Annotated in this window: 54 protein-coding genes and 4 pseudogenes (1 of these 58 cut by a window edge); 25 read left to right on the top strand and 33 right to left on the bottom strand. The window is 67.8% G+C overall.

The window, feature by feature from the left end; all coding sequences use genetic code 11:
• The 6 genes from E1286_RS13535 to E1286_RS13510 form a co-directional block, all read right to left on the bottom strand.
• Positions 1-1,247, bottom strand: the 5' portion of a protein-coding gene (locus tag E1286_RS13535; protein ID WP_132612271.1) for a replication initiator. The gene continues 373 nt to the left of window position 1, outside the view; the window shows 1,247 of its 1,620 coding nt (coding positions 1-1,247); the start codon lies at positions 1,245-1,247; its stop codon lies off the left edge, out of view.
• The gene (locus tag E1286_RS13530) at positions 1,244-1,447 is read right to left on the bottom strand and encodes a hypothetical protein (RefSeq protein WP_132612269.1); all 204 of its coding nucleotides are present in this window, start codon (positions 1,445-1,447) and stop codon (positions 1,244-1,246) included. Before E1286_RS13530 ends, E1286_RS13535 begins: the two co-directional genes overlap by 4 nt.
• Positions 1,444-2,871, bottom strand: a complete 1,428-nt coding sequence (locus tag E1286_RS13525; RefSeq protein WP_132612267.1) for an FtsK/SpoIIIE domain-containing protein — start codon at positions 2,869-2,871, stop codon at positions 1,444-1,446. The genes E1286_RS13530 and E1286_RS13525 overlap by 4 nt, the downstream gene beginning before the upstream one ends.
• A gap of 84 nt (positions 2,872-2,955) precedes the next feature.
• Complete coding sequence (locus E1286_RS13520; protein ID WP_132612265.1) at positions 2,956-3,270, bottom strand: hypothetical protein; 315 nt, start codon at positions 3,268-3,270, stop codon at positions 2,956-2,958.
• Positions 3,267-3,533 carry a hypothetical protein gene (locus E1286_RS13515; protein WP_132612263.1) on the bottom strand — a complete coding sequence of 89 codons (267 nt, stop codon included), beginning with the start codon at positions 3,531-3,533 and terminating at the stop codon, positions 3,267-3,269. Before E1286_RS13515 ends, E1286_RS13520 begins: the two co-directional genes overlap by 4 nt.
• A complete protein-coding gene (locus E1286_RS13510; protein WP_132612261.1) occupies positions 3,534-3,959 on the bottom strand; it encodes a plasmid replication, integration and excision activator in 426 nt (141 codons plus the stop codon).
• A 168-nt stretch (positions 3,960-4,127) separates the two neighbouring features.
• Between E1286_RS13510 and E1286_RS13505 the strand changes: the two genes are divergently transcribed.
• A complete protein-coding gene (locus E1286_RS13505; RefSeq protein ID WP_132612259.1) occupies positions 4,128-4,547 on the top strand; it encodes a hypothetical protein in 420 nt (139 codons plus the stop codon).
• A 12-nt stretch (positions 4,548-4,559) separates the two neighbouring features.
• Here E1286_RS13505 and E1286_RS13500 read toward each other — a convergent pair whose 3' ends face one another.
• From E1286_RS13500 to E1286_RS49200, 3 genes and pseudogenes are all read right to left on the bottom strand, one after another.
• On the bottom strand, positions 4,560-5,276 hold the full coding sequence (locus E1286_RS13500; protein WP_223189921.1) for a GntR family transcriptional regulator: 717 nt from the start codon (positions 5,274-5,276) through the stop codon (positions 4,560-4,562).
• A 1,170-nt stretch (positions 5,277-6,446) separates the two neighbouring features.
• A complete protein-coding gene (locus tag E1286_RS13495) occupies positions 6,447-8,522 on the bottom strand; it encodes a serine/threonine-protein kinase (RefSeq protein ID WP_223189919.1) in 2,076 nt (691 codons plus the stop codon).
• 679 nt (positions 8,523-9,201) lie between these two features.
• Positions 9,202-9,351 (bottom strand): annotated as a pseudogene (locus E1286_RS49200) (IS982 family transposase); the annotation flags it as partial.
• A gap of 218 nt (positions 9,352-9,569) precedes the next feature.
• On the opposite strand from E1286_RS49200, the gene E1286_RS13480 reads away from it, so the two are divergent.
• Together E1286_RS13480 and E1286_RS13475 are read left to right on the top strand one after the other, a co-directional pair.
• Positions 9,570-10,052, top strand: coding sequence for a helix-turn-helix domain-containing protein (locus E1286_RS13480; protein ID WP_246074826.1), 483 nt, complete (start codon positions 9,570-9,572; stop codon positions 10,050-10,052).
• A gap of 46 nt (positions 10,053-10,098) precedes the next feature.
• Positions 10,099-10,575: a transposase gene (locus E1286_RS13475; protein ID WP_165969718.1), complete on the top strand. Its 477-nt coding sequence runs from the start codon at positions 10,099-10,101 to the stop codon at positions 10,573-10,575.
• Positions 10,576-10,845: 270 nt separating this feature from the next.
• Here the strand turns inward: E1286_RS13475 and E1286_RS13470 are convergent, their stop codons facing one another.
• Positions 10,846-11,376 (bottom strand): winged helix-turn-helix transcriptional regulator, encoded by a 531-nt coding sequence (locus E1286_RS13470; protein WP_223189915.1) that lies wholly within the window; start codon positions 11,374-11,376, stop codon positions 10,846-10,848.
• 61 nt (positions 11,377-11,437) lie between these two features.
• Between E1286_RS13470 and E1286_RS13465 the strand changes: the two are divergent.
• Positions 11,438-12,427, top strand: a pseudogene (locus E1286_RS13465) (amidase family protein); the annotation flags it as partial.
• Positions 12,428-12,534: 107 nt separating this feature from the next.
• Positions 12,535-12,792 (top strand): annotated as a pseudogene (locus E1286_RS52020) (hypothetical protein); the annotation flags it as partial.
• A 613-nt stretch (positions 12,793-13,405) separates the two neighbouring features.
• On the opposite strand, the gene E1286_RS13460 reads toward E1286_RS52020, so the two are convergent.
• From E1286_RS13460 to E1286_RS13430, 8 genes are all read right to left on the bottom strand, one after another.
• The gene (locus tag E1286_RS13460; RefSeq protein ID WP_223189911.1) at positions 13,406-13,945 is read right to left on the bottom strand and encodes a GNAT family N-acetyltransferase; all 540 of its coding nucleotides are present in this window, start codon (positions 13,943-13,945) and stop codon (positions 13,406-13,408) included.
• 135 nt (positions 13,946-14,080) lie between these two features.
• Positions 14,081-14,269 carry a hypothetical protein gene (locus E1286_RS13455; protein ID WP_132612251.1) on the bottom strand — a complete coding sequence of 63 codons (189 nt, stop codon included), beginning with the start codon at positions 14,267-14,269 and terminating at the stop codon, positions 14,081-14,083.
• Entirely contained in the window at positions 14,266-15,210 is a 945-nt protein-coding gene (locus tag E1286_RS13450) for an SDR family NAD(P)-dependent oxidoreductase (protein WP_281282672.1), read from the bottom strand. The genes E1286_RS13455 and E1286_RS13450 overlap by 4 nt, the downstream gene beginning before the upstream one ends.
• A gap of 308 nt (positions 15,211-15,518) precedes the next feature.
• Positions 15,519-16,742, bottom strand: coding sequence for an MFS transporter (locus E1286_RS13445; RefSeq protein ID WP_223189905.1), 1,224 nt, complete (start codon positions 16,740-16,742; stop codon positions 15,519-15,521).
• A 116-nt stretch (positions 16,743-16,858) separates the two neighbouring features.
• The gene (locus E1286_RS51255; RefSeq protein ID WP_281282670.1) at positions 16,859-16,981 is read right to left on the bottom strand and encodes a hypothetical protein; all 123 of its coding nucleotides are present in this window, start codon (positions 16,979-16,981) and stop codon (positions 16,859-16,861) included.
• Positions 16,978-17,319 (bottom strand): winged helix-turn-helix transcriptional regulator, encoded by a 342-nt coding sequence (locus E1286_RS13440; RefSeq protein ID WP_246074824.1) that lies wholly within the window; start codon positions 17,317-17,319, stop codon positions 16,978-16,980. The genes E1286_RS51255 and E1286_RS13440 overlap by 4 nt, the downstream gene beginning before the upstream one ends.
• 34 nt (positions 17,320-17,353) lie before the next feature.
• Positions 17,354-17,944, bottom strand: coding sequence for an SDR family oxidoreductase (locus E1286_RS13435; protein WP_132612247.1), 591 nt, complete (start codon positions 17,942-17,944; stop codon positions 17,354-17,356).
• A gap of 62 nt (positions 17,945-18,006) precedes the next feature.
• Positions 18,007-18,762 carry an SDR family NAD(P)-dependent oxidoreductase gene (locus E1286_RS13430; protein ID WP_132612245.1) on the bottom strand — a complete coding sequence of 252 codons (756 nt, stop codon included), beginning with the start codon at positions 18,760-18,762 and terminating at the stop codon, positions 18,007-18,009.
• 132 nt (positions 18,763-18,894) lie between these two features.
• Between E1286_RS13430 and E1286_RS13425 the strand changes: the two genes are divergently transcribed.
• Complete coding sequence (locus E1286_RS13425; RefSeq protein ID WP_132612243.1) at positions 18,895-19,329, top strand: Rrf2 family transcriptional regulator; 435 nt, start codon at positions 18,895-18,897, stop codon at positions 19,327-19,329.
• A 182-nt stretch (positions 19,330-19,511) separates the two neighbouring features.
• Here the strand turns inward: E1286_RS13425 and E1286_RS13420 are convergent, their stop codons facing one another.
• The 7 genes from E1286_RS13420 to E1286_RS13395 form a co-directional block, all read right to left on the bottom strand.
• The gene (locus E1286_RS13420; protein ID WP_246074822.1) at positions 19,512-20,588 is read right to left on the bottom strand and encodes an alpha/beta fold hydrolase; all 1,077 of its coding nucleotides are present in this window, start codon (positions 20,586-20,588) and stop codon (positions 19,512-19,514) included.
• Positions 20,589-20,715: 127 nt separating this feature from the next.
• Entirely contained in the window at positions 20,716-21,675 is a 960-nt protein-coding gene (locus tag E1286_RS13415) for an amidohydrolase family protein (RefSeq protein WP_187368156.1), read from the bottom strand.
• The gene (locus tag E1286_RS48835) at positions 21,672-21,896 is read right to left on the bottom strand and encodes a hypothetical protein (RefSeq protein WP_187368155.1); all 225 of its coding nucleotides are present in this window, start codon (positions 21,894-21,896) and stop codon (positions 21,672-21,674) included. The genes E1286_RS13415 and E1286_RS48835 overlap by 4 nt, the downstream gene beginning before the upstream one ends.
• Positions 21,897-22,180: 284 nt before the next feature.
• Positions 22,181-23,230 carry a TIGR03620 family F420-dependent LLM class oxidoreductase gene (locus tag E1286_RS13410; RefSeq protein ID WP_223189904.1) on the bottom strand — a complete coding sequence of 350 codons (1,050 nt, stop codon included), beginning with the start codon at positions 23,228-23,230 and terminating at the stop codon, positions 22,181-22,183.
• Between the two features lie 175 nt (positions 23,231-23,405).
• The gene (locus E1286_RS49195; protein WP_165969717.1) at positions 23,406-23,636 is read right to left on the bottom strand and encodes an SDR family NAD(P)-dependent oxidoreductase; all 231 of its coding nucleotides are present in this window, start codon (positions 23,634-23,636) and stop codon (positions 23,406-23,408) included.
• Between the two features lie 278 nt (positions 23,637-23,914).
• Positions 23,915-24,463 carry a TetR/AcrR family transcriptional regulator gene (locus E1286_RS13400; RefSeq protein WP_246074819.1) on the bottom strand — a complete coding sequence of 183 codons (549 nt, stop codon included), beginning with the start codon at positions 24,461-24,463 and terminating at the stop codon, positions 23,915-23,917.
• 191 nt (positions 24,464-24,654) lie between these two features.
• Positions 24,655-25,131, bottom strand: coding sequence for a site-specific integrase (locus E1286_RS13395; RefSeq protein ID WP_165969716.1), 477 nt, complete (start codon positions 25,129-25,131; stop codon positions 24,655-24,657).
• A 365-nt stretch (positions 25,132-25,496) separates the two neighbouring features.
• Between E1286_RS13395 and E1286_RS13390 the strand changes: the two are divergent.
• Positions 25,497-25,802, top strand: a pseudogene (locus E1286_RS13390) (IS3 family transposase); the annotation flags it as partial.
• Positions 25,803-26,462: 660 nt separating this feature from the next.
• Here E1286_RS13390 and E1286_RS13385 read toward each other — a convergent pair.
• Both E1286_RS13385 and E1286_RS13380 read right to left on the bottom strand, forming a co-directional pair.
• Entirely contained in the window at positions 26,463-27,014 is a 552-nt protein-coding gene (locus tag E1286_RS13385; RefSeq protein ID WP_132612235.1) for a GrpB family protein, read from the bottom strand.
• A gap of 162 nt (positions 27,015-27,176) precedes the next feature.
• Positions 27,177-28,199 (bottom strand): IS630 family transposase, encoded by a 1,023-nt coding sequence (locus E1286_RS13380; protein WP_132612233.1) that lies wholly within the window; start codon positions 28,197-28,199, stop codon positions 27,177-27,179.
• Positions 28,200-28,356: 157 nt separating this feature from the next.
• Between E1286_RS13380 and E1286_RS13375 the strand changes: the two genes are divergently transcribed.
• The 4 genes from E1286_RS13375 to E1286_RS13360 all read left to right on the top strand — a co-directional run bounded on the left by E1286_RS13375 (position 28,357) and on the right by E1286_RS13360 (position 31,737).
• On the top strand, positions 28,357-28,995 hold the full coding sequence (locus tag E1286_RS13375) for a DUF6461 domain-containing protein (RefSeq protein WP_132612231.1): 639 nt from the start codon (positions 28,357-28,359) through the stop codon (positions 28,993-28,995).
• A 406-nt stretch (positions 28,996-29,401) separates the two neighbouring features.
• Entirely contained in the window at positions 29,402-29,722 is a 321-nt protein-coding gene (locus tag E1286_RS13370) for a GYD domain-containing protein (protein WP_132612229.1), read from the top strand.
• A 328-nt stretch (positions 29,723-30,050) separates the two neighbouring features.
• On the top strand, positions 30,051-30,668 hold the full coding sequence (locus E1286_RS13365; protein WP_132612227.1) for a DedA family protein: 618 nt from the start codon (positions 30,051-30,053) through the stop codon (positions 30,666-30,668).
• Entirely contained in the window at positions 30,652-31,737 is a 1,086-nt protein-coding gene (locus E1286_RS13360; RefSeq protein ID WP_132612225.1) for a sensor histidine kinase, read from the top strand. The genes E1286_RS13365 and E1286_RS13360 overlap by 17 nt, the downstream gene beginning before the upstream one ends.
• A gap of 83 nt (positions 31,738-31,820) precedes the next feature.
• Here E1286_RS13360 and E1286_RS13355 read toward each other — a convergent pair whose 3' ends face one another.
• Both E1286_RS13355 and E1286_RS13350 read right to left on the bottom strand, forming a co-directional pair.
• Positions 31,821-32,045, bottom strand: a complete 225-nt coding sequence (locus E1286_RS13355; protein ID WP_132612223.1) for a hypothetical protein — start codon at positions 32,043-32,045, stop codon at positions 31,821-31,823.
• Between the two features lie 25 nt (positions 32,046-32,070).
• Positions 32,071-32,655, bottom strand: a complete 585-nt coding sequence (locus tag E1286_RS13350) for a TetR/AcrR family transcriptional regulator C-terminal domain-containing protein (RefSeq protein ID WP_132612221.1) — start codon at positions 32,653-32,655, stop codon at positions 32,071-32,073.
• A gap of 92 nt (positions 32,656-32,747) precedes the next feature.
• On the opposite strand from E1286_RS13350, the gene E1286_RS13345 reads away from it, so the two are divergent.
• Positions 32,748-34,172 (top strand): FAD-dependent monooxygenase, encoded by a 1,425-nt coding sequence (locus tag E1286_RS13345; RefSeq protein WP_132612219.1) that lies wholly within the window; start codon positions 32,748-32,750, stop codon positions 34,170-34,172.
• A gap of 600 nt (positions 34,173-34,772) precedes the next feature.
• A complete protein-coding gene (locus tag E1286_RS13340; RefSeq protein ID WP_132612217.1) occupies positions 34,773-35,243 on the top strand; it encodes a hypothetical protein in 471 nt (156 codons plus the stop codon).
• 313 nt (positions 35,244-35,556) lie between these two features.
• Here E1286_RS13340 and E1286_RS13335 read toward each other — a convergent pair whose 3' ends face one another.
• The 3 genes from E1286_RS13335 to dnaE all read right to left on the bottom strand — a co-directional run bounded on the left by E1286_RS13335 (position 35,557) and on the right by dnaE (position 41,263).
• Entirely contained in the window at positions 35,557-36,855 is a 1,299-nt protein-coding gene (locus E1286_RS13335; protein WP_132612281.1) for an MFS transporter, read from the bottom strand.
• Between the two features lie 225 nt (positions 36,856-37,080).
• Positions 37,081-37,410, bottom strand: a complete 330-nt coding sequence (locus E1286_RS13330) for a YciI family protein (protein WP_132612215.1) — start codon at positions 37,408-37,410, stop codon at positions 37,081-37,083.
• A gap of 310 nt (positions 37,411-37,720) precedes the next feature.
• Positions 37,721-41,263 carry a DNA polymerase III subunit alpha gene (dnaE, locus tag E1286_RS13325; RefSeq protein WP_132612213.1) on the bottom strand — a complete coding sequence of 1,181 codons (3,543 nt, stop codon included), beginning with the start codon at positions 41,261-41,263 and terminating at the stop codon, positions 37,721-37,723.
• 119 nt (positions 41,264-41,382) lie between these two features.
• Between dnaE and E1286_RS13320 the strand changes: the two genes are divergently transcribed.
• The 8 genes from E1286_RS13320 (at position 41,383) to E1286_RS13285 (ending at position 53,223) form a co-directional block, all read left to right on the top strand.
• A complete protein-coding gene (locus E1286_RS13320; RefSeq protein WP_223189902.1) occupies positions 41,383-42,330 on the top strand; it encodes a LysR family transcriptional regulator in 948 nt (315 codons plus the stop codon).
• A 272-nt stretch (positions 42,331-42,602) separates the two neighbouring features.
• The gene (locus E1286_RS13315) at positions 42,603-43,739 is read left to right on the top strand and encodes a HupE/UreJ family protein (RefSeq protein WP_132612211.1); all 1,137 of its coding nucleotides are present in this window, start codon (positions 42,603-42,605) and stop codon (positions 43,737-43,739) included.
• Positions 43,740-43,769: 30 nt separating this feature from the next.
• Entirely contained in the window at positions 43,770-48,470 is a 4,701-nt protein-coding gene (locus E1286_RS13310; protein WP_132612209.1) for an outer membrane protein assembly factor BamB family protein, read from the top strand.
• Positions 48,471-48,676: 206 nt separating this feature from the next.
• The gene (locus E1286_RS13305) at positions 48,677-49,423 is read left to right on the top strand and encodes a class I SAM-dependent methyltransferase (protein WP_223189900.1); all 747 of its coding nucleotides are present in this window, start codon (positions 48,677-48,679) and stop codon (positions 49,421-49,423) included.
• Positions 49,424-49,493: 70 nt separating this feature from the next.
• Entirely contained in the window at positions 49,494-50,393 is a 900-nt protein-coding gene (locus tag E1286_RS13300; protein WP_132612207.1) for an AraC family transcriptional regulator, read from the top strand.
• Positions 50,394-50,572: 179 nt separating this feature from the next.
• Entirely contained in the window at positions 50,573-51,016 is a 444-nt protein-coding gene (locus E1286_RS13295) for a nitroreductase/quinone reductase family protein (RefSeq protein WP_223189898.1), read from the top strand.
• A gap of 85 nt (positions 51,017-51,101) precedes the next feature.
• Positions 51,102-52,130: an aldo/keto reductase gene (locus tag E1286_RS13290; RefSeq protein ID WP_132612205.1), complete on the top strand. Its 1,029-nt coding sequence runs from the start codon at positions 51,102-51,104 to the stop codon at positions 52,128-52,130.
• A gap of 37 nt (positions 52,131-52,167) precedes the next feature.
• Positions 52,168-53,223, top strand: a complete 1,056-nt coding sequence (locus E1286_RS13285; protein WP_223189896.1) for an aldo/keto reductase — start codon at positions 52,168-52,170, stop codon at positions 53,221-53,223.
• A gap of 175 nt (positions 53,224-53,398) precedes the next feature.
• On the opposite strand, the gene E1286_RS13280 is transcribed toward E1286_RS13285, so the two are convergent.
• Entirely contained in the window at positions 53,399-54,373 is a 975-nt protein-coding gene (locus E1286_RS13280) for a GlxA family transcriptional regulator (RefSeq protein WP_132612203.1), read from the bottom strand.
• 350 nt (positions 54,374-54,723) lie between these two features.
• Here E1286_RS13280 and E1286_RS13275 point away from each other — a divergent pair, with 350 nt between their 5' ends.
• The 4 genes from E1286_RS13275 to E1286_RS13260 all read left to right on the top strand — a co-directional run.
• Entirely contained in the window at positions 54,724-55,362 is a 639-nt protein-coding gene (locus E1286_RS13275; RefSeq protein WP_132612201.1) for an HD domain-containing protein, read from the top strand.
• A 184-nt stretch (positions 55,363-55,546) separates the two neighbouring features.
• Entirely contained in the window at positions 55,547-56,485 is a 939-nt protein-coding gene (locus tag E1286_RS13270; protein ID WP_132612199.1) for an NADP-dependent oxidoreductase, read from the top strand.
• The gene (locus E1286_RS13265; protein WP_132612197.1) at positions 56,482-56,943 is read left to right on the top strand and encodes a cupin domain-containing protein; all 462 of its coding nucleotides are present in this window, start codon (positions 56,482-56,484) and stop codon (positions 56,941-56,943) included. Before E1286_RS13270 ends, E1286_RS13265 begins: the two co-directional genes overlap by 4 nt.
• A gap of 282 nt (positions 56,944-57,225) precedes the next feature.
• A partial coding sequence (locus E1286_RS13260; RefSeq protein WP_484213908.1) for a C15 family peptidase occupies positions 57,226-57,433 on the top strand: 208 nt, incomplete at its 3' end.

Here is a 57,433-nt window from a genome sequence, read left to right as displayed (position 1 = left end):
TGCACGCCGTAGCGCAGCCAGTTGGAGCACGTCGGTGAGCAGGGCTCGTAGCGCAGGGCATCGAGCATGCGGGAGGCGTGCTCCCGCTGTGCCTGGCCGCCGTCGAGGGTGTCGCCGATGGACTTGGTCAGATACTTGGACAGGTACCGGATGCACTGATCGGCGTCCGGGGTGCCGGCGAGAACACCCTGCACGTCCACCTGTTCGCCGAAGCGGATGACGTGGAGGGGTTCGGCGTCCTCGTCGGTGTCGAGCTGGTCGAGGGCTTCGTCCCAGGTAGGCAGGACCTCTCCGGTTGCCGGGTCGAGGTAGCCGGCCTCCTCGTCCCAGACGGGCAGGTGGTCACCGTCGAAGCGCACTTCGTCTGCTTGTGGCCACCACACATGGTGGTAGGTGGCGGCGGCGATCTGCTTGATCTCCGCGCGCGGCAGGGTGCCGCGGATGGCCATGTGCAGGTGCGGGGAGAGTCGCTTCTGCGGTTCGACGGCGGCGAAGTACTGCACGTCATAGCTCGCGACCCGGCGTAGGTTCTGCACGAACCTGTCCACGAGTTTGGAGAAGTGCAGCGCGTCCCGCGCGGCGCGCCGATAGTCGTAGGTGTCGGGATCGATCGGGACGCCGTCACGGACCTTGCCGTAGCTGGGCAGGGTGAGTGTGACGAACAGCGACGGCCGGTAGGTCTTGCCATCCGGCGCTTGGAAGGTGCGTCCAAGGGTGGTGTGGGTCATCTTGCGCTTGGGCAGGTCGGGTGCGTCCTGCCGACGCCGGGTCGATCGGGTCCGCTTGGGAGCCGTCCTGCCGAGCACGCTGCCTCGCATCCCGGCAGCGTTGATCTCCTCGTCCAAGCCCGCGAGGACGGCGTCCAGGTCGGTCGTGTCGTCGCCAGCCTGTTCGGCCGCATCGCGCTTGGCCTGCATGTCGGCGCGGAACTCGACCAGCCAGCGCTGTTCCTCGTTCGGCTCGTCCGGCGTGACGGCCGGTTCCTGTTCCAGGTGCCAGCCCTCGCGGCATTGGGCCATGCGGAGTTGCCGGTTGCGCTTGGCGCATGGCGGGCACTTGCTGTCGAGGACTGCCCCGCACGGTACGTCGATGATCTCGGACTTGCCCGTGACGATGTCGAGCCGCCGCAGTGGGACGGGCCGGATGCAGACGCCGTGGAGCTTTGCGACCTCTTGCAGTACGTCCCGGGCCATCGGCATGGCTTGGCGGACGGCTCGGGGTAGAGCACGGTCGTGCGGATGGGTCATACGGTCCTCCCTTCGTCGGTGGTCTCGGACAGTCGCGCGCAGAGCCGGTAGTGCTCGTGAGAGGGATGGGCGTGGATGCGCGGGTGGTAGAGCTCGAAGACCCGCATGCGGGGCAGGTCACGGGCGGTCAGCAGGACCATCAGCGGACGCCCCGCAACGAGACTGATCTCGTCGGCGGTGCCGTGGAAGCAGATCTTCATGCGGCCTCCCCATAGGAGGCGTAGGCGTCGACCATGGCGCGGATGTGGTGATCGGAGACGTAGGCGGCCCGCACCCGGACCGGTTCAGGGCTGGCTTCCAGCCGGACGTAGCCGACGCCCGCGCCGATCTCCGGAACCGGTGAGATGTGGTCAGCGAGGGCGCCCCGGTCGCGTGCGCCGTCGCCGAGGACCATGTCCACCTGTTCCGACTCATCGAGCCGGAGGGCGATCTTGTCGGGGAACAGGTTGCGGATGTTCATGACCTCTTTGCGCGGGTCCTGGAGCGCGGCCAGGACGCCGACGCCGACCGCGCGGCCTTGCGTGGTGAGCGTGGCCAGCGCCGAGGAGATCCGCTGTCTGAGCCCCCGGTCGGATTGGTAGGCGGTCAGGAACGCCACCTCATCGACCACGACCAGGACGAACGGGTCCTCCACCGTGGGGGTGTGGGAGCGCTGGAGTCCGGCGAAGCGGGCCGCCCTCTTCTGCATGACGCTGACGGCCTCGTCCAGCAGGTCGGCGCACTCTTCCGGCGTGGCCGCGTACCGGGCGCCGAACAGGTCACGCCCGTAGGACAGCTCCATCAGCTTCGGATCCAGCGCCCACAACTCGACCAGGCCAGCTCTGGCGGCGGGCAGGAGCGAGCGGATGACGGACCAGATGATCGACCCTTTGCCGGCCCCGGTTGCCCCCGCGACGAGCACATGCGTGCCGTGCACCTTGAGCCGCCACGGCCGCCCATCTTCACCTTTGCCGATCTCGACCGGCCCCACGGTCGGCTCCTCCGGTATGGCGAGTGCGGGCAGAGGTTCGGAGAGCGGATCGCTGCGCGGGAAGGTCAGCGTCAGCCGACCGGCCTGAGACAGCGCCACCCGGCACGAGGTTGCGCCGAAGCCCTGGGCCAGGTGGTCGGTGCGGTCGGACCAGTCCTTGACCGCCTGGCCTTTGAGCATGCGCACGGTCACCAGGTCGGCCCATGAGGTGCAGGTGACCTTGCTGATCGTGGGCAGGTAGTCGCGGCCCCGGAGGTGACGCCCGAGTCCGGAGACGATCATGACGGGTTGCCAGTGACGGCGGTAGATCCAGACGAGCCGCCACCAGGCCAGCAGCCGGTAGCCGATGAGACAGGCGAACGATGGGTGGTCGATGAACGCCCACGAGGCCAGGGCCAGGACGACCGTGCCGAGAAGGGACGCAGCAGCGGGCCAGCCGTAGACGTACCAGCCAGCGCCGAGAGCTACCGGGACGGCGGATGCGATCGGGTGGCGCCAGACGATACGCACCAGCCCGGCGAACATGCGACAGACCAGGACGATGATGGTGATGATGGCGGGAGTCTTGACCACGGCCGGGCGGAAGACGACGGCCGTGTCGGGCGTGGTGGAGACGAGGTTACGGGCCTCGTCGCCAGGCAGCCGCTTGAACATAAGCTGGGAACCTCTCGTGATGTGGAGTCAGGGGAGAACCGAGGGGCCGCCGGAAGTTGCCGCTTCCAGCGGCCCCGCCTCATGTCAGGCCGCCGGTTCGCTGGCGTCCTGGGCCGGCTGTTCGGCGTGCAGCTGCTCGCACTCGGCCAGGTAGCGAGCGGCAGCGGTGAAAATCTCCCGGGCGACGGCCAGATCGGCATCGGTGACCGGCCCGGCGCCGGTGGTGGAGACGTGCACGTTCGCCTCGTAAGAGCAGAGCTCCAAGTACGGCCGCGGGCTGCTGAGCAGAAGCCCGGCACGGACCTTGAGGCCAGAGGTGTGGAAGGAGACGCCAACATGCGGCGTGGACTCCGGCCGCAGGGACACGGTGACGTAGGTGTAGGGCGTGTGCTCCCTCACGCAGCCACCCCCTTGCCGTCAGGCAGCCCGTAGAAGCTGCGCTCCAGCGAGCGGGCGAAGCGGTAAGCCTCACGGGCGAGCTGCCGCGCGAACTCCAGGTCATCGGCCGTCACGGGTCCGCTGGTGGTGACCAGGACGGAGGTGGCCCCGAAGTCGAGCGCCAAGACGGGCTCACGGCGGGCGAACGGGTGGTTGAGGGTGCGGGCGGCGTGCCCGGTGGTCAGCCGGATCACGCTGTTGCGCGGGGTACGGCGACGGGTCATTTAGGCGGCGTCCTTTCCGGTCGAAGCCTTGCTCTGGGCGGGTTGGTTGGCGTGGCGGGGTGCGTGCATCTCGCGGACCTTGATCGAGTACGCGAGACGTCCGGCGGCGTTGACGTACGGCGTGATCGTGATGCCGTCGAACTCGACCGGCGTGAACGGAAGACCCGGCATCGGCTGCGGCGGCACCGGCTGGACCGGGGCCAGGATCTTGACCGCCACCGTCTTCTGCGCGGGCTTGAGGGTCGGGTCACCGTCCATGACCGCGACCTGCCAGACCAGTTCTGCGGTCTGCTTGTCGCGGGCCTGCACGAACCGGCCGCCGGCGGAGGCGTCGAAGTCCTTGACGGGCTCGACCTCGCCGACGATGTAGCAGCCGTGCGGGAAGACCATGGCGAAGGTGACGGGGATGGGGCCTTGCAGAGCCATGACGGCTCTCCTCTCTTGGATGACAGACACTTGACCTATCAAGTGATGCTTTGAGATTAGATCGCTCAAACTTGCTAGGTCAAGTGGCCTGGTAAAGGTGACGTCGGCGTCGCCGAACCGATAGACAGTCACCGCGAAGGTGCGATGGGGAGTCTCCGGGAGGAACTTGTGAGGATCTTGGTGGGTTGCTTAGCCACTGCGGTGATTGTCCCGCTGGTCGGGCTTTTCTTGCTGATCGCGATCCCGATGTGGCGGGACGATGCCCGTTTCGATGACTTTCAAGAGCGAGTGCTGGCCTATCCACTGCCACCACAGACTCGCATCAAGGGCGACATCGACGCCACCTTCGGCAAGAACACCAGCGGCAACGGAGACTACTGCGCGTACAGCGTCCAAATGGTGCTTCAGACCGCGTTGTCGCAGAAGGAAATCCGCGTCTATTACAGCAAGGCCGCCATCGCGGGCGTCGACGGCAGAGATGAAGCATGGGTCTCTCTGGACTTCAGTGAAGACAGTGACAACAGTGGAGCCGTCACAGTGGAGTTCACGGACCTCACTCCCAGCGACTGGAACGTGAGCTGCTCATAGACGTCCACGTGATCACGTAACAGGGTAGGCGTCTTCCAACTCATGACGATCGGCTGGAAGCAGCACCTCCACCACCACCAGAGGCCGGCCCGAGGCGTCGCGGACAGCCCCGAACACAGCCAAGAGCGGGACGCTCTTCGGCATGCCGAGCTGCTTGGCCTCGCCTGCGGTGGGCATGCGCGCGGTGATCTGCTCCACGATGTGATCGAAGCGCACGCCCTTGCGCGCCTGCAGATGCTCACGGATGCCCTGCGGCAGCGGCTCACCGCTGGTCAGATCCGTGCCTTCCGATAGCTCCAAGGGCAGCCAGAGCGACACCAGCTCGGTTGGTTCGCCGTCACGGGTCACCAGGCGCCGGCGCAGGAACGCTCTGCTCTTGGGCTGCGCGTCCAGCAGCGTGGCCACACGGTTGGGCAGCGCGACCGTGCCCGCCTCCACCAGTTCGCCGGGGGAGCCGGTCTCGGGATTGGTCAGGTACGCCTGTCCACGTCGGTTGGACTCCACTGCGGCCATCGCGGGACGACCGCGCACGAACCGGCCCTTGCCCTGCTGGGACTCGATCCAGCCCTGTTCGCGCAGCACCCGCAGCGCGGCGACCACGGTCGGCCGCGAGACGCCGAACTCCGCGATGAGCTGGTGTTCACTGGGGAGGAGAGAGCCCGGTTGGTAGGTTCCCGACTCGATACGCCGTTGAAGGGCCTGCACAAGCTGCGCATACTTCGGCGGCACGGACTCTAGCGACATTTTGACCGTCCAACACCCGACAGGTTGTTTTACCAAGTTTGAGCGTAACTGGGCCCAGCCCGTACGTCCACACATTCCACAGGGACGCAGGAAGAAGGCCCGGCAGGCAGCCGAGGGAGGGAAAGGGGGCGCCCCTCTCATGGGCATGAACTTGACCGCCTGCCAGGCGATGAGGCGCGACGGGGTGGGGAAGGACCTGCCCCGTACCCCTCCGCACGGGGCTTATCGCCGCCCCGCCGCGCCCGCATGCTACTTGGCGATGTACTCCGCCAAGACGTCCGCTGCACCCTCCACGTCGTCGACCGAGTGCCGCCTACCGTCGGCTCAGCCTACGCAAGTTCGAACCTTGCACCTGCCACACGAGCCAGAAGAGGCCCGTCACCAGCGAAAACGCGGTGACGGGCCTCTCTCGTTGTGTCCGGCCGTCCACGGCTGACACCGGCGAGCTACGGTTGATCGTTCCCAATGCGTTCCCATTCGATCAAGCTGTGTGGGATCGGCGCGCGAACGAACGCGTCATTGGTTTCTAGACCACGGTCGCTTCCGACATGGTTGGCCCGCGTGGTGTCGGACGGCTCACCCCCACAGGCGTGGGGAGGAGGCTTGCTGAGCTGGGTAAATCCCAGTGACCTGCGTAAACGTAGGTGTCGGTGTTTGTCGTTGTATAGGCGAGGGGTCGAACGGCGGGCACTCGGATCAATGGGTGGGTTCCCAGATGCGGCGCATGGCGTCGTGTTGCTGACCGTAGATGCGCTTCGCGTAGACCTGCAAGAGGGCGTCAACGCTGTGTCCGGCCCTGGGGTGCGGGGACGCCGGCGTTGAGCCATGTGGAGACGCAGGCGTGTCGGAGGGAGTAGGGGACGTCCATGAGCGGGGACCTGGCCTGGGCGGATGTGAAGATCTTCATTCTGGCTTCGTGGAAGATCTTGAGGTAGATCACCGCACTGGTTGACCGGGTTGATGAGGTTGTCAGAGCCCCGGCCTCTGTGCGGCTTGCGGCTCATTGGCGTAAGCGATGTGTGGGTTGCCGTCGGTCAAGGCTTCACACCAGGCCGATCCCATCGAGGGCGTGGGCGTCCACAAAATCCTGCTGGGTCCAGCCCCGCCCTGCCTCTGATTGCGGAGGGCACTACCAAGCGCTTTCTAAGAATGGAACTACATTCTTCTCGCGTACAGCTTTTTGTCGATGCTGCCGACATAGACGGCCCCGTTGGCGACCGCCGGCGACGAGACCACCCCGTCGCCGGTGGTGAACGACCAGCGCTGCCGTCCAGTGACGGTATCCACTGCATAAAGCTTGCTGTCGTTGCTCCCGAAGTAGACCACCCCGTTGGCGACCACCGGGGACGAGTTCACATAGTCGCCGGTGTTGAAGGACCAACGTTTCCGGCCGGTGGCGGCGTCCAGCGCATACAGCTTCTTGTCGTAGCTGCCGAAGTAGACCACCCCGTCGGCGATCGCCGGGGACGAGATGACTTCGCCGCCGGTGGTGAACGACCAGCGCTGCTGGCCATGGTCGGCGTCCAGCGCATACAGCTTGTTGTCGTCGCTGCCGACATAGACCATCCCGTCGGCGATCGCCGGGGACGAATTTACCCCGCCGCCGGTGTTGAAGGACCAGTGTTTCCGGCCTGTGGCGGTATCCACTGCATAAAGCTTGTTGTCGTTGCTCCCGAAGTAGACCACCCCGTTGGCGACCACCGGGGACGAGTACACATAGTCGCCGGTGTTGAAGGACCAGCGTTTCCGGCCGGTGACGGCGTCCAGCGCATACAGCTCGTTGTCGTAGCTGCCGAAGTAGACCACCCCGTCGGCGATCGCCGGGGACGAGCGCACTCGGCCGTCGGTGGTAAAGGACCAGCGTTTCCGGCCTGTGGCGGTATCTACCGCATACAGTTTCATGCTCCGGTCGTCGCCAACGTAGACCGCTCCCTCGGCGACCGTCGGGGACGAGCCGATTTCGCCGCCGGTAGTGAACGACCAGCGCTGCTGGCCTGTGACGGCGTCCAGCGCATACAGCTTGTTGTCGTCGCTGCCGACATAGACGACCCCGTTGGCGACCGTCGGCGACGAGGTCACTGGATCGCCAGTGGTGAAGGACCAGAGCTGTCGGTCGGCAACCGCCGTGGAGGAGTCCACCCGGTCGCCGGTGATGAAGAACCAGGGCTGTCGTCCGTTGCCAAGGAACTGCCAGCCGGTGAGACCGGCGATGGCGGTTCCAATGGTTGCAAGGGCAATCAGGGCCCGCCTGCGGGACGTACCTGCGGGTGTGCTGGGCGTCGGCAGAATGCCCGCTGGGGTAGGCGCGATCGGCGTCGGAGTCATCCATGGCGGGGCGATCTGCGTGCGTGCGATCTCTGCCACGGGTTCGGGGAGCCAGGTGGTTTGTGTGAATATCTCGGCGACGGTCCGCCCGTCGGCCACACTCGGGGTTAACTCCTCCAGTAAGGCTGCCACGGTGGGGCGTTGTTCAGGCTGTTTGGCCAGGCACGGGGCCACCACTGCACGAAGCCTGGGCGAAAGCGCCGTCAGGTCTGGTTCCTGGTTCACGGTGCGATACCACAGGCCCTGCCAGGATCCAGTCCCAAACGGTCCAGTCCCAGTTGCGGTGAACACCAGCACCGCGGCCAGGCAGAACACATCACTGGCGGCCCCCACGGGCGCACCTGTCAGTTGCTCCGGGGATATGAACCCGGGCGTGCCCACGGCCATGCCGGTCTGGGTCAGTCTGCTGGCTTCCGTGGCCACGGAGATGCCGAAATCTATCAACCGGGGTCCGTCGGCGGCCAGCAGCACATTCGATGGTTTGAGATCCCGGTGCACCACCCCGGCCGCATGGATCGACTCCAGCGCCTCGGCCAAACCCACCCCCAGCGCCAGTACCGACGCTTCCGGCCACGGCCCATACTCGCGTACCGCGTCACCTAATGACATGCCCGGCACATAAGCGGTCGCCATCCACGGCGGCGAGCCGTCCGGGTCGGCATCGACCACCGCCGCCGTGAAGAAACCGCTCACGGTACGAGCCAGGGCTATCTCACGGCCGAAGCGGCGCCGGAAATCCTGGTCGTCGGCCAGATCCGGCCGGATCACCTTCACCGCCACCGCCCGGCCGCTTCTGGATCGGCCCAGATAGACCCGGCCCATCCCCCCCGTGCCCAGCCGTGCCTGAATCCGGTAGGGGCCTACCTGCTGCGGGTCTCCTGCTTGCAATGTCTCGAAATACGGCACGCGACGCTCCTCGGCATCCGCCCCCGACCAGCCGGTCAAAACCGATCAGCAGGTTATTCTGATAAAAGAAGCATTTCTCCTGGAACCGTATAACGAACTGGACACTGTCGATCCCCCGACAGCGTGGAGACGGTCCTATGTCGTGTTGCGCGGCCCAACAGACCCGATGCCGCCGTTCATTTGGACGACAAGAGGACGTCGACGCTGTGTCCGGCCCATTCGGCGACCTGGGGTGCGGGGACGCCGGCGTTGAGCCATGTGGAGACGCAGGCGTGACGCAGTGAGTACAGAACGTCCATGAGAGGGCTTCGGCTTACGCGTGGACGATCACCCGGAGCCGAGGCCCTGCCGGGGGCATTACCATCCGCGCGTTGTGGACTGCTCGCTCGAAAAGCGCACCACATGGCACGCCGTGCACGTCACGGTATTGGGCCTCGCGTCAGCGGAATGGATGCTGATGCTCTCGGACGTGGAGCGACATCCCTTCGCCATGGAGACGATGTCATGTCCGCTGCCATCTGGGTGCTCAAGGGCATCCTGGCCCTGATCCTCCTCCCCGCTCCCTTCCTGATATGGAGAGCCGTCGCTGCGAAGGAGGAGCACAGTCGGAAGGCCGCTATGAGAGCGCTGGTATTGGTGTTCAACACGGTCGTCAAGGTGTTGGAACTCGTTCTTGACACGGCCACCCGAGCAGCGACTGAGCGACCGCGACGCACACCAACTCGGAGTCGGCCAGCACCGGGGGCCGGCCGGTCCATCGCGGTCCCTTCAGCTCGTCGTCGATCTTCACGTACAGTGCGGTCAAGAGGGTGTTCAGGTCTTGCGTCACAACATGATCTTGAACGCCCTCTACTTATGCCTGATCACCGGCCCAGGACATAGGACTTACTCGTCTAGAGAGCGTTGAAGGCGGGGGTTACGTTACGTAAGTAACCCCTGATCGCAGAGTGACCGACGTCATCTCCCGGAGCTATACCGGGCAGGGTGAGATATGCAGATGGCGGTGGACTCACCGCGCAGGCACGCGCCCGCCGCGAACAGGTGAGGATGCAGGCAGCCGACCTCTTTGCTCAAGGGGCGACGGACGCCGAGGTGGCAGCCGAGTTCCGGATCAGCCGGATGTCGGCCAACCGCTGGCGGCGGACCTGGCAGGCCGGCGGCCGCCAGGCGCTCATGTCGAAAGGTCCGGGCGGCGAGGTGTGCAAGCTGAGCGGCGCTCAGCTCGAAGACCTGCAAAACGCGCTGGACCAGGGGCCGGCGGCGTATGGCTGGGATGAGGATCAGCGCTGGACCCTGGCCCGGATCGCCGAGCTGATCCGTGAGCGGTTCGGCGTTTCCTACACGGTGTCGGGGGTGTGTTATCTGCTGCACGGGCTGGGCTGGAGCGGGCAGGCCCCGACGCGGCGGGCCGTCGAGCGGGATGAGGAGGCGATCGCCGCATGGCGGGATGAGGACTGGCTGGAGGGAAAAGCACAGCGGCGCGCCTGGACGCCTGGCTCTGTTTCGAGGATGAGGCCGGTCAAGGCCTGAGATCACCCCGCGGCCGCAGTTGGGGCGGCGCGGCATCACCCCGATCGTGACGGTGTCCGGTAGCGGGTCGGGCACGGTGATGATCGCTGGGCTGGTGGCCACCAACCCAGGCCGTATGCCGCGCCTGATCTACAGGATCCGGCTGCGGCGGGGCCGCAAAGGGGAGCGCAAGTCGTTCTCCGAAGCCGACTACGCGGCGCTGTTCGACGCGGCGCACCAGCAGCTCGGCGGGCCCCTCGTGGTCATCTGGGACAACTTGAACACCCACGTCAGCGCCGCGATGCGGGAGCTGGTCGAGCGGCGGGCCTGGCTGACGGTCATCCAGTTACCGGCGTATGCGCCGGAGCTGAACCCGGTCGAGGGGGTGTGGGCTCATCTGAAGCGATCGCTGGTGAACTTGGCGAAGAAGACTCTCAACGAGCTCGCTCGTCTGGTCAAGACGAGACTGAAGCGAATGCAGTACCGTCCCGCGTTGATCAGCGGCTTCATCGCCAAGACCGGCCTCGACCTCGAGCCGCCATAACGTCAGCCTTTGAACCTCTCTAGTGGGGACTCCATGCTGCCTGTAGTGGCATCGCAACAAGGGCCGGCTTCATCATCGACACCCCGAACGAGACCAGTGTTCCCTGCACTGGCGACGCACCCCCGCCGATGTACCTCGGCGCCCCCTGCCGCAGTGGCGCGCTTATCGGAGCGGTTGCGAATCTTGGTGGGTGAGGTGGCTCGCCATGGCTCCCGGGAGCAGACGCGTTCCATGCATCTGCAGTCAAATAGATCTGATCTTGGCAGGCGGTCAGGGGGTCGTGTCGGACGGGCCTTCCAGGGGCTGCGGGATCGTCCGGCGGGGTGGTGTCCAGGCGTCGTTGGGGACTATGGCGAGGTCGTCGAGGTCAAGGTCCTTGCCGGACTCGCCGCGGGGCCGGATCGTGACGGGGCCGCCACTCTCACGGTCGACGACACGCAAGGGTCCTCCGTTGGGCTGCAGGTACGCGTCGCCCCATTGCATGAGGGCGAGTACGGCGGGCAGGAGGTCACGGCCCATCCGGGTGAGCACGTACTCGTGGCGGGTGCGCTTGCCGGGTTCGCGGTAGGGCCGCCTGTCAAGGATCCCGGCGGCCACGAACTGCTTGAGCCGGGCGGCGGCCACCGCCTCGGTGATCCCGACCCGTTCGACGAAGTCGTCGAAGCGTGTGGTGCCGTAGCAGGCCTCGCGGAGCAAGAGTATCGCCGACCTGCTGCCGATCACGTCCATGGCCTTGCCGATCGAGCAGTTGTCGCCTATCTGCCATTTCGACCGGTCGGCGAGGGGTCCCAGGAAAGTCATGGCCATACTCCCGACCCTACCCTGACTCCGCCGGGCCATAGTCAGATGCTACGGTCTGGCTATGCAATCTCATAGCCAGGCGGAGAAGGCGGACCTCACCTACGCGACCGCGACCGAGCTGACCGCTGCGATGGGTGCCCGGGAGGTCTCGTCCGCCGAGCTGACCGAAGCCGCGATCTCCCGGATCGAACGCTTCGACCAGGACATCAACGCCGTCTGCGTGCCGGACTTCGATCGGGCACTGACGGCCGCGCGCGCCGCCGATGCCGCGCGGGCGAAGGGCGACGTACGGCCGCTGCTCGGCGTCCCGATTACGGTCAAGGAGTCGTTCAACGTCGCCGGGCTGACCACGACCTGGGGCATCCCGGCGTTCAAGGACGCGAAGGCGACCGAGGACGCCGTCGCCGTCGCCCGGCTCAAGACGGCCGGCGCGGTGGTGCTGGGCAAGACCAACGTCCCGTCCGGACTTGGCGACCTGCAGACGTACAACGACCTCTACGGCGTCACTTGCAATCCGTGGAACCTGGCCCGTACGGCGGGGGGTTCGTCCGGCGGCTCGGCCGCCGCGCTCGCGGCCGGGCACGGCGCGCTGTCGATCGGCTCCGACATCGCGGGCTCCCTGCGCGCGCCCGCCCACTACTGCGGCGTGTACGCGCACAAACCGTTACAAGGCCTCCTCCCGACCCGCGGCCACACGACAGCGGGGACACCTCCCCTGGCCTACGAGCGCGACCTCGTGACGATCGGGCCGATGGCGCGCGGCGCCCGCGACCTGTCACTCATGCTCGACCTGCTGGCCGACCCCGACGAGACCGCGATCGGCATCGCCCACGCGCTCGCCCTGCCGCCAGCCCGGCACGACGACCTGGCGGCCTTCCGCGTGCTCGTCGTGGACACCCATCCGCTGATCCCGACGGCGTCGAGCGTGCGCGCCGCGATCAGCGACCTCGCCGACCGGCTGTCCGCGGTCGGCGCGAAGGTTGCCCGCGAGAGCAAGTCGCTGCCTGACCAGGTGGAAGCGGCCCGGCTCTACATGCGCCTGCTGCTCGCGTCCTGGGGGCCGGCTATCCGCAGGAGGTCTACGAGCGCCTCCGGCTCGACGCCGGGCGGCTCGACGCCGGCGACCGGAGCCTGGCCGCTGAGCGTACCCGCGGTTCGGTGCTCAGCCACCGCGACTGGATCGCGGCGGACAGCGCGCGTGTACGGAACCGCCAGGGCTGGCGAGAGCTGTTCACCGACTTCGACATCGTGCTGTGCCCGGCCATGCCGACCCCGGCATTCCCGCACGACCGGAGTCCGGACCTCTGGGCCCGCCGGATCACGATCGATGGGACGGACCACGACTACGCCGACCAGCTCGTATGGGCGGGAATCGCGTCGGCGCCGGGTCTTCCGGCGACCGTGGCACCGATCGGGCGATCGACGGACGGCCTGCCGATTGGCGCGCAGCTGATCGGCCCGATGTTCGAGGACCGCACCCCGATCCGGTTCGCCGAGCTCCTGGAACGGGAGTTCGGCGGCTTCAGCCCGCCGCCGCTCGCCCGCTTGCTGTATTGACCACGAGCGTTGGGATTTGATCAAATACGGGGCGGAGCAGATTGAGGGCTGCTTGCCCGAGCGTGACCAGGCGAGCGCAGCGGTGCTCTGAAGCGGCTGCAGGCAGAGCTGCGCAAGATCGGCCGCCGCGACTATTTCCCGCCCGCCGAGCACGAGGCCGCGCAGCGCGCCGTGAAGTCCTGCGGCTCGACGGCCTGACACCAGCCGAGGTCGCCTTGATACTGCCGGCAAGCCTGGATGCGGTCGCCGCCGTCGCGGAACGGTGGGTGCGCGCTCGGTGCGCTGTCGGCGCAGCGACGGCTGCTACGAGGCATTGAACAGCCGATCAGCCGGCTGAACAGTTCCGGGCCGGGGCCCGGACCGCGCGCCGCGCCGACCTACCGAGAACGTGCGGCCGCGGTCGACTCAGACGCTGCTCCTGTAGCGGCCCTTCGGGTCGCCAAGGACGTGAACGCACCAGGGCGTTCAGAGCTCACCTCAGGCCCTTGTTGTAGACCACGAAGTCGCACGGTGTCGCCAGGAGGGGCGCCAGATGAGGATAGGACTCGTCGATGGCCCCGGTGCGGACCTTCCGGTAGCCGATGCGGCTGTACCAGGTGGCCAAGAACTCCTTCGACGGGTGGGACCACTCTCGCGGGAAGAGGACCTCAAGCTGCATCACAGCGAGCCCGTAGTTCTTGCATCCCTGCTCCGCGAAATGGACGAGTTCCCGTCCGATCCCGATGCCGCGGTGATCAGGGTCGGCGGCGAGCATCCCGAACTCGCCGGTCATGTCGTCGAGATGCTGCACCCGGACGCAGGCGACGAGCCGCCCCTCCAACCGGGCCACCGCGATCTCGCCAGCGAGGGTCAGCCGGCAGATCTCATCCGCTGACGTTCGTTCGGCGCCCGCCCGCCACAACCCCTGTTCGGCGCCCGCGTACACCCGGTTGACAAGAATGGCGACGTCGGCCATAAGGGCGGTATCGGCGCTCGCATCCACGGGCAGCCGGATGATGTTCAGATCCTTCACGGGTCATAGTCCTTCCTGCTAGGTGGAGGGCCATCGCGATGTCTTCTCGGTATCCCGCACCCACCGCGCCCTCGATGGAGATCAGGGCTTTCGCGCCGTCGCCCTTGATGGCCGTGCCCGGAGCCGTGACATGGCCTACTTCCCGAAGGCGCACAGGTCGCGCGGGGGAGCCGGGTAGCCGGCGAGGACAGGGTTGATGTCGCCGTCCTGGCGCTCGATCCGCTCGATCGCCGCCTCGGTGAGCTCGACCGCGGAGACGGTACCGGCGTCCATCGCCGCGATCAGCCCGGCCGCTGTGGAGTAGGCGTGGTCGGATGTGCTCACGATGTCCTTTCCTTGGGCGCGAGGTCAGCGTGAGACCGAGGCGCCGGAGAGATCGCTGCGTCGCGGAAGGTCGTGGACGCGTACTCCCAGAGGCGGTCCGCGGCGGCGGGATCGACGGCCCACTCGGCCACCATGTCCACCATCGCCTCGGGGCCGCCCGCCGCCATGAGATGGGGGCCGCCCTCGACGACCGGGGCCTCCTGGTTGTTCTCGAAGTAGCGTCCGGTCACGCCTTCGAGGAGCGGTGACGCGGCGAGCAGGACGCTGGTGGCAGCCCCCTCCTCAGGCGTCTTGTAGTGATCCGGAATGGTCGCGTTCCCGTCCGAGTCCATCGCGCCGAGTGCCTGTAGGGTGGCCGTATCCAGATGACGCAGCAGGTTCGTCAGAATCTGCCCCGGAGCGCAGGCGTTGGCGTGGATGCCGTCCTGCGCCCATCGGCGGCTGATCCCGACGGCGAGCAGCACGTCGGCGGTCTTCGACTGTGCGTAGGCGATCCTGGAGTCGTATGGCTTCCGCTCGAACTGCGGGTCCTCGAAGTCGACCCCCGCCAGCAGGTGCGCACCGGAACCGACCATGACCACGCGCGCCCCCTCCGCCGACCGAAGGGCCGTCCGCAGGCCCGTCACCAGCGCGAAGTGGCCGAGGTAGTTGGTGGCGAGCTGCATCTCCCAGCCCTGTGCGTTGACCTGGCGCTCGGGCAGCATCATCACGCCCGCGTTGGCGACGACGGCGTCCACCGGTCCGTCCCAGGCGGCGCAGAAGGCCCGCACCGAGTTCAGGTCGGCGAGGTCGACCGCGGCGACGTCGATGTTCGGGGACTCCTCCACGAGCGGCTTGGCGATGGTGGGGTTACGGGTGGCGATCGTGACGCGTGCGCCGGCGCCGGCGAGGGCGCGGACCGTTGCGGTTCCCACCCCCGACGCTCCTCCCGTGACGATCATGCGGCGCCCGGTCAGGTCCACCCCAGCCAGAACCTCCGCCGCAGTAGTACGCGCAGCGAAGGGAGTAGAGATAAGCGTCATTGCGGTGTCCGTTCCTTTATGACGGTGATGCACCATGCATTGATGTGAAAGGCTGATCTGATCGCCGGGTCCGGGCTGCTTTCCGTGATGTGCCATGGGCGATCCGGATGGGATGCCGGTCCGAAGCGGCGACGAGTGACGGGCCTGTTGGACGTGAAGATGAGCCCAGTCGGGTCCATTCGGTTCGCGGACGAAGTCCCCTCCGTCGGCCCAAGCTGAGCCCTTGCTCAGGCACGGTGTCTCATGCGGGTCTGGGCGACGAGGCTGATGAGCGCGAGCAGGACGGTCAGGGCCGTGTAGCAGACGACGGCCGGGACCTCGCCGAGTGGGCCGACGAGTTGGCCCTCGATGACGATGGGCACGCCGAAGGCGACGTAGGAGACGACGTAGATCCCGGCGACGACACCCGCCCGCTGGTGCGCCGCCGCGAGCGGGAAGACGAGGCGCAGGGCCGCGGAGAACGACGCCCCGAACCCGACCCCGGCGACGGCCTGCCCGATGATCATGAGGGTCAGGCTTCCGGCGAACACACCGCCGATGATGCCGACGGCCCCGACGATGGACGCGTAGATGCCGATGGTCATCGCCCGCCGCGGGTCGATGCGGGCGAAAGACAGCCCGACGACGGTCGAGACCGCGGGCGCGATGAACCCGGTCAGGCCGTTGAGCAGGCCGCTGTCCAGGTGGAAGACGCTGCGGACCATGTTCGGGGCCAATCCTCCGGACAGGCCGGCGAGCATCCAGACCGCGGCGACCACGGGTGCCGCGGCGGCGAACTCGTTCCTGGCGGCGCGCGGGATCGCCACGCGCGGGACCATCGAGCGGAGCGCGCCGGGGGTGCGGGTCATGGTCTCGGGGGACAGGACGACGGCGACGGTTCCGAGAACGGTCAGGACGATGAGGGCGGTGAAGGTGATGAGGTTCGCCATGGGCGTGAGCTGGATCGCGAGGCCGGCCAGCAAGGATCCGGCGGCCAGACCGCCGGTCAGGCCGGCGCTGCCGAGGATCGTGCCGAGCCTCTTCCTGCCCGCAGGGGCGAGTTCCACGAGCGCCGCGGTGAAGGCGGCTGTCGCGGCGCCGCTGGCGACGCCCTGCACGATCCGGCCGGCGATCACCCATCCGATGTCCGAGGCGAGGAGGAACAGGACGTTCGATACGAGCTGGACGATGAGGGCTCCGACCAGGACCGGGCTCCGGCCGATGTGGTCGGAGAGCGAGCCCAGCGTCAGGACGGCGGCGAGGAAGCCGATCGCGTACACGGCGAACGCCAGGGTGAGGAGCGACGGCGGGAAGTTCCACTGCTGTTTGTAGAGCACCAGCAGCGGCGTCAGCGCGCCTGCCGCGAGGTAGAGACTGGTGAACGCGAGCGCCGCGCCCGTCAGGGCGAGTCCGGCGGGGAGAGTGCGTCGGCGGGGGGTCGCGTGCTTCCCGGCGGTTACTTGAGATGACAAAACGGGTCCCTGAAGAGACCACGCGCGCATGGGCGCGGTGGCCTGAGAAATTGACGGTGGCCGGGATGGACCGGCCCGGATGAACGGGCCTAGGTTGGACCAGGCCGGGTGGACGGTCAGCCGCTCCGCGGGCCGGCCCAGTCGCCGTGCGCCACGATGGCGAGGTCTTCGAGCTCGACGTCCTTGCCGGACGCGGTGCGCGCGCCGATCACGACGGGCTCGCCGGTGCCCTGTTTCACGAGGCGCAGTGGCCCGCCGTCCTCGCCCTGCAGGTGCTTGTTGCCCACTGCATGAGCGCGAACACGGCAGAGAACAGGTCCCCGCCCTTCTCCGTCAGGAGGTATTCGTAGCGGGTCTGCTTGCCCGGCTCCCGGTAGGGCTGCTTGGTGAACAGGCCGATGTCGGTCAGGTCCTTGAGCCGCGCCGCGACGATCGCGTCGCCGACCTTCGTCCGCCGGACGAAGTCGTCGAACCGGATCGTGCCGTAGAAGGCCTCACGCAGGATCAGCATCGACGACCGCGTGCTGATGACCTCCGTCGACTTGCCGATCGAGCAGTTGTCCAGCCGCCAGTACACCTTCGCATGAGAGCGGCATGACGTCCCCCGACTCCTACGCGGGCTGATCGGTGATGACGACGACGCCTGACGGCGCGTCGAGCAGCTCTACAGTACGGTCGGCGGCGCGGTCGATCTGGACGCGAGGCTCCGCGGGGATCCGCTGTTCGTTGTAGGTGCCGGGCCCGTAGAACTGTCCGTAGCTGAGCACGACGCCGCCCTCGGCGAGAACGGAACGTTCCAGCTCGACGACGGCCTCGGCGTCGGGGCCGTCCGGCAACTGCCAGGCGACGGTCTGGGCGAGGATCTTCGGCGATCCGCTCTGCCGGGCCGCTTCGATCAGGTTCTGGTTGCCCTCGGTACGGATGCGTGCGTTCAGCTCCACGTGCTCACCGATCTTCTCCACCTCGTCGGGCAGATCGGTCAGTTCATTCAGGATGATGTCCGGGTTGAAGTCGCGGACCGCCTTGATCAACGCGTTGCGGTCGAAGACGTCGCACAGGATCGGTTCGGCGCCGAGCCGGGCCAGCAGCTCCGTCTTGCCGGGCGAGCGGGTCATGCCGCCGACCACGTGCCCTTTTTCGACCAGGCGGGGTATCAGCCGCTGCCCGATCACGCCGGACGCGCCGGCTAGAAATATCCTCACGTATCTCTCCTAGCTTCATGATTTAGTAGTCAGCCTAGGCAGCTGACTACTATTGAGTCAAGTCAGGCGTTGTAGCCGCCATGGGCGTCCAGCACCGCGCCCGTGATGTACGACGCGGCAGGGCTCGCCAGGAAGACGATCGCCGCGGCGATCTCGTCGGGGTGGCCCATGCGCTGCAGTGACAGCGAGCTGAGCAGGGCCTTGAGGGTCTCGGCGTCCGGCGGCTCCATCCCGCTCTCCATCAGCCCGGCCTCCACGACGTTGGCCGTGATGCCCCGGTGGCCAAGGTCTCGGGCGACGCCCATGGTGTACCTCTCGACTCCCGACTTGGTCGCTGAGTAGTCGGCCAGGCCCGGGACGCCGACGCGCGAACCCAGTCCCGAACTCACCGTGATGATGCGCCCCCCCGTGCGCAGCACCCTGGAGGCGGCCCGGATGGTGGCGATCACGCCGAGATAGTTGGTGGCGTGCATGAGGTCGAGTGCGGTGGTGTCGGCGTCCGGGTCGTCCACGGTACGGCCTTGCTCCACCGAGATCGCCGCGTTGTTGACGAGGATGTCCAGGCCGCCGAAGTGCGCGACCACGTCGTCGATCAGCGCCGGCGCGCGGCCCATGTCCGCCTGGTCGGTCTTGAGGGCGACGGCCTTCGCCCCCTTGCCGCGAACCTCCTCGACGACGGCCTTCGCCTGCTCATCAGAGCTGGCGTAGGTGAACGCGACGTCGGCGCCTTGCTCGGCCAGCAGTCGTACGGTCGCGGCTCCCAGTCCGCGGGACCCTCCCGTGACCAGAGCCACCTTGCCTGTGAACGGCTTGTTCATTCTTCATGCCTCTCTGTTAGATCGCTGAACTAGCTGTCAGAACGTTAGTGGTTACGACAGAATGATCGCAACCAAAGTTGTTACATTTAGGTGGCCGTAACATGGAGCGTTACGGCCGAGGGGATGAGGTTCATGAGCGCCAACAGCAGGTTGACCATCGCCGCCCACGCGCTGGCTTGGATCGGCCTCTACCAGCGCCAGGGCCATGAGGTCGCCACCTCTGAGCAGATTGCGACCAGCGCGAACACCAATCCCGTGGTAATCAGGCGACTGCTAGGCGAGCTTCGCAAGGCAGGGCTCGTCGAGTCCCGGCGGGGCGTGGGCGCGGGCTGGGCGATGGCGCGCGAACTGGGGTCGATCACGTTGCTCGACGTGCACCAGGCGGTCGAACCCGGTCCCCTCTTCGCGATGCACCGCGCCGCTCCCGATCAGGATTGTGTGATCGGCTACGGCATCCAGCCGGCGATGCAGGGCATCTACGAGGGCATCGAGGAGACGTTGAGGCGCGAGTTGGCCCGTGTCACGCTGGAGGACGTACTCCGTGACGTCCTCGCCGCACCCCGCTAGCGCGGACACCGGGTCCACGGTTTCGCAGGCGTTGTCAGCGCCATGGCCTCCATCGCCGGGCTGGCCTGCTTGCTGGACACCTCAGTGCTGTGTCGCATCCGGTTGCGGCGACTCGAGTGGTGGATCCAGGTATTCATCGTGATCAGCATCAGTCTTCCGAACGGGTGAATCCACGACCTGGCTCAGCCCCGGTAGGGAGCGAGGAAGGGCTTGAGGGCCGCGATCACTTGATTGGGGTTCTCGTCCATGAGGAAGTGACCGGCCCCCGGGATGAGCACGCTGCTCACGTTCGTGGCGACGGACCGCATCTCCGTCTCCACGCCGGGGCCGACGCCTCGCTCGCCCGCGACGGCGAGGACCGGCATCTTGAGCTTGGTCTTCTTGCGCTCGGTGTTCTGGGCGATGATCTCGTCGATGGCGCGGTAGAACTCGAAACTGCTGCGCAGCGCCTGCGGGCTCGACTTGAGCGCGTCGACGTAGACCTGAACGGCCACGGCCGGCATCGAGGTGGGCGTCGTGCCCTTGGAGGCGAACTGGTACCTGAAGTAGAGATCCTCCCGGCCCCGTACCAGTTGTTCGTTGATGCCGTCGACCCGGTTGAACGGGAAGTGCCACAGCAGGTTGTTCAGCTGTCCCGGGATCAGCAGGGCGCCGGGTTCGGTGAGACCAGGAGTGATCGTCTCCATGGCCACGAACCGGTCCACGGCCGTCGGGTGGTCCGAGGCGAGCGCGTACCCCGTCCAGGCGCCCACGTCGTGGGTCACCAGGGCGAAACGTTTGTGACCCAGCACCTTCATGAGCTTCACCGAGTCGTCGGCGAGGGTGCCCGAGTCGTAGCCCGAAGCGGGTTTGGCCGACAGGCCCACTCCGCGGGAGTCGATCGCGACAACGCTGAAGTCCCGTGCGAAGGCGGGCAGCACGTGCCGCCAGGCGTACCACGTCTGCGGCCAGCCGCCGATGAAGAGGACCGCAGGGCCGTCCCCGCCGGTCACCGCGTGCAGCCGCAGCCCGTCGACGTCGACGTATCGGCTGGTGAAGGTCTTCCAGAAGCCCTTCGGCAGGCCGGGCAGGCGGGTGGCGGGCGTGAGCTTCATCCCGGCCGCCGGCCGGGCGAGGGCCTGCGATGTGCCTCCGGCGAGGAGCGGCGCGGCGGCGGCGCCGACTGTCGCCGTCCTGAGCAGCCAGCGCCGGCTGAACTTTGTGTCTTCGCTGTTGTGGTCCATGGCGGGGAACTCTTTCTGGAGGGGATCGGATGTCATGCCGGCCTGCCCCGTCCGTATCGGACGGTGCAAATGCTGTGGGGAAGGCACCTCGTCGGCCTCGAGCACTAAGGCCCGGGATGCGTGAGCAGCCGCGACGGTTCGGACGCGGAGGTAACGCGTATGGTCATCGCACGCGGACACCGGCGCGGAAGACAGCCTGTACATCCAGGAGCGCGGCGGGGTTCTGCAAGGGGTTGCCGTTGACGGCGAGGAGGTCCGCGTCGGCACCGGCAGCGATTCGTCCCTTGCGACCTTCCACGCGACACAACCTGGCCGCCAAGCTGGTCACCGAGATCAGCGCGTCGACGGGAGGGATGCCCAGCCGGACCAGGTCGCCGACTCCGTGGGGGAGGACGTCGTGGGGCTTGTCTGGGGCGATGCCCGCGTCCGAACCGATGACGATCTTGGCGCCGAGTCTGTGCATGTCTCGGTACGCCGCGAGGATTCTGTCAAGGTGTGCGGCTATGGCTTTGGGGAGTTCGACCGCCACGAAGCGATCCCAGCCCAAGGTCAGGCTCACGAAACTGCCGCTCTCCACAATGGCGTCGAGCAGGCCGGAGTTGGAATCCACTCCGTTGGGGGTCAGGAAACTGACGTGCTCCAGACTGTCGACGCCCGCTTCGAGCGCGTCGTTGATGGCCTGGACGCCATGCGCGTGCGCAGCCACGGGCAGCCCGAGTCTGTGCGCTTCGTCCACCACCGCGCGCAGGTCGCCAATGCTGTACTGCGACTGGTGCGGCGGCACGGAACCAGGCGTCAGGTTGCCGCCACTGACCATGATCTTGATGACGGCGCAGCCCCGGCTGTGGCGCTCGCGTACAGCGGCTCGCAGCGCCTCCGGCCCTTCGACCTCACCGCCGAAGAAGTGGCAGTGACCGCCCCGCGTGGTCAGCGGAGGGCCGGAAGTGAGAATCTCAGGGCCCTGCTCCGGATGCTGGGTCAACTCTTCGACGAGGGCCAACGAAAGATGGTCGCGGTCACCGAGGTCGCGGATGGTGGTGATGCCCGCATGCAGGGCCGACCGGGCGGCGGCCCGCATGTGTGTCAGCAGGTCGGCGTCATCGGTGGCGGCCAGCGAGGTCACGGGTCCGGGCCGGCGTCGAAGGACAGGTGCGTGTGGCTGTCGATGAGGCCGGGCAGCAGGCAGGCCTGCGAGCCCAGGTTGATGACGCTCCTGCCGTCGGTGGGCAGGGCGCCCGTACGGTCCACGCGCACGATGCGGTGGTCGGTGATGTACACCGTTGCCGGGCCGGAGGCCGTAAAACCGTCGAACAACGAACCGGCGTGTACAGCGAAGGAATTCATCTGGAGATACCAATCGGAAAGGGGGGCCAAGACGAGACTTGGCCCAGAGCCGGCAGGTCTGGCGGATTCGACGGTCCTCCACAGCGCGCAGGGCGATCAGGGGCCGCACACTCGCCGCTGGAACCGGCACGTCGAAGCCGAATCCCCCGCGGGCGACCAGGCGCAGCGGCGACCGTGAACGGTCCGCGTGAGCGTGGCATCATCACTCGGTTGCCGGCTCTTCGGGTTGCCGGGGGTGGTGAGGGCATGAATGCCCGTGGATCGGTCGGGGATCGGCGTAGCGGTCAGGAGGCGAGCGACGCCAGCTTTCGCCACTCGGGCAGAGGCATCGCCGAGTCCGCGCCCACGACGTGCAGGCAGACATGGTCGGCACCGGCCTGGTGGTGTGCGCTGATGCGCATGCCGATGGCCCCGACGTCACCCCAGGCCACGACGCTGTCGATGAGACGATCGCTCCCGCCGTGGGCGAGGTCGTCCTCGGTGAACCCCTGGCGGAGCAGGCTTCGGGCGTAGTGGTCCATGCCGAGGAACACACCCAGGAAGTCGCGTGCTGCAGTGCGGGCCTTGCCGGGATCCTCTTCGAGGACGACGGCCTGGTATGGCGCGATGACCGGTCCGTCACCCAACTGCTCGCGTGCTGCGGCGGTGTATTCGGGGGTGACCATGAACGGATGGACGCCTGCGGTGCGTCGTCCCGCAAGTTCGGTCATCTTGGGGCCGAGCGCCGCCATGACTCGCTCGCCCGCGGGCACCGGCGCGGGAGCTTGTTCGAGCCGGTCCAGGTAGGCGGCCATGTCGGCCAGGGGCCGATACGGTTGTCCCGCACTCCGCGCTGCTGCCGGGTCGCTGACGCCGAGGCCGAGCAGATGCCGACGGCCGTAGGTGCTCTGCAGGCGCGCGTGCCCTGCCGCCATGTCGGCGGGCTGATGACGCCAGATGCTCGCGACCCCGACAGCCACCATCGCGTTGCGGGTGGCCCGCAGCAGACGTTCTGAGTCACCGAGGATGTCACCGCCGCCCAGCCCCGGTATCCACAATGCGCCCCAGCCCAGTTCATCGAGCTCGGCGGCAGCATCGGCGATCTCGTGCGGATCAGCCATCCGCAGCTCGATACTCCAAAGACCTGTTTGACCCAATTGCATGTTTCGTGTGCCTTGTCTGTGAAAGTGCAGCCCGGCAGGCGCGTTGGCCGGTGCCGAGATCTGGTTGCGGCCGCCATCGACGAAGAGCTCGATGCCGGCGATGAAGGTGCCCTGGTCCGAGGCGAGGAGCAGAACGGCACTGGCTACCTCGTCCGGCCGTCCGACGCGGCCCATCCGGATCGTGCCGGCCATGTAGAACGTGAGCTGGTCGGCCCCCTCCTGGTCGGGGCTAGTCCGTCGACGCCGGGGGTGTCGATCGTGCCGGGGGCCCAAGTGCGGGGAAGGAGCGCACGGCCGCGGTCACCTGCTCGAAGGTGGCGAACTTGCCGCCGCCCGCACTGGCGTAGAGCACGTCGATGCGCTGGTTCTACTGGGCGACAGCCGCGTAGAGCCGGTCGGGGACGGCCAGATCGGCGACGTCACCTCGTACGCCGGTCGAGCTGTGGCCGATCTTGGCCACAGCGGCGTCGAGTGCGTCCTGGCGGCGGCCGGTGACGAAGACGTGCGCGCCCTCCGCTGCGAAGCGCTCTGCGGTGGCCAAGCCGATTCCGCTGGTGCCTCCGGTCACGATGGCCGTCTTGCCGTCGAGCTGTCCCATGGTGATGGCTCCTTATGTCGGTGATGTGCGCGATACGCCCGGACCGGAGGGTCGCAGATATTTTTAGTGAGTACTAAAAAACTAGCCCGGCGAGAGACGCGTGTCAACCGGAAGGAATGACCGGCACCTGCCGCCCGCGAGCGACGGACGGCATCATCGAATGCGGCGTTACAGCCCCCGCACGCGGCCCGGGCGTACCTGACGCCGCTCGCACTCGTCACCCATGAGCGGGTGGCGATCGCTGACCGGATGCGCCGCACACGGGCGGTGGACCACCGTCAGGCGTCGGGCTGCTGCGGCCAGACGGTCATGGCCATGTCCACGATTTGGTGAAGTTGCTCCCGGGTCGTGCCACCGGCTGCCTGGACGGCTACGCCCTGGTAAATGGTGGTGAAGTAGCGCGCCAGACCCTCGGGATCGCTGCCCGCCGGGAGCTCACCGCTCTTGCCCGCCTGCTGCAGGCGTTCCCGCAGGGCCGCCTCTCCGGCCGCCCTGCGCATCGTCAGTTCATCGCGTGCGGCCTCTGCGCCGGGCGAGCAGGCCAAGCCGCCCTGCACGGTGATGCACCCGCGTGGATGGCCGGGCTCGGTCGTCGCGTCAGCGGCGCCGTGCAGGAGGGCTTCCACGGCCGCGCGTGCCGTCGGCTCCGAGAACGCCTCACGGATGTAGCGGGCGGGGCCGTCGGCGTATCGGTCGAGCACCTTACGGAACAACTGCTCCTTGTTGCCGAAGGCGTTGTAGAGGCTCGGCGCATTGCTGATACCCATCGCCTTGAGCAGGTCGGAAATCCCGGTGCCCTCGTAACCCTGGCGCCAGAACACCTCCATCGCCCGATCGAGGGCCGCGTCGCTGTCAAAGGTACGCGGTCGTCCCCCTGCCATGATCGCCTCCAGTCCACATGGAATTGTAGTAATTGCTAACATACGCGCGTCCCAGCGAAGGGCTCGGCAGTCCGCCCGCTTCCGGTTCGTGCTAGCTGGATCGACGAGACGGCGGAGCGATCCTGACGGCTCCGGTATCAAGGCCGCGTCGCATCCCAGATACGGCGCATGGCCTCGCCCTGCTGTCCGTAGATGCACTTGGCATAGACGCGCAACAGGACGTCCACACTGTGGCCCGCCCACTCGGCAATCTGTGGTGCGGGAACGCCCGCGTTCAGCCATGTGGAGACACAGGCGCGGCGGAGAGCGTAAGGGACGTCCATGAGCGGGGAGTCGGCCTCGGCTGGTGCGAATGCCTTTGTCCTGGATTCGTGGAAGACCTTGAGGTAGGCCTGATCGGTCATCTGGCCGCCACGCGGACCGAGGAAGATGCGCCTGTCAGGGCCAGTACCGAACGCCTGGATGTGCCGGCGGAGCATGGCGCCGAGTTCTGGGTGCACGGGAACGTATCGGGTGTCGCCTGGTGCTCGGTGCTTGAGTTCGCGGCGTTCGCGGACCTTTCCACTGTTGGTCCAGCGGCTGCCAGCGCGGGGTTCGGCGTTGGTGAGGCGCATCTCGCCCCATTCCCCTTCGGGGAGGCGGACCAGGTGCTCCTTACGGAGGGCCACCACCTCTTCTGGGCGGAGGGCGGCATAGTGCAGACTCGAGTGGTGCTCTCAAGAGTGCTTCGCCATATCGGTCCCGGCCGCCCACTAGTGGGCATGGCAGGTGCGATTTTCGTCACGGTCGCCGGGATGGTCGTGGCCGGGATCGTTTCCTGGGGGCACTTCTGTGAACGGGCCTATCGCGACGTTCCACGAGTTCTCCCGGGCCGATGCTCCTCTATGCCTGTAGACCGCCCTCGGCGAACGCGAGCTGTTAGAAGGACGCTTCGACGATGATCGACGTAGAGGGAAATCGCAGCCCGCGAGCGCTGGGCCAGTACACCTCGATCGCCTTCGGGCAGCGATGCGAACAGGCCGGTGTTCGTCCGTCGACGGGCCGGACCGGGACGTGCTTCGACAACGCCATCACCGAGAGTTTCTTCGCTTCCGTGGAGTGCGAGCTGATCGACCGGCGGACCTTCCGCACCAGGTCAGAAGCCGAACGCGCCCTGTTCAGCTACATCGAAGGGTTCTACAACCCGCGCCGACGCCATTCCGCCAACGGCCAGCTCAGCCCTGTCGAATACGAGCGCCACCACGCGCTCAAGAACGCCAAAGACCTCGACTATGCTGCCGCGTAGTCGCAAGCCCTGATGTGTCTATCGAACCGGTGCAACTCCACCCACGCTCTCTCAGCTCGATCATCGAAAAATACGGTGACCGCACACCGTAGAACAGAGGTCCGGCAGAACAGACCGCGTGACCACATACGTGATCTTCGGGCCATTAGAGGGCCATTAAGGGTGGGTCAACAGCGGTCAATCACGGTCACTCGCGGACTGCCCTCGGCGCAGGTCGAGGCGGTTTTCCTCGAAGATTAGACCCGATTTGCAAAGCAGGTGATCCACCGAGGTTTCTGGGAGCCACTTTGGGAGCCACCTGAGTGGACGATCACGAACTGCAGCGGATAGAGGCGAACGGTGAGGATGCCGCCAGACGAGGTGGCGGACGCTTGCGAACGCCAGTGAAGATCCTTTGGGGACCTTGTAAACAGAAGGTTAGACCGTTCCTTTTCGTGGCCGCCAGCGGGCCGCCAGGGTTGCAGTTTGGGTTGCAATACGAGACCGTTCGGAGCCGTTCAGGAAAGACCGGGCACAGGCGTTGACCTGCATTGAACGATCTGGAACGGCTTGAACTGGATCTTTTAATCCGTAGGTTCCGGGTTCGCCCCCCGTGGTGCCCCGCCAGCCAACCACTTCTCTCCAATCTCATTCGGCGAGGTCTTACAGTTCTTGGGCCGGTTACGGAGTCCACTGAGTGGAGTGAGCCCAGGCTTCTGCGTGTTCCGTGATTTCAGCGATGAGCGGGCTCTTGGTCGCCGCGTAGGCGTTCATGTCGGGCCAGTCGCGAGCGGCGAGTCGCTGTTTGAGTTCCCCGTAGAGTTCGCGGTCTACGGTGTCGTGGCGCAGCCAGTCGCGAAAGAGGAGATGGCGGCGTTCCCAGTCGCTGCCTGTGGTGCAGATGTGCACATGGACAGCGAGGTCTTGAGTGCGCACCATGCGATGGCCGGACTGGCGGACGCGCAGGCGGTAGCCGGCGGCCAGGAGCTGTGGAAGGTAGGCGTCCTCGTCATCGGCGTTGGGCACACTCAGGTCGATGTCGACGATCGGTTTGGCCGCGAGCCCGGGAACTGCGGTTGAGCCGATGTGGTCTACACGGTGGGCCAGCGGGCCCAGAGCGGCGATGATGCGCGCTCGCTCCTGCGCAAAGCGCCTTGGCCACGCCTCGTCGTACGGGACGACTTTGATGTCGCGCTTCTCCTGTCCACCTATCAACTCGATGTCTTCCGCCATGATGGGCATTATCCCATCAGGGCAACGTCGTCTGGTCAGGCTTTTCCAGCCGGGGCGGTCGGCCGGCGAGGGCGCAGATTGATCCCTAGCTGGATCTACGACAACGTCTGCCATGGCGTGCAATATGTATGCAATGATCCAATCAGTTCGCGGGTTTCTGGACTAGCGGAGGCTGTCGCCGATGTAGGCCAGATGCGGATCGGCGAAGAATGACCTCACCAGCGCGGGCAGTTTCTGTAACCGCCGCAGCGCGCCCAACGCCAAGGATTTGAGTTCCTCGGCGCCGCGAGCAGAGGCGCGGGCGATCCGGTCGTGTTTGACGTTCTTCCATACCCACTCGTCCGGGTTGAGCTCGGGCGAGTACGGCGGCAGGAAGAACAGCGACAGCCGGCCCTCGGTCGCCTCGACGAACGCCTTGACCTTCTTGGCCCGGTGCACGCGGGAGTTGTCCACGATCAGGAACACCGGACGTTCGGTGTCGGCGAGCAGGCGCTTGCAGAATCCGATGAACGCATCGGCGTCAAGGCCCTGGTCGAACAGCTGGAAGCGCAGTTCGCCGCGCGGGCTGACGGCGGAGATCATCATGACCGAGCGGCGGGCTCCGGTGGTGGCCACCACCGGGGTGCGTCCGATCGGGGCCCAGGTGGTGCCGGCGTGGTAGTCGGTGCGTACCGCCGCCTCATCGGCGAAGAACACCGCCGCGCCGAGCCGTTTGGCCTCGGCCGCGATAGCGGGGAAGGTGTGCTGCTTCCATTCGGCCACCGCGGCCGGGTCCTGCTGGTAGGCCCGATACAGCGGCCGTTGCGGTGACATGCCCAGCTTGGCCAGCACCCGGCCGACGCTCACCAGCGACAGTTTCACCTTGAACTCGCGGCGGATCAGCTCGGCCACCATGGCCCGCGTCCACAACGCGAATCCGAAACTCAACTGGCGCGGATCATGACCCGCGATCAACGCATACAGCCGTGCCAGCTGCGCGTCATCCAGTCTGGCCGCCGGTCCGCGGGTCTTCTTCGTGCGCAGCCCTTCCGGGCCCAGCGCCCGGTAGTCCTGCAACCACCCGAACACCGTAGCCCGGCCGAAGCCGAGAATCTCCGCGACCAGATCCGGTGATTTCCCGCTCTCGATCAGCTGACACGCCCGCAGGCGCTCCTCAAAGCTGGCTCGCCGCCCTAACCTCGCCACGCATCAATCGTCCCACAACCACCCGGAGAAAGTCCGAAAACCTGTGAACGAATTAGATCTTGCTCGCTAGAGGCGAATGGTAAGAGCCCGCCGCAGCTCGAAGCCTATGTGAGAGCCGCAACGGTCACGAGCTGTAAAACCCTCAAAGGAGGTTGCGGTGGTCGATCCTCTCGTTCCGTTCCGTTGGTTGGAAGCTTCGCCAGGAGTAGGAGACCGTGAGGATCTGCTTGGCGAGATTTTCTGCGTGTCCCTTTTTCGCAGGCTCGAACCTGCCGAGGTGCTGCGACGCTTCGGGGCCGGCCGCCCAGGGCGGGAGATGACCTTCCATGAACTCCGTGTCAAGGTCTGGGAGGCGGCAGGGATGACCGGCAACGACTATGTCGGCGTCGTCCAGGTCGGTGAGTGGGGCGTGGCCGTCGAACCGGGGGGTTTCCAGGCGGTGCTGGCCGAGCGGTTGACCGGGCTGTCTCGGGGATGTGAGGTGGTGGCCGTCGGACGGCACGATTATGCGTCGGACAGCTTCGTGTACGCGGTAGATGGCAAGGTCGTCACCGGCTTCACGCCGCACTTGCCAGGGAGTCGGTGGGGCAGTGACCCGGAACGGATCAACGAGTTCATGCGTGAAACCGGCTTGCCTCCGGAGGAGTTGGATGAGGAGGCATGGGAGGCGACGTGGGATGACATGTTCACCAACAGGATCTCGCGTGCGTTCTTGCTGGCGGCCAAGATCACCGGCGTGGTGTTCACTCCCAGCGTCCTCGACGGGCCCCTACTCGTCGGTGCCATCAGTCAGTGATCACGAGGTGGCGGCCACTGGTGCTGCGGGTGGCTACCAGGTCTACCCGGTTTACCGCCGATCCGGGGTTCAAACCGCCGATCCTCTGCATGTGGAAGGCCCTCTCTCCCGAGAGATCCGCGTTTTCTTGGGGGCGATCGTGGCTGGCGCTGCCTCGCGGGATATATGCGGGATGATCTTCCCTGATAGGGGACGGGTGAGAGCCGCACCCCGAGGTCAGACACCTGATGTAGTCGGGAACGTCAGCCCGCTGTAAAACCGCTGCGGGCTTCGCAGCGTACGACTGCGGCAGGGGAAAGCCAGTACAGCGGGTGGGATTACCGTCGCCCTAAGCCGAGAACTTCGACTCGTGACCGCAATGGCCACCCCAGCGCAGGGTGGCGGCACGAGAAGAGGGGGCTCCACCATGCCCAAGTACCTGATTCAGGCGACCTACACCGCAGACGGCCTCAAAGGAGTGTTGCAAGATGGCGGCACCGGACGCCGGCAAGCGGTGGAGCGCATGGCGGAAAGCGTCGGCGGCCGGGTCGAGCAGATGTATTTCGCATTCGGCGAGACAGACACGTATGTGGTCGTCGACCTGCCGAGCAATGCGGCTTCGGCCGCTGTGGGGCTCACAATATCGGCGTCTGGGGCGGTACGAACGAAGACGACTGTCTTGCTGACGCCAGAGGAGATCGACGATGCCGCGCGGATGGAGGTGGCATACCGGGCTCCTGGCGCGTGACCGCCGGGTGATTACGGGGAGCAACACCAGCAGGCGAGGTCCTTGCCAGTGAGATGGCGCCGGATCTCGTCTTTGCTTGGGTAGCCGGGTAACCCGGCGCCGTACGCGCTCCATCGGAACAGGTTGCCCCACTTGGCCGGTCGGCCAACGTACATGGGGCACCCTCGGGCATGCGCCAGCCTCTGCGCGCCGCCTCTGGCCACGTCGGCCAGGCGGCCCAAGGTGAGGAGGCTCAGCCAGGGGGCCACGGCAACTGTGGTTTCCCGCACCCTTGAACGGCCATCCGCCTCATGGTGGCCGTAGCCTGGTGGTTTCTAGTCTCTGACGCATGACGGAATGGCTGATTGGCCTGATGGAAATGCTCGGCGCGCCGGGAGCCGGGATCGCGATCGCGCTGGAGAACCTCTTCCCACCTCTCCCCAGCGAGGTGATCCTGCCGCTGGCCGGCTTCGCCGCCTCCCAGGGAGAGATGGATCTGGTCGCCGTGCTGTTGTGGACCACCGCCGGTTCGGTGATCGGGGCGCTGGCGCTGTACGGGGTGGGCGCGATGCTCGGCCGGGAGCGCACGCTGGCCCTGGCCGCCCGGATCCCGCTGGTGAAGGTCTCCGACATCGCCAAGACCGAGGCGTGGTTCCTCAAGCATGGGCGCAAGACGGTGTTCTTCGGCCGGATGATCCCGATCTTCCGCAGCCTGATCTCCGTTCCCGCCGGGGTGGAGCGCATGCCACTGGGCGTCTTCACGCTCCTGACCACGGCCGGCAGCCTGCTCTGGAACACCGTCTTCGTGCTGGCCGGGTGGCTACTGGGCGAGAACTGGGCACTGGTGGAGACCTACGTCGGCGTGGGCACCAACACGGTCATCGCCACGGTGGCGCTGGCGGTGCTGGTCTTCGTGGGCGTGCGGCTGGCTCAGCGGCGCAAGGGGCGGCATGCGGTCGGCGGTTAGAGGGCTGAAGCTCGTCGGGGCGGTGGCGGCCGGCGCGGTCACCGCCCTCGTGGGGTTGCTGTTCGTCCTGGTGGCGGCGCCGTTCGCCGACCGTCCCGCCGTACGGGCGGCGGCCGCCCGGCTGGCCCGGCTTGAGCTGTGGCGGCTGCGCCTGGACCTGCCCTCCAGGAATGAGGAGGGCGAGCTGCGTTACCTGGCCGCCCGGACGCCCGTGGGCGTGCTGGGCGGCATCGTGGTGCTGCTGCTTGTGATCGGCCTCAGCGCGGCGGTCATGCTGGTGTGGTCGTGGGGGCGCGGGGAGGCGTTTGACGGCATGCTGCCCACCGCGCCGCTGCTGGCCTACATGTTCCTGTCGGGGTCCGTTCTGCTGTTCCTGAACGTGTGCGGCCTGGTCGGGGTGGAGGCGCTGGAGCGGCGGCTGGCCGTACGGCTGCTCGCTCCCGACCCGACGGAGGCGCTGCGGCGGCGGATCGACGAGCTGACCGTGAGCCGCGCCGGGGTGGTCGCGGCGGTCGACGCCGAACGGCGGCGCATCGAGCGGGATCTCCACGACGGGGTGCAGCAGCGGCTGGTGGCGCTGTCCATGCTCGCGGGACGCGCCCGCCGGGGCCGCCCCGAACTGCTGGAGCAGCTGCACGAGCAGGCCCAGCAGGCGCTGGTGGAGCTGCGCGAGGTGGCCTGGCGGGTCTACCCGTCGGGGCTGGACACGCACGGGCTGGCGGAGGCGCTGGCCGGGGTGGCCGAGCGGTCCTCGGTCGCGGTCAAGGTGACCTGCGAGCTGCCGGAGCGGCCTGCGGCGGCGGTGGAGGCCGCCGCCTACTTCGTGGCCAGCGAGGCGGTGACGAACGCGGCCAAGCACTCCAGGGCCACCCTGGTGACCATCGACGTACGCCGGCAGGCCACCATGGTCGTCGTGCGAGTGGAGGACGACGGCGTGGGCGGAGCCGACGCCACCGGCGGCGGGCTGACCGGGCTGGCGCAGCGGGTGGCCGCGCTGGACGGCCGGTTCGCCCTGACCAGCCCGCCCGGCGGGCCGACCGTCGTGGAAGCGGAGTTGCCGTGCGGGTGATGCTGGCCGAGGACTCGGCCCTGCTGCGGATGGTCCTTTGGTCCACTCGAGCGTGCTGGTGCATTCACCAACAGCAAGAGGGATCATTCACAGTTGGCCCAATTCTGGCCCTCGCGGTCGAAGTTCTCCCGGGGGATCACCTTGTCCACGAAGACGCTCTCTGAGCCCACCCCGTTGGCCTCTGGAGTCTTCAGCGGAACGCTTTCTCCCTCCTGGATGAGGACCTGGCCGGGCTTGAGTTTCGCGAAGTCGGTCGCCCTGAAGCTGACATCGCGGATGTTGACTTGGCTGGAGGAACCACCACTCATCTGGTGACCACTGGCCGAATAGTGGTCACTCCATTCCGAGCCATCGGCGGGCTCCGTCGAGGACCATTGACAGCCCGTCGTCGAACCGCGCGTCGACGTTCCCGAACACCGCTCCGCCCGGTGCCCCGGCGTAGCGCTGGTCCAGCTTGCCCGGCTCGGGGTACACAGCCTGCTCCTCGATCGTGAACCCGATGACGAAGCTGTAGACGGTGAACAACGCCATCGCCGCGCGCCGCTCGTCCAGCCCGGAGGCGATGCTCCGGCTCAGCGGCTGCTCGTCGTCCGGGTCCACGTCGCCGAGGTAGGTCCCGGAGAAGACCTTCGCACCGTCGCGGTAGGCGAGCATCATCCGGCGTAGTACGCGGGCGCGGTGCGCGACGAGGTCCCACTCCTCCAGCGGCTCGGGCGGCTCCCGGTCGGCTGCGGCGTCCCTGTACATCTGCGTCGCCATCTCGTCGAGCAGTTCCTGCTTGTTCTTGACGTGCCAGTACAGTGCCGGCGCCTTGACTCCGAGATCGGCGGCGATCAGGCGCAACGTCAGCCCGTTGAGCCCGACGTCCTTGAGCAGCTTCAGCCCGGAGCGGGCGATGTCCTGCCTGGTCAAGGCCATCTGTCGGAGCTCCTCGGGACGTGGGGTTGACACTTAACGATGTTAAGGGCATCTTCGGCAGAGTTCAATTTAACGCCGTTAAGGGAGGCGGAATGATCGAGCTGACCGCGGAGGTGGTCGTCGCCGGGGCAGGGCCGACCGGGCTGATGCTGGCGAACGAGCTGGCGCTGGCCGGAGTCGACGTCGTGGTGCTGGAACGGCTCAGCGCGCGGAGCGGGTTGTCGAAGGCGCTGAACCTGCAGCCGCGCACGGCGGAGGTACTCGACCTGCGGGGACTGCTCGGACGGGCGGAGCAGCGGTCGTTCGCGACCGTCGGGGAGGGCCATTTCGCGGCGATCCCGGTGAGCTACGCCGGCTGGGACACGCGGCACCCGTACCAGGTGGGCATCCCGCAGGGGGAGGTCGAGGCGACGCTGGAGGAACGGCTGGTGGAGCAGGGTGTGACAGTGCTCCGCGGGCACGAGCTGACCGGGTTCGTCCAGGACGCGACCGGCGTGACGGTCACGGCGGACGGCGCGCGCGTCCGCGCGGACTACCTCGTCGGGTGTGACGGTGGGCGCAGCGCCGTGCGGCGCGGCCTGGGGCTGTCGTTCGACGGCGTGGAGGGCCGGGGGTACGGCGTGGTGGCGGACGTGGTGTTCCGGGTGGCGCCCGCCGGTGTCCCGGAGCAGTGGCGGTCGATGCGGAACATCGTCGCGTCGCACGGCGCGGGGGTGTTCCACACCCTGATCCCGCTGGGCCCGCCGGGTCTGTACCGGCTGGGGTACGGCGACCGCCTGCGCCGTCCGGCCGACATGCGCGCGAAGGTGACCGACGACGAAATCCGCCAGGTCGTGCGCGAGCGTTACGGCGAGGAGGTGGAGATCGAGGAGATCCGCTGGGCGTCCCGATTCGCGGACGACTCGCGCCTGGCGCAGCGGTACCGTATGGGCCGCGTCCTCCTGGCGGGCGACGCGGCCCACATCCACTTCGCGGCAGGCGGTCAGGGCCTGAACCTGGGCCTTCAGGACGCGATGAACCTGGGCTGGAAACTGGCGGCGGTGCTCCGCGGCCGGGCCCCCGCGGGCCAGCTGGACACCTACGAATCGGAGCGCCGCCCGGTGGCGGCCCGGGTGATGGACAACGTGGCAACCCAGTCGGCGCTGATCCCGACGACCGCGGAACAGCGGGCGGTGCGCGCTCTCGTCACGGAGCTGGCCACCCTGCCGGAGGTCCAGCACCACCTGTCCGGCCTGGTCTCGGGCCTGGACGTCCGCTACCCGGCCCCGCCGGACGCCCACCCGGCGACGGGCACCCGCCTGCCGGACTTCGAGCTGGAGCATGGCTACGCGAGCGACCTGTTCCACAGCGGCGGGTTCGTCCTCCTGACGACGGAGCCCGCACCGGCACCCCATCCCGAGGTGACGGTGGCCGTCGTGCCCCGACTGCCCTGGCCCGGCGTCACGCGGGCGTTGATCCGTCCGGACGGCTACGTGGCATCGACGACGGGATCGACCGAAGGCTGGATCGCCGCCTGAGGCGTACACACAGCGCGATCAAAAGGGAGCCACGGTGACAGCTCATCAAGACGAAGGCAAGCTGGTCATCCCGACGGGGAAGAACAACGGGCACGTTTTCCTCAGCGGTCAGCATCTACCGAGTGCCCGTCGACGGCGAGGCTTCCGTGGGGCTCGGAGTACTGGGCCGCCCTCCCTCTCCAGGGACACCAGCGAGTGGGCACGTGGTCATCACCGGCGAGGTGATGTCACGTTCCGTGTTGGATTTCTAGAGTCCTCCATATGACGGATGGTCCGCGGATGACCCTGCAGACGATGCTCGCGCCGCCCTCGATCGAGCCGAGCGGTCCCGCGGACCGGTCGCGGACCTCCGGCCGACGACGTCATGACCGGCCTGGTGGAGCCGGCTACCCGCCGAACTTGCGGCTGCGGAGGGGCCGTCGGCCGGTTCCAGCCTGAGGTACGACATCCGGCGACCGGCTGACTCGCGGACTACGGTTGAGCGCCTTGCGAGCGGGGCGGAAAAAGATCGCCAAGGCCGCGAACCTTCCTCACCCGGGCGCTGTCCAACCCGAATGTACGACGGACATGAAGAACAGACCTCGGAAAGGGCATCCACAGATGCGATCGAAGCTGGCCACCCTGTTCCTCGCCACGCTCGCCGCCGGCAGCTGTGTCCTCGCCGGAGCCTCTCCTGCCTCGGCCACGTCGCACTACGGCAAAAGCAAATGGATCAGTTCCGAGAGGGGCTGGCAGCACGCGGGAGTGTACGTCGAACCCGGTGACATGGTGCGGATCCACTACGTCAGCGGCCGGTGGACGGTCGACTACCGCGAGTTCCCCTACGTGTCCTCGGCCGGCTACGCCAGGCACATCGACCGCAGGATCTACCAGGAGTGCAAGATCCTCAGCAGGCATCCGCACGGCTCGATGATCGCGAAGATCAACGGAGACCACTACCGGGTCGGCAGCAGGGGCTTGATCCGGGCGCGCCAGGCAGGCTTCCTCCAGCTGCGCGTCAACGACGCCGACGGTTGCCTCAGCGACAACGACGGCTCCGTCCGTGTGAAGATCATGGTCACCGACTACTGAGCCGTGTTTCCCGGAAGCGGCCTGGTGGCCGGTTCCCGGCCGGCAACGCCGGGCCGGCCACCGCACACCTGCCGCGCCGTACCAACCGAGCGCACCGACCCAGGTTGCCGCGCCGTCGTACACATACAGCCCTACGATCAGCAGGCGTGAGCCGGCCTCTGCTGATGGCCGGAGCATGATCGGTGAGCCGGTGCTTCGTTCCTCGGCACCGGCTCACCGGACACGGGTCGCCTGTCCGTACGTCCTCACGCATGCCCACGTCCGAAATGCGCCATCCGGCCGATGAGGCGCGCCGCAAGCTGGTGCGCCGGCGTCAGACGATCGGCTGTTGGGCGAGCCCCAGGTCGGTGCCCTTCGGCTCCTTGACCGCCGTGACGGCCGCCAGGGAGATCACGCAGAGCGCCATGATGTAGGCGCCGACGGACAAGGCGGATCCCGTGCTCTGCACCAGTGCCTGGGCGATCGTGGGTGCGAAGGCTCCGCCCAGGATGGCGCCGAGCGCATAGCCGATGGCCACGCCGGAGTAGCGCACCGAGACGGGGAACATCTCGGCGTACATGGCCGACATGGGCCCGTACGACAGGCCCAGGCCGATGCTCAGGACGATGATCGCCGCCGTGAAGAGCCAGATGCTGCGGGTCTCCATCAGCAGGAAGAGCGGAATCATCCAGACGAACACGAGCACGTAGCCGATCTGGAAGGTGCGGACCCGGCCGATCCGGTCGGACAGCACCCCGCCGTACAGGGTGAAGACCAGCCAGCCGACCGATCCGACGACCGTGGCGAGCAGCACGGACGGCCGGGACAGGCCCAACGTGGTGGTGCCGTAACTGATGAAGTAGGCGATGAGGAGATAGCCTGCGGCGTTGTTGGCCACGAAGATCAACGCGGTGAGCATCACGTTCTTGCTGTTGCTGCGGAACAGGTCGCGCAGCGGCGCGGAGGACGTCCTGGTGCGCTGCCGCAGCTCCTCGAACACGGGGCTCTCCTCGACGGCCCGCCGCACCAGATAGCCGATGACGATCAGGGTCAGGGAGAGCAGGAACGGCACCCGCCAGCCCCACGTCTGGAACTGCTCCGGCGTGGTCACCGTACTCATGATCCACAGAACGCCGGTCGCCAGGATGAGGCCGATCGGCACGCCGATCTGGGGGAAGGCGCCCCACCATCCACGGCGGTCGCGGGGCGCGTGCTCCACCGCCAGCAGGGCGGCGCCGCCCCATTCGCCGCCCGCGGAGAAGCCCTGCAGGATGCGCAGGAGGATGAGCGCGATGGGCGCGGCCACGCCGATCGACCCGTAGGTGGGCAGCAGGCCGATGAGGGTGGTGGCCGCGCCCATGAGGAGCAGCGTCAGCACGAGCATGCGCTTGCGGCCCAGCCGGTCGCCGTACCGGCCGGCGACGATCGCGCCGAGCGGGCGGAACAGGAAGCTGATGCCGATCGTGGCCAGCGAGATGAGCGTGGCCAGGCCGGGGGCCTGCTCGTTCACCGGGGCGAGGAAGAGCGGGCCGAACACCAGGCCGGCGGCCTGGGCGTAGATGAAGAAGTCGTACCACTCGATGGTGGTGCCGGCCAGGGTGCTGGCGAGGACCTTGCGGTCGTCGCGCGTCATGGCGCGTGGTTCGCTCGTCACGTGGGGCTCCGTTCCTTACTTCGGGGGGTTTGGCGCCCGGGATGTCTGGACACCTGACTCGGGCCACTGGTCGAGCGCCGCGGCGAGTTGCGTCCTGCGCAAGGTCTTCGGCCAGCCAGACATCGCGAACGACACCGGCCAGGCCGGTCTGGCGGATTTCGATCCGCCAGACCGAGTCGATCGCCTGCTGGGTCGCTGTCGTCACTACTGCTTGGCGGTGCGCTCCGGGCGCAGCCGCTGCTCGGCCGCCGCGATCTCGGCCGGGAAGGACTCGTCGAAGTCCTCAGCGTCGAGGACCTTTCGAAGTTCGATCTCGCCGTCGCGGACCGGCGAGCGCTTGACTGTGGTGTTGCCGTCGGCGTCGAAGGCGACCCGCTTGCCCTTGCTGGTCGGCTGGAGTCCGTCGCCGGCCAGTACGACGCCCGCCTCGACGAGCTCCTTGTTGTAGAGGTCCATCGCCACGAACTCCTCGGCTGTACCGAACTCGCCGGACTCGGACCGCTCCGTAGCCTTGACCAGAACCATGACCTTCATCGCTGTGTTCCTTCGCGTCCGCCCGGGATCGGCCACACTGGCCGATTCAACCGTGGCTCACCATGCGTCGAACGGGAAGGGATGGATTCGACATGACGCCGAAGCTTTTCTCGTCATCAACACCCGTCTGGAGCACCTTCACGAGCACATGAGCGATAGTCAGGACCGGCTGATCGGCGCGTCATACGACTCGCCTCCTGATTCGCCGGGACGTTCCATCAGGAGGCCCAGGGCATCGAGGGCGGTGCGCTCGGCCGCACGCCGCACGCGCGGCCTGGGGGTACGGCAACGGGACACGCCCACCCATCGGTCATGCTCCGCCGATCGCTCCGGGGCCGAACAGCGCCTTGAGGTCGCCGTAGAACGCGGGCCCCGGAGCGACCTGGAAGGGCACAAGGTTCAGCAGCACGCTCCTGGCGCCCCGGCGATGCAGGCACACGTGGACGGGCGCCCGGCCGGGATGGGCGATCAGGATCTGCTTCAGCTCCTGCACGACCCGCAGGTTCAGCTGTGCCTCCTGGACCGAGATCACCACGGGGGGATGGGTGCCCGCCTGGGAGACGTCCAGGATCGCGATCTCCTCGCTGTAGAGGCTCATGGTCTCTTCGCGGACGTTGATCCGGCCGCGAACAGAGATGACGCGGTCCTCGACCAGCGTCTCGCCGTACAAGGTGTAGGTCTTGGGGAAAACGAGGCACTCCACGGAGGCGTCGTGGTCTTCGAGGGTGACGATCGCCCATGGGCTGCCCTGCTTGGTGACCTTGCGTTGCAGGCCGGAGACGATGCCGCTGATCCTGGTCATGCCGTCTTGACGTCCGGACGCGAGCAGGTCGGCAATGGTGGTGTCTCGGTTGGCGGACAGGACGCTTTCCGCGTCGTCGAGCGGATGGCTGGAGACGTAGAGCCCGAGCATCTCGCGTTCGAAGGTGAGCAGGGTGGCCTTGTCCCATTCGCCGTGGGAGATCGTGACCGAGAAGGCGCTGCGTTGGCCGGGCTCGCCGAACAGCGAGTCCTGGCCGTGCGCCTCGTTCCGCTTGACGTCGACGACCGCGTCGACGGCCTGCTCGTGCACCGCGACCAAGGCTTTTCTATGGTGCCCCATGCTGTCGAAGGCGCCGGCCTTTGCCAGCGACTCGATGACGCGCTTGTTGCAGACGACGGACGGGACCTTGGCGAGGAAGTCGTTGAAGTCGGTGTAGCGGCCCTCTGCTTCACGGGTGCGGACGATGGCGTCCACGACGCCGGCCCCGACGTTGCGCACGGCGCCCAGGCCGAAGCGGATCTCGGATCCGACAGCGGTGAAGTCGAGCCGGCTGGCGTTGACGTCGGGAGGTAGCACCTTGATACCCAGGCGCCGGCAGTCTGACAGGTAGACGGCCATCTTGTCCTTGTCGTCGCCGACGGAGGTCAGTAGTGCGGCGAGGTACTCGCACGGGTGGTTGGCCTTGAGGTAGGCGGTCCAGTAGGAGACCAGGCCGTAACCGGCGGTGTGGGACTTGTTGAAGCCGTAGCCGCTGAAGGGGACGAGGACGTCCCAGACTGCCTTGACGGCCTCTTCGGAGAAGCCGCGTGCGCCCATGCCCGTCGAGAAGCGGTCCCATTCGGCGTCGAGAACCTCCTTCTTCTTCTTGCCCATGGCCCGCCGCAGCATGTCGGCGGCGCCGAGCGAGTAGCCGGCGAGCTGCTGGGCGATGGCCATGACCTGCTCCTGGAAGACCACCAGGTGGTAGGTGTCGCCCAGGATGGGCTCCAACGCCTCTTCCAGCTCGGGGTGGATCGGCTCTACCGGTTGCCTGCCGGTCTTGCGCAGTGCGTAGTTGGTGTGGGCGTTCATCTCCATCGGGCCAGGCCTGTACAGCGCGTTCACCGCGGCGATGTCGGTGAACGTGGTGGGCTGCATGAGCCTCAGCAGCACCCGCATGCCGCCGCTGTCCAGCTGGAAGACGCCGAGCGTGTCACCGCGGGCGAGCAGCTCGTACGTCGTGGGGTCGTCCAGGGGAATGTCGAGAACGTCGATGTCGACGCCCTTGTTGGCGCGGACGTTCGCGATGGCGTCGCCGATGACGGTGAGGTTGCGCAGGCCGAGGAAGTCCATCTTCAGCAGGCCCATGTCCTCGGCCTGCGTGAAGGGGAAGCCGGTGATGACGGGCCCGTCCGCCTTGGGCTTGACCAGGGGGATCACGTCGATGAGCGGCTCGCGGGAGAGGATCACGCCCGCGGCGTGGATTCCGGTGCCGCGCGTGAGGCCCTCGATACCGGCGGCGGTGTCGATCACTCGTCTGACGTCGGGGTTCTGCGCGTACATCTGGCGTAGCTCGGTGGCCTCGCCGTGGCGCGGGTGGCGGGTGTCGTGGATGGCGGCCAGCGGGATCTCCTTGCCGCCGTCCGCGGCCGGGAACGCCTTGGTGATGCGGTCGCCCAGGGCGTACGGCAGGCCGAGCACCCGGCAGGAGTCCTTCACCGCGGCCTTGGCCTTGATGGTGCCGAACGTGACGATCTGGCAGACCCGGTCCTCGCCGTATTTACGGGTGACGTAGTCGATCATCTCGTCGCGCCGCCTGTCGTCGAAGTCGAGGTCGACGTCCGGCATGGTGATGCGCTCGGGGTTGAGGAAGCGTTCGAAGATCAGTTTGTGTTCGATCGGGTCCAGCTGAGTGATGCCGGTGCAGTAGGCGACCATCGAACCGGTGGCGGACCCGCGGCCGGGGCCCAGGCCGATGCCGTTCTTCCTGGCATACCGGCAGATGTCGGCGACCACCAGGAAGTACCCGGGGAAGCCCATGGCGTCGATCACCGAGAGTTCGTAGTCGATGCGGTCCAGCACCTCCTGGGGAGGGTGGTCGCCGTAGCGGTGGCGCGCCCCCTGCAGGGTTTCCTTACGGAGCCAGCTTGACTCGGTCTCGCCCTCGGGCACGGGGAAGCGGGGTGTCAGATCCCGGTGAGCGAACACCTCGCCGTAGTCGCCGACCCGTTCGGCCACCAGCAGTGTGTTGTCGGTGGCGCCGGGGACCTCGGCGTCCCACAGCGCGCGCATCTCCTCGGCGGACTTGACGTAGTAGCCGCTGCCGGTGAACCGGAAGCGGTCGGGATCGGCGAGCCGCTTGCCGGTGCCGACGCACAGCAGCGCGTCGTGCGCCTGTGCCTGGTCCTCGGTGACGTAGTGGGAGTCGTTGGTGGCCAGGGGAGGTAGGTCGAGCTCCTTGCCGAGCTTCATGAGCTCGTCGCGGACGCGGCGTTCGATGGCGAGACCGTGGTCCATGAGTTCCAGGAAGTAGTTGTCCTTGCCGAAGATGTCGCGGTAGCGGGCGGCAGCCTCGACTGCCTGGGCGTACTGGCCGAGCCTGAGTCTGGTCTGCACCTCGCCGGAGGGGCAGCCGGTCGTGGCGATGATTCCTTGGCCGTGTTCGGCGAGCAGGTCATCGTCCATGCGCGGATATTTCTGCACGTGCCCTTCGAGCCAGGCCCGGGACTGCAGGCGGAAGAGATTACGCAGGCCCCTTGCGTCGGCCGCCCACATCGTCATGTGCGTATACAGGCCGCGGCCGGAAACGTCCCCGCCCTCGCCGGTGTCGTCGTCGGAGCGGCGCAACGAGACGTCCTCGCTGTAGTACACCGGCTTGCGGTAGTGCCTGGAGGCGGGAGCGACATACGCCTCGATGCCGATGACCGGCTTGATGCCCGTCTTGCCCGCCGACCGGTAGAACTCGTAGGCGCCGTGCACGTTGCCGTGGTCGCTCATCGCCACGGCCGGCATGCCGAGTCGCGCCACTTCGTCCATCAGCAGGCCCACCTTGGCGGCGCCGTCGAGCATGCTGTACTCGGTGTGCACGTGGAGGTGCACGAAGGATCCCATCGGAGACCACGCCCTCTGGTTGTAGGCTCGGCTGCGAACCCGAGCATTCGATCCGAGAGCAGGCGTGATTGTCCAACAATCGACACACCGATCATTCACAACCAGAAGTTGTCCACAAGGTGCCGCTGGACCTGGATCTCGGTGCTGTTCGGGCCTTCACCGCCATCACCGAGGACCGATACTTCGGCGAGGCCGCGACCCGGCTGGGAATCAGCCAGCAGGCCATCTCCAAGCGCATCGCGAAGCTGGAGTCAGATCTCGGCGTCCGCTTGTTCTTTCGCACCCGTGCCGGGGCCGACCTCACCGAGGACGGCAGGGCGTTCCTCCATCACGCGCGCTCCCTGGTCGGCCTTGCCGACCAGGCGGTCGACCTGTTGCGCGGTCGTCGCCGCGCACTTCGGGTCGACGTCCTGGACACCCGGCTGCGGTCCGTCGAACTGCTCCGGGCGTTCCATCAGACCGTCGAGGACGTGGACATCGAGATCCTCACCTCGAACGGGCTCAGATCGGCGCACGGCGCGCTCACCCGCGGATCCGTCGACGTGTTCTTCAGCCGCGTCATCGGGACGCTGGACGAGGAGCTCCGCCACATCCCGGCGTATCTGGAACCGGTGCATCTTCTCGTGAGCCGCGATCACCCGCTTGCGGGCCGGCAGCACGTCGAGATGGAACGCCTGTCCGGATCGACCGTGTGGATGCCCGGGAACACCCCTGGCAGCGAGTGGGCAGACTTCTACAACGTCCTGGGCGCGGCGTTCGACATCCAGATCGACACCTCGGGGCCCGACTTCGGCTGGGAGCACTTCATGGAGCGGATCGGCTCCGGTGAGCACATCGGCTTTGGCGGTGAAGAGCTGCGGTTGCCGTGGAATCCGCGCACCGTGCAGATCCCGCTCGTCGATCCCGCGCCCGTCTATCCGTGTTCGCTGCTGTATCACCGGCAGAACCACCATCCGGTGCTGGCTCTGCTCACCCGTTTCATCCAACGCGCGTTCCGACCGTTCGACTCGGAACGCCAATGGCTGCCGGCCCCCGACCGCGCCGCCTTCACCGTGGACCGCACCTGAACATCGGGCACACGCCGCCGACGTCACGACGTCATGCTCAACTCGTGCTGGTGCGCCCCGGGCGCCGGGATCGCCGCCGGGCTCATCCGGCTTCGTAGGTGGGCCTCGTAGCCGGGCCCGGAAGCCGGCTTTCGGCGCCCAGAAACCCGGCTTTCGGCCGGTGGGTGACCGGCAGCGGAAGGGTCGGTGAATTGGGTCGTCACCAGTTGCCCGGTGTGGAGCGATCACTGCAGGGTGAGGGATCGACCGCCGTTCCCCCACGACGGAAGTGCGTGCCCGTGCGTCTGCTGGCGTTCCTCACCCCTGTTGTCGCCTTGCTCCTCGTCGCCGCTCCGGCGCAGGCGCACATCCGCGCGACCTCGGTCGCGGTCGACCTGCGCGGCCAGGGCGACGGCGTCGCGGCTGTCGTCGACGTGGAGTACGACGTCCTTGGCCGGCTGCTGGGCCTCGACGGTGTCCTGGCCCCGGACGCGGTCGGCGTGGACGGTGCGGCCGCCGAGGTGCCGACCGAGGTGCGGCGCAGTTCGCTGGACGCGCACGCGAGCGACGTGGCCGCGTACGTCGGCGGGCGGCTGCGGCTGAGCCGCGGCTTGATCGGGTGCACCGCCGAGGACGACGCCCGCGTCGAACTCGCCGACTCCGGCGCGGTTCAGGTCGCGCTCGCCTACGACTGCCCGGCCTCCGGCGCGCTCACCGTCCGCAGCGACATCTTCCACGCCTCCGACGGCGTCGTCGACGAAACCACCACGATGGTCGCCTACGACGTCGATGGCCACCGCGGTTCGACGTTGCTCGACATCGCCCGCACCAGCGTCACGGTGGGGAGCACGGACCTGCTCAGCGAGATCCCGCGGTTCGTCCGGCTCGGGGCGGAGCACCTGCTCTTCGGGCTCGACCACGTGCTGTTCCTGCTGGCGCTGCTGCTGGGTGCGAAGCGGCTGCGCGACGTCGTCAAGGTCGCCACGGCCTTCACGGTCGCACACTCGGTGACCCTGGTGCCGGCCGCGTTCGGCTGGGTCAGCGTGCCCGGGTGGATCGTCGAGCCGCTCATCGCGCTGTCGATCGCGTTCGTCGCGCTCGACAACCTGCTCTCGCCGAGGACGAGCCACCGGCTGCCCGTCGTCTTCGGCTTCGGGCTGCTGCACGGGCTCGGCTTCGCGGGCGCGCTCAGTGTCGACGGGCCGCTGTCGGCCTCCACGCTGGCCGACCTGGTCTCCTTCAACGTCGGCATCGAACTCGCCCAGTTGACGATCATCGCGCTCACCTTCCCGGTGCTGCTGTTCCTGCGCAGGGTCGCGACCACGCCGGTCGCCGCTCGCGCCCTCACGCTCGGCACCGTCGCGGCGACCGTCGCCGTCGCCGGTGCCGGTCTGGTCTGGTTCGTGGAACGCTCCCCGCTCCTGGCCTGACATCCCCTCTCCCCACCCAGAAGGATCCCGATGTCCGCGTTAACCTGGACACGCGCGCGCCTGCGCGTCGTCCTGTACACCACCACGCTGGCGCTCGCCGCCAGTGTCGTGGCGGGCCCGCTCACGTCGTACGCGGCGAACGCCATCGACCCGCCGGAGGCCACCGTCAGCGGCGTCGTGTACGTCGACGCCAACGGTGACAACCGGCGCGACCCCGACGAGGCCGGCCTGGCCGGCGTGCGCGTCTCCGACGGCAAGGTCGCCACCACGACCGCCGCCGACGGCTCCTACTCGCTGACGATCTCCACCGACCGTCGCAAGACGGACATCGTGTGGGCCGGCCAGCCGCGGGGCTACCGGTTCGGCCTCGACGCGTACAAGGAGCCGAGGTTCTGGGCCAACCTCGGCGAGCTCGCCGACGACGCCACGCCGACGGCGGACTTCGCGCTCATCCGTGACGACCTCTCCGACGGAGACACCTTCTCCTGGGCCAACATCGCCGACCCGCACGTCAACGCACAGCTGCCCGACCAGATCCGCGAGATCAACTCCACGGGCACCGACCTGCGCTTCATCGCGGTCAGCGGCGACCTCACCAACGACGCCAGCCAGGGGCAGTTCGACACGTATCGTCGCGGCACCCAGCAGTCGGCCGTCGGCGTGTGGCCGGCCGTCGGCAACCACGAGTACGCGAGCGGGGCGACGTACCCCGACAAGATCGACAACTATCGCAAGAACGTCGGCCCGGAGTGGTACTCGTTCAACTACGGCAACCGGCACTTCGTGGTGCTCGAGAACAACGGCTCGGCGCCGTTCGACGAGGAGCTGAACTGGCTCAAGGACGACCTCGCCGCGAGCGTTCCGCTCGACGACGACCCGGCCAACGACATCGAGGTCGTCGTCCTCACCCACCAGCCGATGAACGTCCCGTTCGGCTCGCCGTCGACGTACGACGCCTTCGGCGACGTGCTCGAGCACTACAAGGCGCAGCTGATCCTGGTCGGCCACGAGCACTCCAACCACGTCGAGAACAACTCGGCGTTCGCCTCGACCGCCAAGCACATCCAGACCGTCTCCAGCTCGTACACCATCGACAACGCGCCCCGCGGCTTCCGCTACATCCACATGACCGGTCCGGGCTTCGACAACCCGTTCCGGATGTACGGCGAGAACGAGCACCTCACCATCGTCAGCCCCGCGCCGGGCTCGAAGGTGCCGGCCAAGGACTTCCCGGGCATCCAGATCAACGCCTACGACACCGGTGACGAGGTCCTCTCGGCGCGCTACCGGATCGCCGGCGAGAAGAACTGGATGCCGCTGCACCACAGCGGCGAGTTCACCTGGCAGAGCAACCTGCCCAACAGCCTGCAGACGGTCGGTGAGCACAACATCGAGGTCAACGTGGTCGACGCGGCGGGCAAGACCTGGACCAGGTCGGCGGACTTCACCCTCACCGACGAGCCGGCGCTCAAGCCGGTCCCCGGCGGCGACTGGGGCCAGCACCACGGCAACGAGGCCCACTCCGGGGTCGCGCCGGCGCAGGAGGCCGGCCGCCGCCTGGCCTGGAGCTTCCGCACCGACGGCACCTTCCTCACCGGGTCGCCGGTCATCCACGACGGCGTCGTCTACGCGGGCACCCGCGACGAGAACGGCGACGGCAACAGCCGGATCCACGCCGTCCAGCTCAAGAACGGCAAGGAGCTGTGGAACTTCGAGGTGCCGCAGTCCATCCACGGCAGCCTCGCCTACGGCGACGGCCTGATCTTCGCGCCGACCCTCGGCTCGGAGCTCTACGCCGTGGACGCGGTGACCGGCAAGCTGCGCTGGAAGGCCGTGCCCGAGCAGGCGCCGGCCCCGAACAACCAGCGCACCTACGGCTACTACTCGCCGGCCGTCTCCGGCCACACCGTGCTCTGGCCCTACCAGACCCGCTTCGGCATCGGCAGCCAGGGCGTGCTCAAGGCGCTCGACACCCGTACCGGGCGGCAGATCTGGGCCTCGCCGATGTCCGGCGCGACCATGAGCGACGGCACGCCCGCCGTCATGGACGGCACCGTGTACGTCGGCAACGAGACCGCCGACCGCGTGCTCGCCTACGACCTGGCCACCGGCGCCCGCAAATGGACCGGAGCCGAGTCGCTCGGCAGCTGGCAGGACGGCGTACCGACCGCGGCCGAGGGCAAGGTCTTCATCGGCGCCAACAACGGTATCGCCGCCCGTGACGCCAAGACCGGCGCGACGCTGTGGACGTACAAGAGTTCGCGTTCTTCGCTCGTCTCGAGCGGCTCGACCCCGAGCGCCGCGGCCGTCAAGGACGGCGTCGTCTACATGGGCTTCCCGAGCGGCGCCGTCGTCGCCCTCGACGCCAAGACCGGCAACGTCTTCTGGGAGCGGGTGCTGCCCGGCGACGTCTACCACGGTGGCGTCATGTCCAGCCCGGTCGTGGCCGGCGACACGCTTTTCGTCGGCGCCAACAACGGCAGGTTCTACGCCCTGGCGACTGACACCGGCCAGATCCTGTGGAGCCACGAGATCGGCACCTGGGTGGGCGCCGGCCCGGCCGTCAGCGGCAACACCGTCGTGACGGGCGCCTGGGACGGCAACCTCTACGCCTACGTGCCGGGCGGCGAGTCCGCGCAGCGCTGGGCGACCGTGACCGGCACGGTCAGCGACCCGGAGACGGGCGCTCCGATCGCCGGCGCGAAGGTCACCGCCGTCGCCGCCGGTCAGGACACCGCGGTGACCAGCACCGACGCGCAGGGCCGCTACCGGATCGGCCTGACGGCGTCGACCTGGACCGTCACGGCGGCCAAGCGGGGCCTGATCGCCGACGACCGCTCGGTGGCCGGCGTCACGGTCGGCACCACCGGCAGCGCGACGGCCGACCTGAAGCTGATCAAGGTGAGCCACCCGGTCGCCGGCAGGTCGACGTACGCGCCGGACTACGGCAACGGCAGCACGCGCACGGACGTCGTCACGGGCCACGAGTACTACTACCTGGCCAACGAAAAGATCCGGGCGTCCGTGACGCCGTACACCGCGGGCAACAACGGCGCCGGCGGTCTGGGGCAGGGTGCGCTGTCGGACATCATGCTCAACGACGCCAACGGCGCCGAGACCCTCGACTGGGGCGAGATGCTGCTGCGTCCGAGTCTCACGCCGCCCGACTCGTGGGACCGGCCGAACGACCAGCTCGACCTGCCCGACCTCGCGGTCGACGGCGCTGCCGTGGTCGGCAACGGTCAGTACCGGGCGAACCCGGCCATCAAGGCGCAGGTCCGTTACGAGACCCTGCCCGACGCTCCGATCGTGAAGATGACGGTCAAGCTGACCAACACCGGCACGACGGGCTACCAGGGCTACTTCAACTACATGATCGACCCCGACAGTTCGGTCGACAACGGCCGGATCCCCGGGTTCAGCGGCATCAACCCGGGTCTGAAGACCTCGGGCTGGACCGGGAACTACGTCTACGTCGGCGCTGACGCGGCCACCACGAACGGCCAGGCCGCCCACGGTCTCGCGTGGGCGCTGGACACGCCGACCGCGGTCGGTGCGTACGGCTACGTCGAAGGTCTCTACTACGACGCCACGATGGCGCCCGGTGCCACCAAGCAGTTCAGCTTCTACCACCTGACCGACTACGCGACCGCCGGTGGCGACCCCACCCGCGACATCGCGAAGTGGGTCGACGATATCGACCTGCACGACGCGGCCGTCCCGGACACCGCTCGCGCGGCCGGCACGATCACCGCGGGCGGCGCCACCGTTCCCGGTGCCCGGGTCGCCCTTGAGCAGGCCGGCAAGGTGGTCGCGAGCACGAGCACCGATGCCCAGGGCAAGTACCTGGTCAAGGCCCCGACCGGTCAGTACGACGTCCGGGTGTCCAAGCTGGGCTACCAGACGGCCACCGGCACGGTCACCGTGCCTGCGGCGGGCAGCGGCGTCGCCGACGTCGCGCTGAGTCCGGTCACGGTCGAGGCGAGCTACGGCAAGCAGATCGGCTCGGGTCTGGTCGAGGCGGGCTACGGCGACGTCATCCTCGAGAACGACAAGCTCTCGATGGCGATCGCCGACGCTTACAACGACGCGCAGCTCTCCGGTGGCACCCGCGGCAAGCCGGTCGACCTCGCCGTCCGCGGCATGGCCGACCAGTTCGACTGGATCAACCTGCCCTACGTCTCGGCGACCCAGCCGACCGGCGGTAGCGCCTGGGACATCCGGTCGGTGGCGGCGACCGACGTCCAGATCGTCCAGGCGACCGGCGACAAGGCAGTCGTCCGGGTATCCGGGCCGGTCAACGGCTTCACGGGTCTGATGGCGACGACGACGTACACGCTGAAGCCGGGCGACGACTTCGCCACGGTCTCGACGGAGCTGAGCAACTCCGGTACGGCTCCACTCAGCGTGTGGACCGGTGACGCGATGGACCACGACGTGGCCGGCCAGGCCAGTGTCATCCCGGGCGCCGGCATCGTGGCGCCGGGTGCGACGGCGGCCTACGTCCCGACCAAGCCGTACATCGGCATGACCGGGACCGACCCGCAGGTCTTCGGTCTCGTCTACGGCACGCCGGCCGGCGCCTTCGACGTCTACGCCGCGGGCAACTGGGTGATGAGCCGGTTCGACGTCGACGTGCCGGCGGGCGGCTCCTACACCCTCACCCGCAAGCTCGTCGTCACGCCGGGCACCGACGCGGTGGGCATCCTCGACGGCGTCCCCGCGCCGTAACGCACCCCCACCCCACCACACGGGGCCGGCCCGGACTCCAACCGGGCCGGCCCCGTGCGCCGTCGAATGGCCGGTCCACTAGCACTCTCGTCCGTGGCCGATCCATATGGTGAAATGCGCTCAAGCGGCATCCCGCGCAGCCGCACGCCACCGAGGGCACAGGCACGGTGCGGGGACGATGGGTGACAGCCGGAAAGGCAGTGTCAATGTCCAGCGCGCAGTTGTACGACACCATCGGGGCCGCCTACACCGTGACACGGCGCACTGAACCGCGCATCGCCGCGCAGATCTGGGCTGCGCTCGGCGATGCCCGGACCGTACTGAACGTCGGGGCGGGCACCGGGTCCTACGAGCCCCCCGACCGCCACGTCCTCGCGGTGGAGCCGTCGGCGCTCATGCGTTCGCAGCGCCTTCCGGACGCGGCGCCGTGCCTGGTCGGATCTGCCGAGAGCCTGCCGTTCGATGATCAGTCCTTCGACGCCGCGATGGCTGTTTCCTCCGTCCATCACTGGCAGGACCCGATTGCCGGCCTGCGCGAGATGCGGCGGGTCGCTCGCCGCGTGGTGGTGTTCACGCACGACACCAGTGACGCCGGATGGCGTCATCGGTTCTGGCTTACTCGCGACTACCTGCCCGAGGTCGCGGACCTCCTTGTCGGCCGGCCTTCGGTGACCGAGCAGGCCGACGCGATCGGAGCCCGGATGGAACCGGTGCTCATCCCGTGGGACTGCGCTGACGGCTTCTTCGAGGCCCACTGGCGTCGGCCGGAGGCGTACCTGGACGAGAACGTCCGTCGCGGGGTGTCGGTCTGGGCCAGAGTCGGGCCGGAGGCCGAGCGGCGCGCGGTGCGCAGCCTCCGTGACGACCTCGCATCCGGCCGGTGGGCCGAACGCAACCGAGATCTCGTCGATCTCGACGCGGCAGAGCTCGGCCTTCGCCTGCTGATCGCCTGAACCTCTCATCCGGGCGTGTGTTCGTGCACCTTCCTCCGGCCGTCGACGGCTCGCGTGCTGGAATGGTGGCATGTCTCTGGACGAGCTTCGTGACCTGCTGGAACGGCATGCGCGTCCCGGCTTGGCCACTGCCATCGACGGCGTCCGGGTCTGCAAGGCCGACCACGCCGTCGCGCCGGTGTCCTCGATGTCCGGCACGGTGCTGGCGGTCATCGCTCAGGGCAGCAAGCGTCTGGCGCTGGGAGACCGCGTCTACGAGTACGGTGCCGGCCAGTACCTCGTCGCCTCGGTCGACCTGCCGGTGACGGGGCATTTCGTCGACACCGCCCGCCCGTCGCTCGGTTTCGGGATGACCCTGGAACCTGCCGTCATCGCGGAACTGCTGCTGCGGACCGGACCGGGGGAGGTGCCGCGGTCCACCGGCACCGCCCCGCCGGGCATCGCGGTCAGTGACGCCCCGGACGAGTTGCTCGACGCTGTCGTACGGCTGCTGCGCCTGCTTGACCGGCCGGGGGACCGGAAGGCGCTCGTCCCGCTGGTCAAGCGGGAGATCCTCTGGCGGTTGATGACCGGGGAACAGGGTGACGCCGTCCGTCAGCTCGGCCTCGCGGACAGCAGCCTGAGCCACATCGAACGCGCTGTGCGGTGGATCCGGGAGAACTACACCCAGCCGTTCCGGGTCGAGGAGCTGGCGCGGCTTTCGGGGATGAGTGTCTCCGCTTTCCACCGGAACTTCCAGGCGGTGACGGCGATGAGCCCGATTCAGTTCCAGAAGCAGATCCGGCTGCAGGCGGCGAGGTTGTTGCTGGCGAACCGTCCGAACGACATCACCGGCGTAGGCCAGCGCGTCGGGTACGACAACCCGTCGCAGTTCAGCCGGGAGTACCGGCGCCAGTTCGGCGCCCCGCCCAGCGTCGACGCGGCGCGCCTGCGAGGTGGAGCCGGTCCGGCTGCGCCGGCGCTGCCGTGACTCCCACCTGAGCGAAGAGGATTGTGCAACCACGCGAAAGGATCGTGAAGGCCCGGCGCGCGCCGCGTTGCTTGCATGGATGTACCGGAACGAGCCACGAATTCCGCGACAATCACCACCAGCAGGAGACGGGTAATGAACGGCGACATGCCCCTCGACGACGAGCGGCAGACCGAACTGTGACTCTGAACGTAGCCATCGCCCGCGCCCTCGCCATCGGGCCGGACTCCTCCGCGGCCGAGCGCACGATCGACATCACGACCCTGGGCGCACGCACCGGCCTGCCGCGCCGTATCGAGATCTGGTTCCACCGCGTGGACGGTCGCTGGTACCTGACCGGCATGCCCGTGCCCCGCGGCTGGTACGCGAACTTGCGGGCCAATCCGCGGTTCGTCGTGCATCTCAAGCACGGGGTCAGGGCCGACCTGCCCGCGACCGCGGTGCCGGTGGACGAACCGACACGGCGGCGAGTGATCACCGCGGTTCTCGACCTGCAGAACCGGCCCGAGATAGCGGCGCGGGTCGGCCGGCGTCAGAGCCTCGACGAGTGGCTGGCGCACAGCCCGCTGGTCGAGATCGTGTTCGACGACGAGCGGTTGCGGACGCAGCCGGCGTCCGCATAGTCCTCACTGATCGGCGACGCCGCAACCCCACACAGGGCCCACGTCACCATGCCGATCATCCACCGAACGATTCCAAGGGGGAATCATGAAGTACCGCACGCTGGGCCGGACCGGAATCGAGGTCAGCCCGTACTGCCTGGGCACCATGATGTTCGGGGCCATGGGCAACCCCGACCACGACGACTCGATCCGGATCATCCACAGGGCCCTGGACGCAGGGATCAACTTCGTCGACACCGCCGACGTGTACTCCGCCGGCGAATCCGAGGTGATCGTCGGCAAGGCGCTCAAGGGCCGCCGCGACGACGTCGTGCTGGCCAGCAAGGTGCACTATCCGATGGGCGGTGATCCGAACCACCGGGGTAACTCACGGCGCTGGATCATGACCGCCGTCGAGAACTCCCTGCGCCGCCTGCAGACCGACCACCTCGACCTCTACCAGATCCACCGCCCCGACCCGGCGGTCGACGTGGAGGAGACCCTGTCCGCCCTGTCCGACCTGGTCCACAGCGGCAAGGTGCGGGCGATCGGTACGTCGACCTTCCCCGCCTCGGAGATCGTCGAGGCGCAGTGGGTCGCCGAGCGGCGCGGCCTGGAGCGCTTCCGGACCGAGCAGCCGCCGTACTCGATCGTCAACCGGAGCATCGAACGCGAGGTGCTGCCGGTCTGTCAGCGCTACGGGATGGGCACCCTGGTCTGGAGCCCGCTGGGCCAGGGCCTGCTCACCGGCCGCTACCGGAAGGGGCGGCAGACGGACACCCACCGATCCGGCAGCATGCCGCAGCACTTCACCGACCAGCGCAAAATCGACGTCGTCGAGCAGCTCATCCCGCTCGCCGAGAAGGCCGGCCTGCCGATGACCCACCTCGCGATGGCGTTCGCGATCGCCCATCCGGGCGTCACCTCGGCGATCATCGGGCCGCGCACCATGCAACAGCTCGACGACCTGCTGGCCGGCGCCGACGTCACCCTGGACGACGAGATCCTCGACCGGATCGACGAGATCGCTCCGCCCGGCACCGACGCCGGCCCCAACGACGTGTCCTACACCCCACCGGCCATCTCACACGTGAACCTGCGCCGCCGCCCGGTCGCCGAGCGCTCCGCGGTCTGACGGACCGGTACGTTCCACTCATCGAAAGGCGACATTGATGATGTCCTTGGACTCCTACCGCACACTCGGCCCGACCGGCCTGCGTGTGAGCCCGCTCTGTCTCGGCGCGATGACCTTCGGCAGTGAGGTCCTCGGCACCGACGAGGGCACCTCGCACGAGCTGATCGCTCGCTACACGGCGGCCGGTGGCAACTTCATCGACACCGCCAACGGTTACTCCCAGGGGCGCTCCGAGGAGGTCATCGGCGCGTATCTGGCCGGCCACAAAGACCTGCGCGACCGGCTGGTCATCGCCACCAAGTTCGCCGCCAACCTGTTCCCGGGTGACCCCAACGGCGGCGGCACCGGGCGCAAGGCGATCCTCCACCAGGTCGAGGGCTCGCTGCGCCGGCTGGGTACCGACTACATCGACCTCTACTGGCAGCACAACCTCGACCGGCACACTCCGGTGGAGGAGACGATGTCGACCCTCGACGATCTGGTGCGCGCCGGGAAGATCCGTTACATCGGGTTGTCCGACACGCCTGCCTGGGCCGTCGCGCACGCCGCCACCATCGCCGGCTTCCGCGGCTGGACGGGCGTGGCGGCGATCCAGGTCGAGTACTCCCTGCTGGAGCGTACCGTCGAAGGAGAATTGTTCGGCGCGGCTCGCGCGTTCGGGCTCGGCGTCACCCCATGGAGCCCCCTCGCCAACGGCCTGCTTTCCGGCAAGTACACCCGGGACGATCCGGCACCGGCAGGCTCGAACCGGGCCCACCACGTCGCATCGCGGCTGACCGAGCGGACGTTCACGGTCGTGGAAGCGCTTCAGCGCATCGCGGACGGCCTGGGGGCGTCGATCGCCGCCGTCGCCCTCGCCTGGGTACGCCAGCAGCACCCGGTGACGTCCACCATCATCGGCGTCCGCACCCCCGCGCAGCTCGACGCCAACCTGGCCAGCCTCGACGTCACGATCCCCGACGAGAACCTCGCCGAGCTGGAGGCACTCACCACACCACACCTGAACTTCCCAGCCGACTTCCTCGAACAGGTGGCGGTCGACTACCAGCAACGCGGCGCCACCGTCAACGGCGTCACCTCCCGAGCCCGGTAAGGCCCGAGTCGGGGAGAAGGCGCTCGACCTGGTTGCCCGTCATCACATGAGGAGCCAAGGCTGCTGCACCGGAAGGCGCGCCATCGCCGAGGGCGTCCGGCGGAAAGTCACCGGGCCGCACGGCAGCTGGTGGCTGTCGAGCGGCTCCGTGAGTCCGACGTCGTGGAGCGCTGCTCTAACCCGCGTCGGCGCGGCGGGTCGTGCTGAACCGGCGTTGGTAGGCGGCAGGGCTGATCGACAGCTTCCTGGCGAAAACCCGTCGCATGCTTTCGTAACTGGGGAACCCGGCGAGGGTCGCGGCCTGCGTTGCGGTGTGTCCTTGGTCGAGCAGGGCCCTCGCCATGTCGAATCGGATGTTCTCCACGTAGCGGGCCGGTGTCGTGGACAGCTCGTCGTGGAAGAGCCGGGTGAGGTGCCGTGTGCTCACGTTGAGGTGTTTCGCGAGTTCACCGAGCGAGTGGTCTCCGCGGGGGTTCGCCGTCACCAAGCCGACGATGTCGCGGAGAGCCGGCGAGCGGGGCGGTGGCCCTTGCAGCGGTGCGGAGAACTGGGACTGGCCGCCCGCACGCTGCATGTACACCACCAAGGCGCGGGCGACGTCACGCGCCAGGTGGGGCCCGTGGTCCTGCTCGACGAGAGCGAGCGCAAGATCGATGCCGGCCGTCACCCCGGCCGACGTGTACGTGGTGCCATCGCGAACGTAGATCGCGTCGGGCTCGACGCGGCATGTCGGGCACCGGACGGCGAGCTCGTGCACGACCTGCCAGTGCGTGGTCGCGCGCTTGCCGTCGAGGAGGCCGGCGGCGGCGAGGAGGAACGCCCCGGTGCAGATCGACGCGACCCGGCCGGCCGCAGCCGCCGGTATCCGCGTGGCGTCCGCCAGGTCGCCGGGGACATGGGCGCGTGGATAGAGATCGGACCCGGCCACCAGCACCGTGTCGAAAGCCGGCTCCGGGGAGACGGCGCCGTCGACCGCGATCCGGACCCCGAGGCTCGACGTGACGTCCGCACCGGTCGGCGACAGCAGCACGATCCGGTAGTCGGCACCGAACCGGTTCGCCTCCTTGAACACCTCGGCGGGACCGGCGACGTCGAGCAACGTCACTCCGTCATAGACGAGGATCGCGACCCGGTGGGGGGCAGCGTTCACCGGTCCGGTCCCTCCGGAGCCGGATCCGCGCGGTGACCGGCCGGACCCCGGCGGGGCACTGACCACCGTCGATGCGGCGACGCAGGAGGCATGGACACCGTTCATTGGTAGCACACCGTTACCGGCTGATCCGCGTGGGCGGGGGTTGCTCAACCGGTGGCAGGCCGAAGCCACCCCTCGACCGCCCTTGGGTGACCTCGCCGTGCCGGCGAGGTGCGGCTTGATGTCGCCCTGTCCGGATATAGGTGATTCCTGGCCGGACGAAGGCGGCGCCGCGCCCGGATCGGTGGGCAGCATAGAAGTCGGACACAGAGCCCACAAGCCGACATACTTCCCGAAAGTCAGACGTCATGCCAGAAGTCATCGCAGGGTTGGAAGTTCCTGAAACAGCGGCGGTCGCCGAAGCGACCATGCTCATCCAGGAGGCGACCAGCCCTCTCATCTACCACCACTCCCGTCGGGTCTTCTTCTTCAGCCTGATCCACGCTGACAAGCTCGGCGTGAAACCGGACCCGGAGCTGCTCTACTTGGCGGCCATCTTCCACGACGCCGGCCTCCTGACTCCCTTCTCCGACGTCGAGCAGCGCTTCGAAGTCGATGGCGCCGACCACGCGCGCGAGTTCCTCCTGGACCGTGGTTTCTCGACGGCAGCGGCCGAGACCGTCTGGACGGCGATCGCGCTGCACACCACGCCGGGCATCCCCGGCCGGATGGCCCCGGAGATCGCCACCACACACCTCGGCGTCTTGACCGACGTGCTCGGCTTCGGCCTGGACGGGCTGGAACCCGATCAGCTGGGCGAAATCCTCGCGGTCCACCCGCGAGGGGACTTCAAGAACGAGTTCCTGCGGGCCACCGTCGACGGGATCAAGAACCGCCCAGAAACCGCGGACGGCACCGTGAACTCCGACGTGCTCGAGCACTTCATCCCCGGCTACCAGCGCGTGACGACGGTCGAGCGCATCGTCGGCTCGCCCTGGGCGAGCTGACCGGTCGGCAATGGACGTCGTGATTCGTTCGTCGTGCTCGGCTGCGCCAACGTGGTGATGACGGCGACCGCGAGACGTTCAACGGAACCCTCGGCGTCATCAGCGCGGCGACCAGCGGTCGGAGGTGCGTGTCGAGCCCTCGCGGAAGCCCCATACCGACGAATATCCTGGAAAGGATTCGAGCATGCGAGCGATCACCGTGCGAGACCGTGACGCGGGTGTCGGCGGCCTCACCCTGGCAGACATGCCTTACCCCCACGCTGCGGAGAACGACGTCATCGTGCGCGTGCACGCAGCGGGCTTCACCCCCGGAGAGCTCGACTGGCCGTCAACCTGGTCCGATCGCGCCGGTCGCGACCGGACGCCCAGCATCCCCGGGCACGAGCTGTCCGGCACCGTGGTCGAGCTCGGCTACGGAACCACCGGCCTCACCGTGGGCCAGCGGGTGTTCGGACTGACCGACTGGGCCCGCAACGGATCCCTGGCCGAATACACCGCGGTGGAAGCTCGCAACCTCGCCCCCCTCGCGGCCGACATCGACCACGCCGTGGCCGCCGCGCTGCCCATTTCCGGACTGACCGCATGGCAGGGACTGTTCGACCACGCCCACCTCACGGCCGGCCAGACCGTCCTCATTCACGGCGCCGCGGGCGGCGTCGGCTCGATCGCCGTCCAACTCGCGCGGGAGGCGGGCGCCAGTGTGATCGGCACCGGCCGAGCAGACGACCGTGATGTCGCGCTCGGCCTCGGCGCGCAGACCTTCCTCGACCTGGACGCCGACGATTTGCACCATGCCGGCGAGGTGGACGTGGTGTTCGACGTCATCGGCGGCGACATTCTCGAGCGATCGGCCGAACTGGTACGCCCGGGCGGCACCCTGGTCACCATCGCCGTGCCACCTACCGTGCAGCCCAAGAACGGGCGAGCAGTCTTCTTCGTCGTCGAACCCGACCGCGCCCGGCTGACCGACCTCGCCGAGCGCGTCAGGGCCGGACGGCTCAACCCCATCGTCGGCGCTGTGCGACCGCTTTCCGAAACGGCCTCCGCGTTCACCCGCCACCGCCGCACGCCCGGCAAGACGATCATCCAGGTCGCCGACGATCAAGGGGTGCAGCATTCATGATCAGTGTGCGAATCGCCGGCGGCGTGCTGATCGCAGGCATGGCAGCCGCGCTCGTCGGATGCGCCCCTGCGACGGAGCGTCCGACCACCCCGGCCATTGCGGCCGTGGCTTCGGAGCACCCTTCCGAGACCCTGACACCCCTGTTCCAACAGGTGCTCCCGAACGTCCACGGCAAAACCTTCACCTCGGCGACCGTGACCTTCCCGCCGGGCGCCGAAGCGGCGCCCCACCGACACGGCGACGCGTTCGTCTACGCCTACGTGCTCGAAGGCACTGTACGCAGCCACCTCGAAGGCGAACCGATGCGCACATACCACCAAGGCGAGAACTGGATGGAGCAGCCGGGAGCCCACCACGTGGCCACAGAGAACGCCAGCAACACAGAACCAGCCGAGCTCCTCGTCGTCTTCGTCTCCACCACCGGAGAACAGCTCAAGACCGACGACCGGCACCAGTAGCCCCCGTCACAAGCGGCCCTTCACCAGCGGAAACGCGGTGAAGGGCCGCTCGCTTCGTGCCCGGCCGTCTACGGCTGACACCGGGAGACTACGGTTGATCGTTCCCTATGAGTTGTTTCCCGACCTTTTGAGCACCACCCCGACCAGGACAGGACCTTGTCGACACGACCCTCCCCGGCCCCCGCCGGGGGACCGGGGCCGCGAAACGGCGGAGCCGGGGCTGCCGAGAGTCTCCGCAGACCCCTGCACCGCTGACCGGCGCCGGCGAATGAGAGGAGACACATGACCCACGTGCTGCTCACCGGATTCGAGCCGTTCGACGGCTCCGGCGTCAATCCGTCGTGGCAGGCGGTGCGACTGGCCGCGACCACGCCGCCGGAAGGGGTGTCGCTGACGACGGTGATGCTGCCGGTGGTCTTCCACGACGCCATCGCGCGGCTGCGCGCGGCGGTCGAGGAGTCCGGGGCCGAGGTCGTCGTCTGTGTCGGGC

The sequence above is a fragment of the Nonomuraea terrae genome (genome assembly GCF_004348995.1).
Lineage (GTDB): Bacteria > Actinomycetota > Actinomycetes > Streptosporangiales > Streptosporangiaceae > Nonomuraea > Nonomuraea terrae.
This window is presented reverse-complemented; position numbering and strand designations above follow the sequence as displayed.

Bases quoted from the DNA above. Each gene is read 5' to 3' on its own strand.
- E1286_RS13530 (WP_132612269.1), bottom strand. From the start codon at position 1,447: ATGAAGATCTGCTTCCACGGCACCGCCGACGAGATCAGTCTCGTTGCG.
- E1286_RS13525 (WP_132612267.1), bottom strand. From the start codon at position 2,871: ATGTTCAAGCGGCTGCCTGGCGACGAGGCCCGTAACCTCGTCTCCACC.
- E1286_RS13515 (WP_132612263.1), bottom strand. From the start codon at position 3,533: ATGACCCGTCGCCGTACCCCGCGCAACAGCGTGATCCGGCTGACCACC.
- E1286_RS13510 (WP_132612261.1), bottom strand. From the start codon at position 3,959: ATGGCTCTGCAAGGCCCCATCCCCGTCACCTTCGCCATGGTCTTCCCG.
- E1286_RS13480 (WP_246074826.1), top strand. From the start codon at position 9,570: ATGCAGGCAGCCGACCTCTTTGCTCAAGGGGCGACGGACGCCGAGGTG.
- E1286_RS13470 (WP_223189915.1), bottom strand. From the start codon at position 11,376: ATGACTTTCCTGGGACCCCTCGCCGACCGGTCGAAATGGCAGATAGGC.
- E1286_RS13450 (WP_281282672.1), bottom strand. From the start codon at position 15,210: ATGATCGTCACGGGAGGAGCGTCGGGGGTGGGAACCGCAACGGTCCGC.
- E1286_RS13430 (WP_132612245.1), bottom strand. From the start codon at position 18,762: ATGAACAAGCCGTTCACAGGCAAGGTGGCTCTGGTCACGGGAGGGTCC.
- E1286_RS13425 (WP_132612243.1), top strand. From the start codon at position 18,895: ATGAGCGCCAACAGCAGGTTGACCATCGCCGCCCACGCGCTGGCTTGG.
- E1286_RS13420 (WP_246074822.1), bottom strand. From the start codon at position 20,588: ATGACATCCGATCCCCTCCAGAAAGAGTTCCCCGCCATGGACCACAAC.
- E1286_RS48835 (WP_187368155.1), bottom strand. From the start codon at position 21,896: ATGAATTCCTTCGCTGTACACGCCGGTTCGTTGTTCGACGGTTTTACG.
- E1286_RS13410 (WP_223189904.1), bottom strand. From the start codon at position 23,230: ATGGCCGGCACGATCCGGATGGGCCGCGTCGGACGGCCGGACGAGGTA.
- E1286_RS49195 (WP_165969717.1), bottom strand. From the start codon at position 23,636: ATGGGACAGCTCGACGGCAAGACGGCCATCGTGACCGGAGGCACCAGC.
- E1286_RS13400 (WP_246074819.1), bottom strand. From the start codon at position 24,463: ATGGAGGTGTTCTGGCGCCAGGGTTACGAGGGCACCGGGATTTCCGAC.
- E1286_RS13395 (WP_165969716.1), bottom strand. From the start codon at position 25,131: ATGCGCCTCACCAACGCCGAACCCCGCGCTGGCAGCCGCTGGACCAAC.
- E1286_RS13385 (WP_132612235.1), bottom strand. From the start codon at position 27,014: ATGGCGGAAGACATCGAGTTGATAGGTGGACAGGAGAAGCGCGACATC.
- E1286_RS13370 (WP_132612229.1), top strand. From the start codon at position 29,402: ATGCCCAAGTACCTGATTCAGGCGACCTACACCGCAGACGGCCTCAAA.
- E1286_RS13365 (WP_132612227.1), top strand. From the start codon at position 30,051: ATGACGGAATGGCTGATTGGCCTGATGGAAATGCTCGGCGCGCCGGGA.
- E1286_RS13360 (WP_132612225.1), top strand. From the start codon at position 30,652: ATGCGGTCGGCGGTTAGAGGGCTGAAGCTCGTCGGGGCGGTGGCGGCC.
- E1286_RS13355 (WP_132612223.1), bottom strand. From the start codon at position 32,045: ATGAGTGGTGGTTCCTCCAGCCAAGTCAACATCCGCGATGTCAGCTTC.
- E1286_RS13350 (WP_132612221.1), bottom strand. From the start codon at position 32,655: ATGGCCTTGACCAGGCAGGACATCGCCCGCTCCGGGCTGAAGCTGCTC.
- E1286_RS13345 (WP_132612219.1), top strand. From the start codon at position 32,748: ATGATCGAGCTGACCGCGGAGGTGGTCGTCGCCGGGGCAGGGCCGACC.
- E1286_RS13340 (WP_132612217.1), top strand. From the start codon at position 34,773: ATGCGATCGAAGCTGGCCACCCTGTTCCTCGCCACGCTCGCCGCCGGC.
- E1286_RS13335 (WP_132612281.1), bottom strand. From the start codon at position 36,855: ATGACGCGCGACGACCGCAAGGTCCTCGCCAGCACCCTGGCCGGCACC.
- E1286_RS13330 (WP_132612215.1), bottom strand. From the start codon at position 37,410: ATGAAGGTCATGGTTCTGGTCAAGGCTACGGAGCGGTCCGAGTCCGGC.
- dnaE (WP_132612213.1), bottom strand. From the start codon at position 41,263: ATGGGATCCTTCGTGCACCTCCACGTGCACACCGAGTACAGCATGCTC.
- E1286_RS13310 (WP_132612209.1), top strand. From the start codon at position 43,770: ATGTCCGCGTTAACCTGGACACGCGCGCGCCTGCGCGTCGTCCTGTAC.
- E1286_RS13305 (WP_223189900.1), top strand. From the start codon at position 48,677: ATGTCCAGCGCGCAGTTGTACGACACCATCGGGGCCGCCTACACCGTG.
- E1286_RS13300 (WP_132612207.1), top strand. From the start codon at position 49,494: ATGTCTCTGGACGAGCTTCGTGACCTGCTGGAACGGCATGCGCGTCCC.
- E1286_RS13290 (WP_132612205.1), top strand. From the start codon at position 51,102: ATGAAGTACCGCACGCTGGGCCGGACCGGAATCGAGGTCAGCCCGTAC.
- E1286_RS13285 (WP_223189896.1), top strand. From the start codon at position 52,168: ATGATGTCCTTGGACTCCTACCGCACACTCGGCCCGACCGGCCTGCGT.
- E1286_RS13275 (WP_132612201.1), top strand. From the start codon at position 54,724: ATGCCAGAAGTCATCGCAGGGTTGGAAGTTCCTGAAACAGCGGCGGTC.
- E1286_RS13270 (WP_132612199.1), top strand. From the start codon at position 55,547: ATGCGAGCGATCACCGTGCGAGACCGTGACGCGGGTGTCGGCGGCCTC.
- E1286_RS13265 (WP_132612197.1), top strand. From the start codon at position 56,482: ATGATCAGTGTGCGAATCGCCGGCGGCGTGCTGATCGCAGGCATGGCA.